The following is a 44,128-nucleotide window of genomic DNA, read 5'->3' on the forward strand; positions in this document are numbered from 1 at the left end:
GTGCCGTTGCTGGTCGGTTTGTCGCTCGCAATGTTGATCTCAATGAAGTGGGAGCCGATCATCCGCATCGCTCAGGTCGTGGGTGCAGTGTTTGCGCTCGGCACCATCGCCCTGACGATTGCCGCGGACTTCGACGCCGCCAGCACGGTCACGCTCGCGCTGATGCACGTGGTTGTCGCCGCGAGCGTGGTCGTCGCGCTCGAGGCCGTACGTCGGTCTCCGTCGAACTAGACCGCGGTAGGCGGCGCGGAATACGTCTCGACGATCTCGGCTGCCACGTCACGCAACTTGGTGTTCGTGGTCTGAGACTGCCTGCGCAGCATGTGAAATGCGGTGTCGGCGTCGATCCGATGGATGGCCATCAGCATGCCTTTGGCCTGTTCTATCGGCGCCCGAGTCTCGAGCGCGCGTTGCAAGGCGTCAGCTACCGCCTTGGCAGATTTGAAGCGGGAGAAGTCTCCGATCGCGCGTGAGACTGTTGTCGTGAGAATCTCCATGACTTCCGCGTCGACGCTGTCGAAGGCCGCTGGGGCACGTCCGTACAGGTTGAACGAACCGAGTCGCTGATCCGGCGTGAAGAGCGGCGCCGCGAGAAAGGACTTGATCCCTTCGTCCTTCGCGGCAGCCGCGAACCGCGGCCAGCGTTCTGCGCTGGTCTCGGCATCAACGACTACGGTTTCACCGGTTCGAGCCGCATGCAGACATGGTCCGTCGCCGGCGTCGTATTGCTCGATGTCGACGCGTAGGGTCCGCGAATCGGTGTGAACGGCGGTGTAGGTCTGCCCGGCAAGATCGATGGTGACGCCGATGCTGTCGGCGCCGTCGATGGCGTCGTTCGCGATTTCGACGGCGCGTTGGAGTAGAACCACGAGTTCGTCCTCGTCGCCGATACTTCCCCCGAGCGCTGCCAGCAACTCTCTGACCGCACGTGCCGTCAGCCGAGTTTCCGCAGCCTCGACGGCGACGTCAGCACCCGATGCCGTCGCATCGTCCGGCAGTACCGACGGCACCGAATCCTCGGTTCTCGGGTCGAAGCCTCTGGGGTCGAAAGCGGTATCCACGACGAAGCATTCTTCCAGTTTCACGGGCACCAAGGAGAGTGAGTTCGGTGACAGAACCCGGCAAACCGCCGAGTCGTCATCGCCATCGATCGAGTGCGACACCGAGATTCCGCCTCGCCCGAGTGTGCTGGCCACGAACCGCGTCCGGACTCAGCTCCAGGACAACAGCGATCTGCGGATACGTCATGCCCTCCACTTCTCGCAAGACCCAGGCAGCACGCTGACGCAGTGGCAGGCGATCGAGTTCGGATTCCAGGGCATCGAGAAATGCTGTGCCGCAGACTTCTTCGCTCGGATCACGCAAACGGGGATCAGCTTCTTCCCGGAGTTCGTCCATATCGGCGGCGCAGGAGCCGACTTTTCGATAGAAATCCGAGATCTTGCGAGAACAGATCGCGAACAACCAGGTCTTGGTGCTCGAGCGCCGCTGAAACCCCGGAAGTTGGCGCCACGCAGCGACGCAGGTTTCCTGGACGATGTCGTCGACGTCACTCTCGCTCGCGAGCAGTCGACGGGCAAATCGATACAAGTGCGGGCCGTATCGGCGGACGATGACGTCGAAGGCCGCGTGATCGCCGAGCAGTGCCGAGTCGACCAGCACCTCGTCACTGAAGTCGGTCAGCAAGCCGTCGAATTGATCTGTCACCGCGCACACTCCTACTAGGGAGCCGTCGCGGGAGTGAGGCCTGGCTATTCTACCGCGTCCACGTCGACACCCGCGGGAGCGCTCTCAGGCTTCGAGTGCGGAAGCAATGACGGGGAGCCCGATAGGCGCCCCACCGTTGATCAGTTTCTCGAGTAGATCCTGATCGAGGTGCTGCTCGACGAGATCAGCGAGAAGGTCGAGTTGTTGTTCTCGCACCGCGGCAACCGCGGTGTCGGGTGCAGCAACAAAACCGGGAACCGCGAGCTCACGCAGCAGGCTGCGCCGAAAGTCGTCACTTTCCAGGAGACCGTGCCAGTGTGTCCCTCGAACAGGCCCTCGCACACTGCCTTCCGGCATACCGCTCGAGTCCGCCAGCAATGGGCGGTCCCCGTTGCGCACGACGCGTCCGTGATGAATCTCGTACCCGGACACCGAGATACCGTCTGCCGTACCGGTCATCTGCGCCAGCACCTTGTCCGGAGCGAACTCGACATCGAGGTCCAGCAGACCCAGTCCCGCGGTGGTCCCTGATCCTGATTCGACGTCGTCGACGATGGAATTACCCAGCATCTGGTAACCGCCGCAGATTCCCAGGACTGCTTGCCCGCGACCTGCTCGCGCGACGATCTCGTCGGCCAGGCCGGTACTTCGCAACCACTCGAGGTCACTCACGGTGGACTTACTACCGGGGATCACCACGAGGTCCGCGTCGCGAATCCGCGACGGATCGGTCACCCACGAAACTGCCACGCCCGGTTCACATGCCAGTGCCTCGACGTCCGTGGAGTTGGAGATGCGCGGGAGCCGAACCGCAGCAACGGTGAGCCAGGCCGAACCGACGGGTGGGCCCGGGCGCCCTACCGGGGCATTGCCGGTGACGCCAAGCGAATCCTCGGCGTCGAGCCAAAGATCGTCGGCAAACGGGATCACTCCGAGAGTGGGTCGACCGGTGAGGCTGCGCAGTTGTTCCAGTCCGGGTTCCAACAGTGCAACGTCACCGCGGAATTTGTTGATCACAAATCCCGCGATCAATGCCTGGTCGCTGGGCGAGAGCACAGCAACGGTCCCGAACAGATGGGCCAGGACGCCGCCGCGATCGATGTCACCGACGACGACGACCGGAATCCGCGCAGCCTCAGCCAATCCCATGTTGGCAAGATCCGTTGCGCGCAAGTTGATTTCGGCCGGTGAACCGGCGCCTTCACAGATCACGACGTCGAACTCGGATCGAAGCGATTCGAGATCTTCGGCCACGACGGCGCGAAGCCACTGCCGATGCTGCATGTAGTCGCGAGCACCCACTGTGGTCATCGCCTTGCCCCGAACAACCAATTGCGACGTGCGGTCACTTCCAGGCTTGAGCAGCACCGGATTGAATCGAACACTCGGCTCCAGACCGCATGCACGCGCCTGAAGTGCCTGCGCACGGCCGATCTCTCCGCCGTCCAGCGTGACCACGGAGTTGTTCGACATGTTCTGCGCCTTGAACGGCGCCACTCGGACGCCTCGACGCGCCAACATGCGACACAATCCGGCCACAAGAACGCTCTTGCCTGCGTCGGAAGTAGTGCCGGCTACCAGCAGAGCGCCGCGCATCTCCGAACTCAAGGCAGGGTGAGAATCTCTGCACCGGTCTCGGTGACCACCAAGGTGTGCTCGAACTGCGCCGTCCACTTACGGTCCTTGGTGACGACGGTCCAACCGTCCTCCCAGATCTCGTAGTCGATACCACCGAGGTTGATCATCGGTTCGATCGTGAAGACCATGCCCGGTTCGATGATCGTCTCGACCGCGGGCTCGTCGTAGTGCAGGATCACGAGGCCGTTGTGGAAGGTCTCGCCGATTCCGTGTCCGGTGAAGTCCCGGACGACGCCGTACCCGAACCGATGGGCGTAGGACTCGATGACACGTCCGATCACGTTGAGCGCGCGGCCGGGCTTGACGGCTTTGATGGCCCGCATCGTTGCCTCGTGTGTGCGCTCGACGAGCAAGCGGTTCTCTTCGGACACGTCACCGGCGAGGAATGTCGCATTGGTGTCGCCGTGTACCCCGTTGATGAACGCGGTGACGTCGATATTGACGATGTCGCCGTCCTGGATCACAGTCGAGTCGGGGATTCCGTGGCAGATCACCTCGTTGAGAGACGTGCAGCACGACTTGGGAAAGCTCTTGTAGCCCAACGTCGACGGGTATGCACCGTGGTCGAGCATGAACTCGTGTGCGATGCGGTCGAGTTCGTCGGTCGTGACACCGGGAGCGACAGCCTTGCCGGCTTCCTGCAGCGCGCCTGCAGCGATCTTGCTGGCGATGCGCATCGCCTCGATCGTTTCCGGCGTCTGAACCCAGGGCTCGTTGCCCTCTTTGGCGGTCGGCTTCCACGCGTACTCGGGCCGCTCGATCTTCGAGGGCACAGCGAGGACGGGAGAGACGGTTCCAGGGACCAATGGGGTACGCACAGACATGCAGAACAGCCTAGACCTCGCGTCGCGCGTCAGCCGGATGCACTCCAGTTCCGGAAAACCGGGTCGACGAGAATTCTGACGGGGGTCGACATCGTCTGTCCGAATTCCTCGAAGAGCACGTCGCGAGATTCGAAGGTGCCCAGATCGCGGTCGACGAATTCGGAGAAGTCCAAGCAATCACACGAAACAGACTTGCCCCAACTGATCGGAGCGCGTCCGATCGCGTCGAACAGTGTCTCCTCGCCGGTATTCGTGAACGGTTCGAGCGCTGAGACCACCGCAGGTGAAACGATCTCGGAGACGTCCTGCCAGCGTCCGTCGACCAGAAATTCCGGCCACGCCAGCAGCACTGACTTCGGAATCACCGCATGTAGACGCCGAAATCTTGGGTACCAGAACTCCCCACGAAGTACGAGACCGCGAACTCGGGTGGCGATACCTCGGCGGCGAGCCAACGCTTCGACGATAGCCAGTCTCTGACTGCAGGATCCGCGCTCTCGACTCAATGTCACCGAGACGGGTTGCCGGTCGTCGAGGCCGTACACCGGCCGAATATTTGCAGCGACGCTGCGATGCGCCGACACCAGGAACTCCTGCGCCGACTGGATCGCACCTTCTGCAATGTCCTCGTAGAGGCGGGCCACGTCGTCGTGGCCCCAGTCGAGGATCGGAGTTGCGGCCACATCGCCACCCGACGCGTCGTGGCGGATGTCACCTTTGCGGATTCCACCGAGCAGTACGCACGTCATGTCTCAACCGTAGTGCGCGACCGGAATCGGTGGAGCCTGACAGAATCCCAACCGTGAAGAAATGGCTGTTGTTGATCACCGCGATCCTTACCGAGGTGTCTGCGACGCTGTCGTTGCGCGCCGCCCTCGATCACCCGGCTTGGTACATCGTGGTCGTCGGCGGATATCTCGCAGCATTCACCGCCTTGTCGTTCGTCCTGCGGGAGGGCATGGGACTCGGTGTTGCATACGGAATCTGGGGCGCAACCGGAGTTGTCCTGACCGCAGTATTCGCAACGGCCCTTTTCGGAGATCCTCTGACGGCCACCATGGGCGTCGGGATTGCACTGGTCATCGGCGGAGTGCTGTGCGTCGAACTCGGCTCTCAGGCTGCCGCCGACAGCGGGCCGGCGGACCCAGCATGACCTTCGTATTTCTGATCGCTGCAATTATTTCCGAGGTCACCGCGACGTTGTCACTACGGATGGCGTCGCAGGACGGCAGCGACAAACGATGGCTCGCGGTTGTCACCGTGGGGTATCTCGCCGCTTTCGCCTTCCTGACCCTCGCGCTCGACGCGGGCCTCACCATCGGCGTCGCATACGGAATCTGGACCGCATGTGGAGTGGCGTTGACGGCAATCGCATCCCGCATTCTCTTTCGCGAACCGCTGACCAGGCTCATGATGGTCGGGATCGGCCTCATCGCGGCAGGCGTGCTTCTCATCGAACTCGGTGCGAGTCACTGATCGCTGCACACATCAGTGTAAGGTTTACCTAACTTTGCTCTGGAGGTAGTCCACGGTGCTGATCCCTGCCCTTCGTGAAATCGCCGACGGTCCACAGCTGGACGACGATTCCCACTTACGGGAATCCGACCGCCACACTCCGATGGCGCGCGCCGTCCCGGCGCCGTTCCAACTCACGACGTACATCGTCGAGACCGACCACATCACCCGGTGGCCAGAGCACGCTCACGTCGAGCACGAACTGATCTGGTCCGACCGCGGTGTCGTCAACATGATCATCGACAATCAACTCTGGACCGTCACGCCCGGCGTCGGCCTGTGGATCCCCCGCGGGGTCCTCCACGAAGGTCAGGCAAATCCCCACGTCGCATTCCGCGCCACGCTCTTCACCCCCGAGCTGTGGACTCCCGCCTGGAACGAACCGTGCATCGTGACACTGAGTGAGGCAGCCCGGGCACTGCTGATACACCTCGCCCACACCGGAATGCCTGCAGAACAACGCCTTCGGGCACAGCAGGTTTGTGTCGATCTCCTCACCCCGGCATCGGCACCTCACTTCGACGTACCGATCCCCCGAGATCCGCGGCTACGGATGCTCGTCGACAAAGTGCTGTCGGATCCCGCCGACGATCGATCACTCGATCAGTGGGCTCACGTTCTCAATCTCAGCCGACGTACGGTCACCCGGATTTTTGCCGCGGAACTCGCCTTGAGCTTTGCGCAGTGGCGCACTCTGGTTCGTATGAGCACGGCCCTCGGCATGCTCGGGACCGGAATGAGTGTGAACGCCGTCAGCCGCCGTGTCGGTTACGGGACGTCGAGTTCCTTCATCGCCGCTTTTCGCAAGACGGTCGGCTACACCCCCGGCAATGCGCTCGCCGCTGTCAACTGACTCGAGCCTGACCTGTTGTCGACATCGGCTGGCCCCTTCGCTACACGCACGCGCCCTACATTCACTTAGGTAAGCCTGCTCTCATGCGCGTACTGCGCTGAGTCGTGCAAGCACTTCCCTGATCAATCCCGAGGAGTTTCGCGTGTTCAGATCTGCCCGTCAGAGAATTCGTCCCCAGCGGAGGCGACGAATCGTTGTTGCGCTCATGCTGGCGGCGGCACTGCCTCTGACCGCCTGCACACAGTCGTCATCGGACGCCCAGGAAAACAATTCATCGGCATCCGCCGTCGAGGACGGCGCCTATCCCGTGACGATCAAGCACGCTTTCGGCGGGACCACCATCGACAAGGTGCCGACACGGATCCTCACCCTCGATTCCGCAGCGGCAGACACGGTCATCGCCCTGGGTGTCACTCCGATCGCGATGCAGAAGGACTCTTGGGCCGGCGACGCCGACGGGTTCCTGCCGTGGACCCGCGCCGAACTCGAAAAGTCGGGCCAGACGCTGCCCACGCCTGCGCCGTACTACTCCGACAGCGGCGAGCTACTGTTCGAGCAGATTCTCAATGCCGCGCCTGATCTGATTCTTGCCCCGTACTCGGGCTTCTCCGAGCAGGATTACCAGCGCCTGAGCTCGATCGCCCCGACCCTCCCGTACGACACCAAGCCGTATCAGCCCAGCTCGTGGCAAAACCTCGCCACCGATGTCGGCAAGGCACTCGGGCGTCCCGCTCAGACCGCGGCGCTGATCAAGTCGGTTGAGGAATCGGTCCAGGAATCGAAGGCGAGTCATCCCGAATTCAACGGAGTCACTTTCGCCTTCGGTTCCTACATCCGTGAAGGAGAAACCGAAACCGCCATCTACGGTCCGGACGATCCGCGCGTCAAGTTTGTCGAAAACCTCGGGCTCACAGTCGCTCCCGACGTGGTGAACGGCGCCAAGAACTTTGCCGGCGACTCGTTCCTTTTCGGCATCAGTATGGAAAAGCTCGACACGATCGACACCGACGTGTATCTCGGTTGGGCAAGCGATCAGTCGGAAGTCGACAGCACATTGGCCAACACTCTGTTCTCGCGGTGGCCGGTCATCGCCAACGGCAAGGACCTGTGGATCACCGACAATCGCCTGACTGCGGCGACAATGTACGTCAGCCTTCTGAGTGTTCCGTGGGCGACCGACGAACTCGTGCCACAGTTGACCGAACTGGTCGCAAAATAGCAGCCCGCTCGGTCTGATCAAGCAACTGAAGGCCACTCACCGCGAAGTGTCGCGAAAACCACGGTGTCGGTCCACTCGTTCTTGATCCACGCGTTCTGCCGAAAATGTCCCTCTCGCCTCATACCGATCCGCTGCGCGAGTCGCGCCGAGGATTCGTTTCTCGAATCCATTCGCGCGACCACGCGGCGCAATCGGGGTGTCGCGAACGCGAGGTCGATCAGAGCGGTCACTGCTTCCGTCGCGAATCCTCGGCCGCCGAACTCGGGCGAAAATGCCCACCCGAGTTCGGCGGTGTGCTCGACTTCGGCTGTGCAATCAGATTCTTCGACTCGCCAAGCACTCACGCTTCCGACAACCCGGCCCCCGTACTCGACAACAAGTGCCACCGCGCCCGATGCCAGGTCGCGGCGAGACATTCTGGTCTGCACGGCCTCTCGAGCCTCCGCGAGACTCCAGGGTTCGTTGAGCAAATACCGGCATGCGTCGCTGCGCCCGTAGAAGGTGAGAAGATCCCGGTGATCGCCTGGGCGGTAGGTACGGAGCACCAGCCGGTCCGTCCGGATCACACCCGGTGCAGGCCTCATCGCCACACCTACGTCCGCCATATCCATGCCGTCACGGTAGGTTCTTTCGAATTCGTAGGCGAATGAATATCGCAATGCTGTGCAGCGCTCAATGTTTGATTTGCCCTCCGACGGGCTACTTCACCACCGTAAAAGGTCGGGACAGGGAAATATGCCAGGCTATTTCGCGCTTGAAATCTAGGGGCGGTCATGTCCGAGGATTCACTGGTAAAGCAGGGTTTGGCAAAAGGAAGCGCGCTGGGCGGAGCCGTTCTCCTCATCACAGTCGGCGTGCTCGAAATCCTCCAAGGCATCTCGGCGATATCGGAGGACGACGTGACAGTCGTCGGCCCGGAATACACGTACCAATTCGACCTCACTTCGTGGGGATGGATCCACCTCGTACTCGGTGTGCTCGTCACCGCTGTCGGAATCATGCTCTTCACCGGCGCGACGTGGGCACGGGTAGGCGCGATAGTCATCTGTTCTCTGTCGATCCTCGCGAATTTCCTGTGGCTACCCCACTCGCCGTGGTGGTCGATCATCATCATCGCGCTCGACGTATTCGTCATCTGGGCCGTCGCGACCTGGAATCCCGAGGTCATCTGAGGTCACCCGCCGAATCATCTTCGCAGTTCAGCATTTCAACTGTGCGCCAGTAGTTTCCGTCCCGGGAGGACCATCATGGCAAACGGCACGAGCGACGGACCACTCCAGGAGGACGAACGTGCCGAACTAGCCCGGTTGCGCGAAGAGGTAGCAACACTTCGCGAGCAGACTCCCAGCGCCCGCGAAACGACCGTCGAGAAAGTCTCCCGACCACCTCGACATGGGCTGCGGTGGACGGCGGTGACAATCCTGCTGGTGCTGGTCGCACTGCTCGCAGTCTTGTCGGTAACCACCCGCTTCGTACGTAGTCAGATCCTCGACACGGACCGCTACGTCAGCACGGTAGCGCCACTGGGTGAGAATCCAGCCGTGCAAGCGGAGATCACGAATCAAGTCACGGACGAGATCTTCGATCGCGTCGACGTCGAAGGGCTCACCACCGAGGCACTCACAGCATTGACGGACGTGTCGAATCTCGAAGCCAACGCGCCTCGCGTGGACCAGGCGTTGGTGGGTTTGGCACCGGTGATCGCCGGCCAGGCGAAGAGTTTCGTCCACGACACAGTGGCCTCGCTCGTTCGGACGCAGCAGTTCGAAGACCTTTGGATTCAGGCGAACCGAGCGGCGCACAACTCCCTCGTCGCCGTCATGACCGGAAACTACGGACCCGACTCGGTCGAGGTCGACCAGAGCGGAACGGTCAGCATTTCACTGAGCACGATCATCGACCGGGTGAAAACGGCGCTGACCGACCGCGGCTTCGCTTTCGCAGACAAAATCCCGTCCGTGGACAAGGAGTTTGTTCTCTTCCAGTCCCCCGAGCTGGTGAAGGCGCAGCGAGCCGTCTCGGCACTCGACAAGGTCTCGGCGGTGCTGCCGTGGTTGGGAATCGCTTGCGCAGCAGCCGCTGTCGCCGTTGCGCCAACCGGTCGCAGGCTTCGTACGCTGTCCCTGGTCGGTCTGTCGATTGCGTTGGGAATGCTTGTTCTTGCGATCGGAATTCTGATCGGACGTGCAATCTACCTCGACAGTGTCCCTACCGATATCCTCTCGCCAGACGCCGCCACCGCTGTCATCGACACAGTTCTGGTTCCGCTTCGGACGAGCCTTCGCGCGGTTGCGGTCCTCGGTGTGGTGGTGGGGCTCGGCGCCTACCTGATCGGTGGGTCGTCGTCGGCGATCGCCGTTCGTCGAGGCTACGGGCAGGCGTTGGACTTCGTCCGGCATTCTGCAAGCGGCCGAACGCCGAATCAGGTGGAGCGGTGGGCCAATCAGCTTCGTGTCCCACTGCGCTGTGCCATCATCGGCATCGCCGCCCTGTTGCTGCTCTTCTGGCGCTACCCCACCGGATTGGTCGTTGGTTGGATCGTCGTCATTGCGCTCGTTGCTCTCGTCGCACTGGAAGTATTGGTTCGTCCCGCACGCGCCGCCGCGCAGGACGCCGGGCCTGACGACGGCGGAACCGACGACGCCAGGCCCGGGGCAGAAGATACGAAAACTACGCCAGCGCCTTTGCCTTGATGGCCTGGAATTCCTCTTCGTTGATCGCGCCTGAGTCGAGAAGCTCTCTGGCGTCGGCGATCTGCTGAGTCGGCGATTTCCCGGCGACCTTTCGAATGTAATCACTCTGCGCGTGTATGTGCTGTTGAGCGGCTTCCATCGACCGCCTCGTCATTCCGTCATTCTTGACGACCACGTAGATCATCGCGGACAGGAATGGAATGACGAAGAGGAATATCATCCACAACGCCTTGGCCCAGCCCGAAGTCTCGTGATCACGGAACAAGTCGGTGATGATCGAGAACAACACGCTCAAGTACGCCACAAAGGCAAAGCAGACGAAGATGCACCAGAAGAATTCCCAGAAGCCTTCCATGTCAACGCTCCCTGTACTCGGTTTTACACATCAGGAGTTCGGGAGGCTGACGTTCCGCGCCTGAGCTCCTGCATTCGGCCAGAACTCCCTGGTCCAAGGTCATTTCAGTATGCGCCGACGATCCCCGTTCCGGCTACAGTTCGAGAGAGTTCAGACTCGCCGACCGCTCATCCATTATCGGAATCACGATTCTCCGATCCGAGATCTCTTGTCTGGCCGCTTTTTCGACCAGAAGAGGCACGAAGTCGCGGATCCGACATCCCGCAAAACGCTGGTGAATTGTTCGCACTCTGTTTTCGATCTCCGGTGGAGGAACGGCGGGATAGCGGGAAATCAGGCGAGTGATCACCCGCTCGACGTGTAGCAACTCTTCGTCGCCAGTCATCCATTAATGGTCGTCCGTCCAGCCGAGCACGTCAAGACTCGGAAAGGGTTCGAAAACAACACGATTCGGGTCTCGATTGCGAAGAGAATAGGTTCACCGAATATGGGGCATACACATAAGGGCGGACGGTTCCCCGCGCGCTCGCGTTGCGCTCATGATGCCAGGGAGTGGAAGTGGGAAAGAACGCTCGGATTCTTCACGACGACACCCCGTCGACCCTTACCGACGACGCGCCGCCCGTGGCAGAAAAGCCGATGAAGAACAAGGTGTACCGCCGCAAACTCAAGCCGTTGCACGGCGAACTCGTGGCTTTGCAGGAGTGGGTCAAATCGTCTGGAGCCAAGGTCTGCATCGTATTCGAAGGTCGAGATACCGCGGGGAAGGGCGGTGTCATCAAAGCCATCACCGAGCGAGTGAGTCCGCGAGTGTTCCGGGTCGTTGCGTTACCCGCCCCGACCGAGCGAGAGCATTCGCAGATGTATGTCCAACGCTACGTCCCGCATCTTCCGGCTGCCGGTGAGATCGTCATCTTCGACCGAAGTTGGTACAACCGTGCCGGTGTAGAACGAGTAATGGGCTTTTGCACCGAAGAACAAGCACATCAATTTCTCCAGCTCATTCCGACCGTCGAACGCGCGATCGTCGAATCGGGAGTCATTCTGCTCAAGTACTGGCTCGAGGTCAGCGAAGAACAGCAGCTCTTACGTCTGCAGAGCCGGATCGACGACCCTCGAAAGATCTGGAAGCTGTCGAATCTCGATCTGAAGTCGTTCAGTCATTGGTACGACTACTCGCGTGCCCGCGACGAGATGTTTCGCTTCACCGACACCGGCTGGGCGCCATGGTATGTCGCAAACAACAATGACAAGAAACGCGGACGACTCAACATCATCAGCCACATTCTGAGTCAGATCCCCTACGAGCCCGTGCAATCCACGGACATCACCCTGCCGAAACGGCAGAAGGCTCACGGCTACCAGACGCCCAAACAACCGCTGCACTGGATTCCGACCCGGTATTGACGATCGCCAAGGAAAGGATGTGCGGTCATGAGCCCCACGCCGTGGCATGCGCAGAGTGGCGAATCAGTCGTGTCCGTACTGCAGTCGGACCCGGAGCGCGGACTGCAGTCGGATGAGGCCGACCAACGGCGACGACGCTACGGGTCGAACGAAATCACCTCGACGCCACCGCCGTCGACGTGGTCGATCGCGCTGTTGCAGCTGAAAGATCCGATGAACTTGATGCTCGTCGCCGTGGCCGCGGTCAGCATCGCCATCGGTGAAGTGCCGACAGCAATCGTGGTGGCGGTGCTCGTCGTGCTCAACATCGTCCTCGGAACTCGACAGGAGTTGAAGGCACGGGCGAGCGTCGACGCCCTCGCCAAGATGCAGACGCCCCAAGCACGGGTCATTCGTGACGGGAACCTGATACAACTCGACGCTACCGAACTGGTGCCGGGTGACATCGTCCAAGTCGAGGCAGGAGACATCATCGCTGCCGACGGACGGTTGCTCGCCACCACCACCCTGGAGACGCAGGAAGCCGCATTGACCGGGGAAAGCGCGCCGATACCGAAGGACCCGAATACGCTGAACAACGAGGATATTCCGCTCGGAGACCGCAGCAATCTGGTCTTCCAGAACACCTCGGTCACCCGCGGCACGGCGACCATGGTGGTCACCGAGACCGGGATGCAGACGCAGATAGGCCAGATCGCGTCGATGTTGTCGGCGGTCGCCCCTGGCAAGTCGCCACTTCAACGTGAATTGGACTCTCTCACCAAACTTCTCGGAATCATCGCGTGGACGGCAGTGATCGTCATCGTCGTCATCGGGCTCCTTCGTGGGCAGGACCTGACTACGCTTCTGCTCCTTGGTATCGCAATGGGAGTGTCCGCGATTCCGACCGGCCTGCCAACATTCGTCCAGGCGATGCTGGCCTACGGTGCCCGTCAACTGGCCGACGCCAAGGCCGTCGTGAAGAACCTGACCGACGTCGAAACACTCGGCGCGACCAGTGCAATCAACTCGGACAAGACCGGCACGCTGACAATGAACCAGATGACCGTCCGATCGCTGTACGTCCACGGCCGTTGGTACACGGTCGACGGCGAAGGCTACGCCAAAGCGGGAAGGATCACGCAGGTTGCCGGCGAGGCACCACCCGACTTCACCCTTCTCGCATACGGACTGTGTCTCGACAGCGATGCAACGGTTTCCGATTCCGGGGAAGTTGTCGGCGACCCGACCGAGGCCGCGCTCGTGGTGCTCGCGGCAAAGATCGGTGCCGACGCCCCACTCACCAGACGGACCTACCCGCGGGTGGCGACGGTTCCGTTCGATTCCGCGTACAAGTTCATGGCCACGTACCACCACCTCGAAGTCGACGGCGTAAGTCAGTTCGTCGGATTGGTCAAAGGCGGACCCGATGTCGTCCTCGCTCGGTGTTCTTCGGCCTTTCTCCCCGGCCGTCGGCAGGTCCCGATCGAGGAAGTCCGAGACGAACTCACGGCAGCAAATCAGTCCATGTCCGAAAAGGGTCTTCGGGTGCTGGCATTCGCGGTCAGACGCCTCGACGGACGGGAAGACGCTGTCGTGGCCGACCCCATGTCCTTTGTCGAGGACCTGACGTTTGTCGGTATGGCAGGCATCATCGACCCGCTGCGTCCGGAGGCGGTCGATTCGGTGCGAACCGCACACCGGGCCGGCATCGAGGTCCGCATGATCACCGGCGACCATGCCATCACCGCCGCAGCGATCGGTGCCGAACTCGGACTCGGCCCGGGCTCGGTGGGCGGCGGCGAGTTGCAAGTGATGACCGATGAAGAACTGTCGACCGCGTTGCCGAACCTGCACGTGTTCGGCCGCGTCACTCCGCAGGACAAACTTCGCTTGGTCGATGTCATGCAGAGCGGTGGCGCCGTCGTCGCGATGACCGGAGACGCGGTCAACGACGCCGCCGCGTTGAAGAAGGCAGACATCGGCGTCGCCATGGGCTCGGGCAGTGAGGTGACCAAACAGGCGGGCAAGATGGTGCTCACCGACGACAACTTCGGCACCCTCATCACCGCGATCACTTTGGGCCGCAACATCTACGGAAAAATCGTCTCGTACATCCGCTACCAGATGTCGAAACTCTTCTCCTTGGTTCTCCTCTTCCTCGCTGCGAGCATCTTCAACATCAACGAGGGTGTGGCACTGACGCCACTGATGGTGCTGTTCCAGCACTTCTTCATCACACTGTTCCCCGTCGCCGTGATCATGCTCGACCCGCCGCCACCGGATCTGATGAACAAGCCTCCGCGCGATCCCAAGATGCCGATCGCACATCGAAGCGCAGTCGCTCAGTGGCTCGCGTACGGTGTCCTGCAATTTGCCGTGACACTCGCGGCGATGCTTCTCGCACCCGGTGAAATGAGTACTTCCGATGCGAATGTTCCCATGACCACAGCATTCGTAGTGCTCTCTCTCGGTTCGATTCTCGCGGGGCTTACCATGCGGCGTGATCCCGAGTCCGGCGTGGTTCCACCGGTTCTCGGTGCCATCAAGATCTTGACGATCCCCACGGTCGTGACCGTATTCGCCGTCGAGGCGGGCGTCCTCCAGGACCTCCTCATGACAACCTCACTGACCGGCGCCCAGTGGCTCGCCTGCCTGGGTTGGTCGCTGATCATCCCGGTTGTCGTCGAGTTGGACAAGGCAATTCGACGCCGCCGCCTCGCACAGGCACCTGCGCCCCTCCCTGCGACCACCGCGGTTGCCCCCGAGCGCGCCCGTTCGCTCCACTGAGGGAGGACAATCAAACGATGATGTGGGCGGAGAGTCTAGGTCGGCTACCGGGCGTCGCGACTGCCCGTGGGTATCGCCGCGAGTGGTTGCGAACAGACGTCACTGCCGGACTCGTCTTGACTGCCCTGCTCATCCCGGCAGGCATGGGCTACGCCGAGGCCGCCGGGTTGCCTGCGTACGCCGGGCTGTACGCCACCATCGTGCCTTTGCTCGCGTACGCGGTAGTCGGGCCCTCGAAAATCCTTGTACTCGGACCTGATTCGTCACTGGCGCCGCTGATTGCCGCCGCGGTCATACCGCTGGCAGTGGTCGGCGATTCGGAGAATGCGCTTGCACTAGCCGGTGTTCTCGCCATTCTTGTCGGACTCATCCTCGTGATCGGCGGATTCCTTCGTCTCGGCTTCGTGACCGAACTCCTCTCGAAACCGATCCGCCTCGGCTACCTCAACGCCATTGCACTCGTCGTCGTAGTTGGTCAGATTCCCAAGCTGCTCGGATTCTCCGTCGACGCGTCCGGTCTACTCGGTGAAATCGGCGGGATCTCAAAGGCCCTGGTGGGTGGCGACGTCGACCCCCTCGCTGCCGCCATCGGTGTCGGTTCGCTAGTCGTCATAGTCGCCTTCCGGCTCTGGGTACCTGTTGTTCCCGGCGTTCTGGTGGCCGTTGTCGCGGCCATAGTCTTGTCCGCTGCCGCCGGTCTCACCGATGACATCGGCATGGTCGGCGCACTGCCGGAAGGACTCCCCCTCCCTTCCGTCGGTGGAGTCACGTGGCAGGACGTCGGCCATCTGATCGGGCCCGCCGCCGGTATCGCATTGATTGCCTTCGCCGACACCGGCGTTCTCTCGCGCACCTTCGCCGCCCGCCACGGCGAGGACGTGAACGGCAGTACCGAAATGAAGGCGATCGGTGTCGCGAACGTGGCCGGCGGGCTGTTCGGCGGGTTCCCGATCTCGGCGAGCGGGTCACGAACTCCGGTAGCCGAACAGAGTGGGGCGCACACACAATTGGCCGGCGTCGTCGGGGCGCTCGCGGTCCTGGTGTTCGTCCTCGTCGCTCCCGGACTCACGGCATATCTGCCCGATGCAACACTGGCCGCCGTCGTCATCGTCGCCGCGTGTGCACTGATCGACGTGGGCGGCATGGTCCGCATGTGGCGCATGAGCACCGTGGAATTCGGCCTCGCCGTCGCGGCGTTTCTGGGCGTCGCCCTGGTCGGTGTGCTACAAGGCATCCTTGTTGCGATCGGACTGTCCTTCGCAGCGGTCATCGCGCAGGTATGGCAGCCACATCGAACCGAACTCGTCGAGACGGGCGAACCCACCGGATTCCACGACATCGAACGCCATCCAGATGGGCATCGCATCCCCGGCCTGGTGTTGGTGAGGTTTGACGCGCCACTGTTTTTCGCGAACGGCGAGATCTTCGACGAGTACGTTCGCTCCGTCGTCGCCAAGGCGCCAGATCCGGTCGACTGGGTGGTTATAGCCGCCGAACCGATCACCGGACTCGATACAACGGCAGTCGACGAACTCGTCGATCTGGATACATTCCTCGAAGGCAAAGGAATTCGGTTGGCATTCGCAGAGATGAAAGGTCCGATCAAGGATCGACTCATCCGATTCGGAGTCGGGGATCGATTCGATTCGACGCACTTCTACCCGACCGTCGAAGCCGCCGTGAACGCATTCCGCACCCGAACCGACGACTGACAAACGCCAGGCAGTCGGGAGCCGTGGCTGCATTGGGTACCGTTTGGTATGGGATTCACGACGGACAATGTTCCGGCACGCCGTATCGCTCAGGTCGCCGGCGTGGGCGGTATCGCCGTCGGCGTTGTCTCGCTGATCGCGTTGTACTCCACCAAGCCGATCAACCCGTTGATCGCCGTGGCCTCCTTCGTCCCGATACTGCTTGCGGTCACACTCGCAGCGTCCCTGATATGCCTGATCTTTCGCCGCTGGATCCTGCTGGCGATCTCGGTGGTACTGATTGCGGTGGGCGCGTCGGTGATCAGTCCACTGTATGTGGCAAACAGTTCCGAAATCGACGGGCCGACTCTGCGCGTAATGCAAGCAAACCTTCTCTTCGGGCAGGCAGATCCCGCCAGTTTGACTGCGACGGTGCGCGAGAAGGCAGTCGACGTCCTGACGGTTCAGGAACTGACCACATCACTCGAAGGCTCTCTCAGAGATCAAGGACTCGAGCAACTGCTGCCGCATCACTACTTGGTACCGGACGAGGCCGGCGGGGGTGGCGCCGGTATTTACAGCCGTTATCCGCTGACGGAAACTCGGGAATTGAACGGATTCGGACCGACCAATCTTGTTGCCGAAGTCGGCTTCTCGACTCCGTTCACCCTTCTGGCGGTTCACCCCGGACCGGCGTACGTGACCCCGCCCGACGTGTGGACTGCCGAGCTGAGCACTTTGCGAAACGCGCTCGACGCTGCTGCCGCCGAGGAAACCGTCATCGTCAGTGGCGACTTCAACACCACATTCACGCACAAGCAATTCCGTGACCTCCTCGATGTCGGCTACTCCGATGCCGCAGACCAATTGGGAGTAGGCATCGTGCGCACCTATCCGGCGGACAAGAAATTTCCCGCGATCGTCGGCATCGACCATGTACTTCTGCGGGGCGGACAGGCGAAGTCACTCGAGCGGATCGAGATCGAAGGTTCCGATCACTTCGGCTTGATCGTCGACGTGGCGATCCCCAACTAGTCGGAGAGCACCCGACCCGAGCGAACGAGTTGCGGATCACCCGTGCTTCGGCATGCTTCGACCCGACACATCGATCGTCCGATGCAGGTGATGCGGCGTACGCAGGACGATCGACCGGTCCACCACGGATACGCCCGGAAACTGCTCGGCGAGATAACCTTCCAGACGCTGCACGTCGTCGATCGAGCGCAGCCACACCGCCAATGCGATGTCGTAGCTGCCGATCGTAGAAGCAACAAGCCTCGCCTCACGCAGGTGCGAAAGACGCTGAGCAATTGCCTCCTTTCGCCCGTCGAGACGTAAGAAGTACCAGGCGTAGACCGGCCAGCCGGAGTAGGGCCGAGCAATCTCCGTGCGGACGACCAGTCGCCCCGTCGACAGCTCGTGAGAAAGGAGCGCCCCAGCGCGAGCCGGCGTGACTCCGAGGGCCGCAGCGAGTGCCGAGACGGTGACACGTGGTTCGCGAGAAAGAATGTCGAACAGCTGCGACTGTTCCTCTTCGCCGGCGCGTACACCACGAATCTTTCCCGCCGGGGCCGACTCGAGCGCGGCAATTTCTTCCGCATCGAGAGCACGTAGACGCCAGTTCCTCGCGTCGGAGTTCGCCGAGGACACGATCTGAGTTCGCATCGCGGTGATCATCGGCAGGGATTGTGTTCGCTCCAACACGTACCTGGACAATTGATCGAGGTCAGTGCAGGTGAGCGTGACGAGCAGATCCCGATTGCCGGTTGTGAGATCGACTGTGAGAACTTCGGGATCGTGCGCGATCTGTTCGGCAACGCTCATGGTCTGTGCCGGTGCGCATTCGATCTCGAGAAGTGCGGTCGCCGACACGATGGGTCCACCACGGTACGCAGCGATCCACGCTATTCCTTGCGAGTGCAGACGCTCCCAACGCCTGGTCAGGGTGACCGGGTCGGAACCGATCGCGCGTGAAAGCTCGGACCACGACGCTCGCGGCCTGATCTGCAGTGCGTTCAACAGCCGAAGATCGTCGTCCTTGAGCATCTGATCCTGCACCGAGGACCTCACTTTCAAAAGAATGCTGCACCGAAACAGGATCGAAACGCGTCGATCCTAACTTCATCACATCAATAGTCCACCAAATCCTGAGCCTCGAGAACCCTTACTTCTTGCGTTCGTTCGCCCCCTCGAGAAAGACACCGACATGACCGAAGCATTCCCTGTCTCGCATGACGATTCCCCAGTCAGCGATCAAAACGCGACGCAAAAAGTCGTTTTCGCCATGCAGACGCCACGCCTGTGGATCGTGGTGACTTTGCTCCTCGGGCTTGCGGCAGGCGCGCAACTGATCGGCCCCGCAGTGATTCCCGTCGGCGCTGCCGCCATCACGATCCTGCCCATGGTGTGGGGACTGATTGCCGGCGGTGTCGTCTCGAGCCAGAAGTGGAAACCACTCGGCCTCGACCTTCAGGCTGCGGCCTCGGCAATCATGGGCCTGGCTGTTCTCTTGCTTTGTGCAAGGTTGTCTTTCACCATCGGCCCGAACATCCAATTGTTGTTCGAGGCGGGCCCCGCACTGCTACTGCAGGAATTGGGGCACTTGTTCGGCACTATCGCTCTCGCACTCCCGCTGGCGGTACTCCTTCGGATGGGGCCGGCCACCGTCGGAGCAACCTTCTCCATCGACCGCGAGGGTTCCTTCGCGATGGTCAGCGAACGCTACGGCCCCGATTCCGACCAGTACCGTGGAGTCCTGTCGATGTACGTCTTCGGCACTCTGTTCGGTGCCGTGCTGATCAGCCTGATTGCGTCACTGGCTACATCCTTCAACATCTTCGACCCCCTCGCATTGGCGATGGGTGCCGGCGTCGGATCCGGCTCGATGATGGCTGCCGCTGCCGCCAGCGTCGTTTCGGCGCACCCCGAGATGGCCGACCAGGTACTCGCCGTGGCGGCCACATCCAACATCATCACCGGCCTCCTCGGCGTGTATGTCGGCATGTATGTCGCACTCCCCCTTGCTGATCGAATCTATGGCGCACTCACCAAGCGCTCGAAGACGACCAGCGAACGGAAAGCCGACACTGCCCCACGAGCGGTTGCGCCGAGCGTCACCGTGCCGCTGACCACGATCGTTCCGATTCTGTTCGTCGGTGGGGTCATCGTCTCCTCGATCGCAGCGGGTGGCGTATCTCGATCGATCATCGTCGGTTACTTGATCCTCACCGGATTGTTGCTCCTGGGCGTCGGCGTGGCCCGCCTGACCCGCGGCAAGATCGCGGCGATGATCGCAATCATCACCATCGGCGCCTTGGCGACAACACCGTGGTCCCCCATCGGTGATTTCGTCTCGAGCACCGTCGGGACTGTCGACTTTCTCTCGATCTGCACCCTCACCTTGACTGTCGCAGGTCTCAGCCTCGGCAAGGACCTTCCCTTGCTCAAGACGATCGGCTGGAAGATCGTGCCCGTCGGAATCGTCGCGATCCTCGCCTCTTACCTACTTTCCGTGGTCGTCGCGGAGTTCGCGCTGGGCCTCTGGCACTAGAACTGCACCCGAAGACGCTGAGAACCGAAGACACCGCGATCCGAAGACACAGAGAACCAAAGATGTTGAAAGGAAGCAATACCCATGTCCATCGCTGACACCCTCACCCTCACCCTCACAGACACGGTTTCGAGCACGATCGAGAAGTGGGCATCACGCCTCATCGATGTCAGCCACACGATCCATGCTCACCCAGAGCTGGCATTCGAAGAGCATCGGGCATCCGCCCTCTTGGCGGACGCCGCACAGGAAGCCGGCTTCACGGTTACTCGCGCCGCCTACGGCCTCGAGACGGCATTCGAAGCGGTGCGGGGCTCCGGCCCCTTCCGCGTCGTCGTCTGCGCCGAGTACGACGCCCTTCCCGACATCGGTCATGCGTGTGGACACAATGTCATCGCCGCTGCCGGACTGGGAGCAGCGATCGCGCTCGGAGAGGTCGCGGAGGAACACGGTCTGACCGTCGTCCTTCTCGGTACGCCGGCCGAAGAACATGGCGGCGGGAAAGTCTTGCTGCTCGAACTTGGCGCATGGGAGGGGGCGGCGATGTCGATCATGGTCCACGGCGCTGCAGGTGAAGACGTCAGCTGCACCGTCACCGGAACGCAGGCAGTCGACCGGTTCGACGTGACCTACACCGGAAGAGCCGCACACGCGGCCGCTGCGCCACACAAGGGCATCAACGCAGGCGACGCCGCCACGATCGCCTTGGTCGCCATCGGACTTCTCCGTCAACAACTTCCGTCCGACGTCAGGCTCAACGCCTATGTCGAGCACGGCGGCGAAGCAACAAACATCATTCCGGCCTCGACGTTGGTGCGAGCGGAAGTTCGGGCCGCAGAACTCGAGGTGCTGTTGGACGCCAAGCGTCGTATGCTCTCCTGCTTCGAGGGCGCAGCTGTGGCCAGCGACTGCTCCTGGTCGACCGAACGCGCCGAACCGCGCTACGAGGAGCTTGTTCAACATCGCGTGCTGGCGACGATCTGGGACGAGGAGATCGCGAGCCTGGGCCGCACCGCGGCCGCCCGAACTCCCCTGACCGGCGGCTCGACAGACATGGGCAACGTGTCGAAGGTGGTTCCCTCGATCCACCCGATGATCGCGTTACGCGGCGTTACCGGAGTTCCTCACACGATCGAGTTTGCCGCTGATGCCCGCTCCGCAGCGGGCGACGAAGCTGTTCTGCACGGAGCAATTGCAATGGCACGCACTGTGATCCGAGCCGCCACCGGGGACTCGCGCTCCAACCTCCTGACGATTGCGGCCCAGCGCGAGTCAGGAGCGACTACCGTCACGAGCGCCGAATGAGCACCACCGGCGTCTATGTTTCCGCGCTCGAATTCTTCTCCATCGGCATCGGGCCCTCCAGTTCACACACGGTCGGTCCGATGCGAGCCGCCCGCACTTTTGTCGGCGAGCTCTCCGCCGCCGGCTTGACCGCGTCGGTCGACCGAATTCGCTGCAATCTGCACGGCTCTCTCGCCGCCACCGGAATAGGGCACTGCACTCCCGACGCGGTGATCGCGGGACTTCGTGGGTTGGATCCTGAAACGTGCGAGCCGAACGACGTTCACGGGCGTTGGGCCGAGCTCTCGGACGGCGGATCGGTGAAGCTCGTCGGCGGCTCACTCGGGCACGTTGTGTTCACTCACGAGGACATGGTGTTCGAGCCGCTCGTTCGCCGTCACGGGCACCCCAACTCGATGACACTGACCGCCTTCAGCGGTCGCGAAATCGTTTGTACGAGTACATATCTGTCGATCGGTGGCGGATTCGTACTGCGCGCCGGAACGGCGACGCAAGCAAGCGCGCATTCGATCAACTCACGCTATCGAACCGCGAAAGAGCTACTGGCGGAATGCGGCTCCGGAACTATCGCCGAGTTGGCACTGTCGGACGAAATCGCGATGCACGGCCAGGATCGGGCATTCACCGGCATCGACGCGATCTGGTCCGCGATGCGCACATGCATCGAACGCGGCACCCAGACCGAAGGTGTATTGCCCGGGCGTCTCGGAGTTCGCCGAAGAGCACGGTCTGCGAACATTCAACTGGAACAACGTAACTGCGCCCCCTCCTCACGCGAGTGGCTGACCGTCTACGCCATGGCGGTCAACGAAGAAAATGCAGCAGGTGGCCGCGTGGTAACGGCTCCGACGAACGGCGCTGCGGGCATCGTGCCGGCGGTGCTCTATCACCACATACGCGCTACGGGCGCCGGCGTTCACGACGTTCGAACCTTTCTCCTCACCGCTGCCGCAATCGGATCGATCATCAAGGCGAATGCCTCGATCTCGGGCGCGGAGGCGGGGTGCCAAGGCGAGGTCGGAGCTGCCTGCGCGATGGCGGCAGCCGGCTTGTGCGCTGTCATGGGCGGATCACCACGACAAATCGAGAATGCAGCTGAGATTGCCATGGAACACCATCTGGGGCTGACCTGCGATCCGGTTGGTGGCCTGGTCCAAATCCCCTGCATCGAACGAAATGCCGTAGCCGCCTCGACTGCAGTCACCGCAGCTCAGCTCGCATACCTCGGTGACGGGACGCATGTGGTGAGCCTCGATACCGTCATCGAAACCATGCGCCAAACCGGAAACGACATGTCCGTGCGTTACAAGGAAACAAGTGAAGGCGGGCTCGCCGTCAATGTCGTCGAGTGCTGAGGAGGATGTCGACGGCAGCGGCGAGGGCGGGCGGACGCCGTCGCCGGAAATATCATCCTCTCGAACGATGAAGTCCGGTGTACCGATTTCTACACTCGGTGACATGACTTTGTGGACGGTGACCAGATGATCGCTCATCACGCTGGAGGAATCCCACTGCACAATTCTTCACGGCACAACACTGCGGGGCCGTCGCGCTCGACGCAGTCCTCAGGTCGCAAGATCGCCGCGTTGATCGCGTTGGTCGCCGGTTTCTCCGCTGCCTTCGTTCTCGCCCCGGGCATGCTGACGAGTAGGCCGGGTGATGGGTACGCAGACCAGGGAGAACTCGTCGAGACGGTCCGCGCCGCGTTCGTCGAATACTGGAGTTCCGGTGTCCAAGCCTTCTCGCCGAGCTTGGAGTCCGCTGTCGACTACTGGCTGCGGTACCACGTGGCCAAGGCCGTGATCGCGGTAATCCTGCTGACGGTTCTGCTCGCACTCGGCCGGATGCTCAAGGCGTCGTTCGTGAACGCCGGCCCTCTGACGGCTGGAAAGAAACTCGCATTCGTCTCGGCGGGAGGGCTGGTCACGCTCCTCGCGATGTTTTCCTCGGTACTCGTGATGGCAAATATCCAAGGTGTCGTTGCACCCTTCTCCTCGCTGATCTCGATGTTGCCCGTGGCCCAGACGGATGGGGCACTCTCCGAAACTGTCGGGCAGGTCCGACAACAGCTCGCTCAGTCGACGGGCACCGGAAATCAGCAAAGTCCCGCCCTCGAACTGATGATCAGCGACTTCGCGCGGTATCACTTGGCCATGGCGGTGATCGCGCTGATCGCGGCAGCAATATCACTGGCCGTGACTGTGGTCGTGTGGGCACGCTTCGCGAGAACGGCACGATCCGAGCGACGGACGAGATTCATGTCGGGGTCGATAGGTCTTCTCACTGCACTGTTCACGCTGGGATTGATCGTTGTCGGCGTAGCAAATATGGGCACCGCGGCAGACCCCGCGCTGGCCCTGGCGGCGTTCTTCGACGGCGGGCTCTGACCCAAGTCAAGGGTTCAGACCAGGGTTCCGTAGTCCCCCGGTACCGGTTGAGGAGGTACCTGGGGACTGCGTCTGCCGTACCCGGGGTCGATGTGTGAGTGCCCTCGGACAGGCAAAGTTCGACTCATGAAAACCGGAGCAAGACGCATCATGCTTGTCGGCCTGTGCAGCGCCATGGTTGCCGGCGCTGTAATCAGCTGCAGCACGGACAAATCCGCAGACAATCCCACATCCACCACTGACAAGGTCATGGACTCTGCGATCACCGGCCAGCTCGATTCGATCATCGACGCTGCGGTGAATTCGACGGGGATTCCCGGTGCGATGGTGGGCATTTGGGGACCAGACGGCAACTATGTGAAGGTTGCAGGAGTCGCCGACACTGCAACCAAGGCACCGATGGAGACCGACTTCTACCACCGGATCGGTAGCGTCACCAAAACATTTACCGTCACCGCCCTGCTGCAATTGGTCGACGAGGGAAAGATCGGTCTCGACGATCCGATCTCCCAGTACGTCGACGGCGTCATGGAAGGCGATGCGATCAGCCTGCGCCAGCTGGCGGGGATGCGCAGCGGCCTCGTGGCCTACACGACGTCCGAACAGTTTGTCATGGATGTTCTTTCCGACCCTCGCCGATCATTCACATCCGAAGAGCTCTTCGGATACGTCAAGGACCTCCCACTCCAAATTCGACCAGGAACCACTGTCGATTACTCGAATACCAACACCCTTCTGCTCGGCATGGTCATCGAGAAGGTCACCGGCTCAACACTGTCGGACGTCATCGACACCAAGATCACCACACCACTCGGAATGGAGCACACCAGCTTTCCCACCACCAACGCGTTCCCGAACCCCCACGCACAGGGATACACCAACCAAACACTCGACGAATCCGTGACCGCAGCAACGGACTGGAACCCGTCTTGGGGAGGCGCCGCGGGCGCAATGATCTCGTCGTTGGACGACATGCGCATCTGGGTTCCGGCCTTGGCCAAGGGCGATCTCCTCGCCGACGACACTCAGAAGCAGCGCCTGCACACCGAGCCCCTGGGCGAAGGGGACGACAGCTCCGGCTACGGACTCGGTTTGTTCAACAGCGGCGGCTGGATCGGTCACAACGGAAGCCTGCCCGGCTACAAGACAGTCTCGGTCTACTTGCCCGAGAAGGACACAACCCTGGTCGTCTTCATCAACACCGACATCGACGGAGAGACCGACCTGACCAGTGCTTTGATGGTGCCGATCACCAAGTTGATCAGCTCGGGCAACGTCTACGGCTGATCACCTCGGGTCCGATCCACAATTCGGACGAAAGTGACATCTCGGGTTTCGATCTGTCGATAGGCTCGACCGCCGACAGATCGAAACCCGAAAGAGGCACTCATGGGATCGTTGAAGGACTGGCTTCTCGACAGCGACAGCCCGCTCGTGGGGATTGTGGGTGGCATCCTACTGACGATCGCAATGCTCTCCGGCGGTACAGGCATGTAACCCACCGCTCCCGATATGGCTCCGCACAGCGGTGGACGTTCAGTGCGTGATCCAACGAACATGTTCGTTACGAACATGTTCGTGTACGGTGAAATCATGCCCACTCAGCCAACAAGTCCGTCGAGCCGTCGCAATCGTCCGGCCAAACCCGCTCTGACACGCGAGGGCATCGTCAGTACCGCGGTGGAAATCTTGCGGTCGGAGGGCTTGCAGAAATTGACGATGCGTCGACTCGCCCTCGAACTCGACACCGGGCCGGCATCGATGTACGTGTACGTGCGCAATACCGCCGAATTGCACGCCGCCGTTCTGGACACACTTCTCGGAGTGGTCGACCTCGCCGAAAATTCCTCCGGCACTTGGCAAGCTCGCCTTGAACGGGTGTTGACCTCGTACACGGCCGTGCTGTTCGATCATCCCGGTCTCGCCCAGTCGGCACTCGTTTCCCGACCCAGCGGAGTTCACTACGTACGCCTGCTCGAGCGCCTGCTGGCATTGCTCGACGAAGGCGAAGTCCCTCCAGGTCAAGCCGCGTGGGGCGTGGACTTGCTACTGCAGTACGCGACGTCCACTGCTGCCGAACACTCGGCGCCGAACAATTCCGCCGACGCGGATGCCCAATGGAGCGCGCTGACCGACGCAATCCAGAACGCAAACCCGCAGACGCACCCACTCGTCGCAAGACATGCAACAGCTCTACTTGCCGGTGAACCCTCGGCGCGCCTCTCCTGGGGATTCCGCACGCTCATCACGGGCATCGAGAACACCCCACTCACTTCTTAGGAACCCACCATGAACCAGTACCCCATCGCAATCATCGGCGCCGGCCTCGGTGGCCTCACCCTCGCCCGAGTCCTCCATCTCCGCGGAATCGATTCGGCGGTATTCGATCTCGAATCCGGACCGACAGCCAGAACTCAAGGCGGGATGCTCGACATCCACGAAGACTCGGGTCAGATCGCGCTTCGTGCCGCCGGCCTCTATGAGGAGTTCCGCGCCCTCGTTCATCAAGGCGGGGAAGAGACACGCGTCCTCGATCGAAATGCCGTCGTGCACCTGAGCGAGCAGGACACCGGAGACGGCGACCGCCCGGAAATCGACCGCGGCCAGCTGCGTGACCTACTGCTCAGCTCAATTCCGAAGGAAACAATCCAATGGGGAGCCAAGGTCCGCAGTGCTCATCCGTTGCCGGATGGTCGACACGAAGTTCACCTCGCGGATGGAACCCACTTCACCACCGATCTCCTGGTCGGCGCCGACGGTGCGTGGTCGAAAATCCGTCCATTGGTTTCAAACGACACTCCTGCGTACACCGGAATATCTTTCGTGGAGTTCGACCTCGACGCCGCCGACAACCAGCACGTGGATGCCGCTGAAACCGTCGGCGGCGGAATGATGTTCGCACTCAGTGCCGACAAGGGCTTCCTTGCCCACCGTGAGACCGACAACAGTCTGCACATCTATGCCGCCCTGCGAGTTCCCGAGAGCTGGGCAGCGAGTGTCGACTTCTCCGACGATCACATCGCGAAGAAGGTTCTGCTGGAACACTTCTCGGACTGGGACGAGTCACTGCGTTCACTGATCGTCGAAGCCGACAGCTCGCTGACCCCTCGCCCCATCCATGCCCTTCCCATCGGCCACAGTTGGAGCCGTACTCCCGGGGTCACTCTGCTCGGGGACGCGGCACACGTCATGTCGCCGTTTGCCGGAGAGGGTGCGAACCTGGCAATGCTCGACGGCGCGGAACTCGGCCAGGCGATCGCTTCGCACAGCAGCACGGAGGAAGGGCTAGCTGTCTACGAAGAGCGACTCTTCCCACGCAGCGCCGCGGCGGCACAACAGTCCGCTGATGGACTGGACATGTGCTTCGGCGAGAACGCACCCCAGGGGCTCGTGGACATGTTCGCCTCACACGCGTGACCGGAGCCGTTGCCTGATTGTCAGTTCGCCCGTGCAATGACATGCAACCAATCGGCAGTGGGACCGACCACGGCGTCGATTGACAAAGTTTCCCACCCGCTTCTGCCGAGCACCTGACGAAGTTGGTCCTCCTGCCAAAATGTGAAGTGGCGCGGCAACCCCAATTTCGCTTTGCTCCAACTGGTTCCGTCGCCCCTCTTGACCGTGAACGCAAAAATTCCCTCTGCCCCGACTACACCTCGCGACTTTCTCGCGACGAATTCGAACTCGTCGCGTCGCAAATGAAGCAGGACTGCATTTGCCACCACGGCATCGTACGTTCCGTTGAACTGCCCAGTTCGCATGTCGAGAACCTCAGCTGTAAAACCCTCTGCCCTCATCATTTCCACGAAGGCGAGTGCGCCGTCAGTGCGCGCCACCGATACTCCGAGAGATTCGAGGTACTCGGCATCACGGCCGGGACCACTGCCGAGTTCCAGAATCGTCCCTCCGTCCACCAGCTTGGCGATCTGGGCGAGGTACCGGACCATCGCCTCCCCCATGACATACGGTCTAGCTGCATACAGATTCGCACCGGCCTCATAACTCGCGAGTGTGATGTCGCCTGCATCGCCCACCGCAATCACTCCCGCAACGTCGTCAAGAAAGCAATGCGGTCGCCGCGGTAGAGCGAGCGAACCCGCTCGATCGGCACACCATCCGGGTCGACAGACGTCCGGTGCAATAGAAGCATCGGCATCGAGGTGGTGGACTCGACGAGCGTTGCCTCCCGCGGTGAAGCGAGCACCGTCTCGATCCGTTCGGTTGCGGAGGCAAAGACCACGCCGATGGAACGGATAGCCGCGTACAGGGACGTCGTCGCATCGAAAGCGTCGAGCATCTCACCGAACCTGCTGTCCGGCAGGAACGTTGATTCGAGTCCGATCTTCTCGCCGTCGGCGAAGAGGACACGCTCGAGATGAACGACGCTGTCGCCCACCTCGATACCCAACTCCGTGGCGAGACCGTCGTCGGCCGACATTCGTTCGAACGTCACAATCTTACGACTGGGCACTCGCCCAGCACTCAGTGCGCCTTCGGTATAAGAACGAATCGAGAGCGGCTGAACCAACTTCGGACTCGCGACGACAGTGCCCCGCCCCCGCCGCTCGATCCGTCCTTCGACAAGCAGATCACGAAGCGCTTGACGGACCGTCTCGCGAGCGACAGTGAACCGTGCCGCCAATTCCCGCTCGGACGGGACTGCGTCGCCCTCCTCGAGCCCACTGAGAATTGTCTCGATCTCGGTGCGCACCCTGTAGTACTTCAACTCCGGTTCGATCACGACGCTCGAGGTCCCCGGCCCGGTGGACGTCTGCTGATTCATGGCGCAAGCGTACAAGAATTCGGTCTATACCAATTGTTAACCTGGAGTTCGTCTCGATTCCCCCTATTGGTCTAGACCAAACGTCACTATTTCTACATGCGAATTTTGATTGTGGGCGGAGGGATCCTCGGAACGGCGCACGCCGACGAGGCAATCCGTCGGGGACACGACGTCATCCATCTCGAACGTGAGCCCGAAGCCCGCGGTGCCACGGTACGGAACTTCGGCCTCGTCTGGGTATCCGGGCGAGCCCCGCACGAACTCGAAGCTGCGCTGCGCTCGCGCGAACTGTGGGCAGACCTTGCCGCCCGTGTCCCCGGCGTCGGATACCGCCCAGCCGGCTCCATCACCCTCATGCGCACCGAGGAGGAGGTCGCGGTCGCGCAGGAAGCGTTCTCTCGGCCGGACGCTGACACCAGAGGGTTCGCGCTCCTGGATCCCGACGCCGTTCGCGTCGTCAACCCCGCGCTCCGGGGCAAGTTTCTCGGCGGACTGCACTGCACGCTGGACGCCGCAGTCGAGTCACGGCAAGCGCTCCCCGCCATCCGTTCTTACCTCGAATCCACCGGCCGTTACACCTACCACGCCGGAACGGAGGCCCGCGAGATCACGACGACCAGCTCCGGCGCACACATCCGCGACGACCACGGTCGCAGCTTCGACGCCGATCTCGTGATCGTCTGCCCCGGAGCAACACTCGGCGGATTGGCTCGCGATCTCGCCGGCGATCTCCCGTTGCGCCGTGTGCGCCTGCAGATGATGCAGAGCGCCCCACTCGGCGAAAAGCTCACCACCGCAATCGCTGACGGTGACAGCTTCCGCTACTACCCGGGTTTCGCCGGATCTGCCCTCGATCACCTCCGCAAAGTGCAGCCGCAGGAACCGACTGCCGAGGAACACCGCATGCAACTCCTGTGCGTGCAGCGCTTGCACGGCGGGCTGACCATCGGCGACACCCACGAATACGAGGAACCCTTCGACTTCGATGTCGACGAGGCGCCCTATCGCCATCTGTCCGGAGTCGTGGAAACACTTCTGGGACGCGATCTTCCGCCAATCGTCAAGCGTTGGGCGGGCGTCTACAGCCAGTGCATCGACCCCTCACAACTTGTACACCGCGCCCAAGCCGCCGACAACGTCTGGGTGGTTGCCGGCCCCGGTGGCCGCGGTATGACGCTCGGCCCGGCACTGGCGGAACAAACCGCCGACCAGCTCGGTCTCTGAATCTCTCCGACAAGAAAGACTTCTCATGTCTCCGATCACCCTTGCCGTTCTCGACATGGCCGGCACCACCGTCGCCGACGACGGACTGGTTCTTCGCGCCTTCGCTGCCGCCGCTGAAGCCGGCGGACTGCCCGCCGAAGGCCCGGAAGCCGACGCCGCTCGCCAGTACGTCCTCGACACGATGGGCCAGTCGAAGATCGTCGTGTTCCGGGCGATCTTCGGTGACGAAGACCGCGCCCAGGCCGCGAACGCCGCCTTCGAAACCACGTACGACTCCCTCATCGACCAGGGCCTGGCCGAGCCGATCCCCGGCGCCGAGAAAGCCATCACCACTTTGCGCGAGGCCGGCATCAAAGTTGCCTTGACCACCGGGTTCAGCCGATCGACCCAGGACAAACTCCTCGTCGCGCTCGGCTGGAAAACCCTCGCCGATCTCACCCTCTCCCCCGCCGAGGCCGGTCGCGGTCGACCGTACCCCGACCTGATTCTGACTGCCCTGCTCAAACTTTCGATCGACGACGTCCACCAGATCGCCGTACTCGGCGACACGTCCAACGACGTGCTCAGCGGCATTCGTTCCGGCGCATCCATCGTCGCCGGAACTCTGACCGGCGCACACGACGAGCAACAGCTTCGCGACGCCGGAGCCACCCACATCGTCCCGTCAGTGACGGAGTTCGCCGAACTCCTCACCCACTCCTGATCTCACCTCCGAAAAAGGAATCGTCATGCGTCTACGCCCGAGCATCGCTGCGGCCGCTCTCGCCGTGTCCGTCCTTTCGTTCACCACTGCCTGCGGTGGCACCGGCACTGCTGCCGGATCAGACACCGAGACCGTCACCGTATACAGCGCCGACGGCCTGTCCGGTTGGTACAAGGGAAGATTCGACGCCTTCACCGCGCAGACCGGTATCGCCGTCAACCTCGTGGAAGCCGGATCCGGCGAGGTCGTCTCCCGCGTCGAAAAGGAGCAGTCCAACCCACAGGCAGACGTGATCATCACGCTGCCCCCGTTCATCCAGAAGGCCGACGCCCAAGGTCTGCTCGAGCCCAGCGGAATCGACACCTCCGCCGTTCCTACCGACGAGAAGGATGACGCCGGCAAGTACGTACCCGTCGTCGAGAATTACCTCTCGTTCATCGCCAATCCGACTGCATCACCCGCCCCACAATCTTGGGACGATCTGCTCACTGACCAGTTCAAGGGCAAGTTGCAGTACTCCACGCCCGGCCAGGCCGGCGACGGTACCGCGGTGCTCTTGCTGCTCCAGCACCTGATGGGTAAGGAAGGAGCACTCGACTACCTCGGAAAGCTCCAGGCCAACAATGTCGGGCCGTCGTCCTCCACCGGAAAGCTCCAGCCCAAGGTCAGTAACGGAGAGCTGCTGGTCGCCAACGGTGACGTCCAGATGAACCTCGCCTCCATCGCCGACGACGGATCGAAGTTCGACATCTTCTTCCCCACTGGAGCCGACGGCACTCGCACCACCATTGCACTGCCCTACGTGATGGGCCTCGCCAAGAGCGCACCGAGCAGCGAACAAGCCAAGAAGTTGATGGAGTTCCTGCTCTCCGAAGAATCCCAGAAGACCGTCGCCACCGATGCACTCGGCGTATCAGTCCGCGAGGACGTCCGAAGCGCTGCCGGTGAATCCACCGACAAGAACACGCCTTCCGGAGTTCTGCAGGGCGTCAACGTGTGGACCCCGAACTGGAACGACGTCCTCAGCTCGCTCGACGCCGACATCGCCGCTTACCAGAAAGCCACCGGGAGCTGATCATGGCAAGAACCAGACTGGGGCGGACGCTCCCCGAGACCGTCGGTGTTCACGGAGCGATCGAACATTCTGCTCCGGCCATCACCTTCGATCGCGTCAACGTCGCCTACGGCCGCGGGAAGACCGCAACCCATGCACTCGTCGATTTCAATCTACGAGTGGCGCCGGGTGAAACTGTGGCACTGCTGGGGCCCAGTGGATCCGGCAAGTCGACCGCTCTGAAGGCCCTCGCGGGATTTGTCCGCCCCACGTCCGGTTCCGTCAAGCTCGGCACCCGAGACATCACCAATCTGCCTCCCGCACAACGCGGTATCGGCGTCGTCGTTCAGTCGTACGCTCTCTTCCCGCACATGCGAGTATCCGAAAACGTAGCCTTCGGACTCCGAGCCCATCGCGTGCCGCGGTCGGAGATCGGCCCTCGCGTGGCCGAAGCCCTCGACATGGTCGGGATGTCGGCGTACGGAAAGCGGCTTCCCCGTGAACTTTCCGGCGGTCAACAGCAGCGAATCGCCATTGCCCGAGCGTTGGCAATTCGCCCTGGAGTACTCCTCCTCGACGAACCACTGGCCGCCCTGGATGCTCAACTTCGCGAGAGCATGCTCGGCGAACTGGCGAGACTGCGCGCAGCACTACCTGACACAGCCATGCTCTATGTGACGCACGATCAGAGTGAAGCCCTGGCGCTGGCAGACCGAATCGCAGTGATGCGCAACGCCAGACTCGCGGACATCGACACCGCTGAGGCCTTGTGGAAACGTCCGCCGTCCAGCTTCACCGCGGCGTTCCTCGGGGGTGCCAACCTGCTGCCCTGCACCGTCACACGCGTCATCGGCACCTCCGCGCTGGTCTCGATCGGTGGCACGCCGTTCACTGCTCACGCCCCGCAGCCCGAGATCGGGCACATCGAATGGGAGTCCGACATGGACGCCTACCTGTGTGTTCGTCCACACGCGGTAGCCGTAACCGGTGTCGGCGCACGAGGATCATTCCCGGCGCGCATCGTCTCGAGCGTCTGGCGCGGTTCCACGACGCGTCTGACGCTGGCTGTACGTGGCCTCGACGACGTCCGCGTCGACGCGGATGTTCCAGGGCACGACGAACGACCGGTCGACACCGAAGTGGGCGTCGTCCTGCCCACGGACGGCAGTGTCCTGGTTCCGGCGGATCGCCACCCATGACGACAACCCTGGAACGCCCCGAAACCGCTGCGCCCCAGCACAAAGACCCGATCCCGTGGCGCCGGATCGGCTGGACGCTGCCACCACTGCTTCTTGTCCTCGTGTTTGCTGTCTATCCCACCGCACGTGTCCTCACGGAATCTCTGAGCACCGCAGATGGCACCGGGTTGTCCACGTGGTCTTCGGTGCTCGGTTCGGAACTGTTCAGAACCGCGCTCTGGCGGACCATCCAAATCGCCGTGGCGTCGACCCTGGGTTGCCTGATCCTGGGAACCTTCCTCGCCTTGGTGCTTGCCTTCGTTCCGTTCGCCGGATCCAAGGTGGTGGGGCGATTGATCGACACGGTGCTCGCCCTGCCGTCTTTCCTGATCACGCTGGCGTTCACGTTCCTGTACGGGACAGCCGGCGCCGTCAACGCCTTGATCGTCCGCATCACCGGCGATGCGAGCGGCCCACTGAATTTCCTCAACACTCCGTTCGGTGTGATCGCGGCCGAAATCACTTTCTTCACACCCTTTGTCGTGCGTCCGCTATTGGCAGCGTTCACCCAGATTCCGCGTGAACAACTCGACGTGGCAGCCAGTCTCGGCGCGTCACCCGTCCGAGTTCTGCGACAGGTGGTGATGCCGGAAGCGTGGCCGGCCCTCCTGGCCGGTGGATCGCTCGTGCTTCTGATGACGCTGAATGAATTCGGCATCGTGCTCTTCACCGGGGCTAAAGACGTCGTAACTCTGCCGGTCCTCATCTACACCCGCGGCATTGTCACCTTCGACTTGCCCGGCGCAGCAGTGATCGCGACGGTCCAGGTCGCACTCTCACTCGGCCTGTACTGCCTCTACCGATTCACCTTCAACAGATTGATGGGAGGCAGCCGTGCTGCTGTGGACACGAAGCTCTAGGGCCCTCGTACTCGGATTCTTCACCCTGGTCGTAGCGGTGGTTTTCGTCGCGCCCATCGCCACCGTCGTCGCGGCTGCCTTGGCCGGATCGTGGACCGGTCCACTCCCGTCGAATCTCGGCGGCAAGAACTTCTCCACGGCGCTGTCCGACGAGAACTTCGCCAGCCTGATCGTCAGTTTGCAGACTGCATTCATCGCGGGGGCATTGGCTTTGATCGTCGGAACGTGGGCCGCGCTGGCCTCGCGTGAGGCACCGATGTGGCTGCGGCGCATCACCGATGCCGTATTCCATTTACCGATTGCGGTTCCGTCGGTCGCGATCGGCTTGGGTCTGCTCATCACTTTCAACGAGCGCCCGCTACTGCTCGGCGGCACCAAGTGGATCGTGATTCTCGCTCACACGGTTTTGGTGCTCGCCTTTGCCTTCAGTTCCGTATCGGCCGCGCTCGAACGGCTCGATCCCGCCTACCGTCAAGCTGCCGAATCACTCGGCGCCGGCCCGGTGCGGGTGCTGACACGGGTAACGCTACCGCTGCTGCTCCCAGCGTTGGGTGCGGCCGCCGGGCTTTCCATCGCACTGTCGATGGGTGAGCTGGGCGCAACGGTCATGGTCTACCCGGCGACATGGAAGACCTTGCCGGTCAGCATCTTCGGACTCACCGACCGTGGCCAGGTATTTCTTGCCGCAGCAAATACGACACTGCTGCTTGCAGTCACCCTGGTCGCCCTCATGGTGGTCGGCAGAATTCGTCGGCGCTGACCTTGCTGTGGGCCTTTATTAACCGCCGGGGGTTAATAAAGGCGCACAGCAGGGGTTTATCCCTTCCTCAGGATGTACCGCTGAACCTTGCCACTCGGGGTCTTGGGCAGGTTCGGAACAAAGTGCACTGTGCGCGGGTATGCGTGCGCTGCAAACTTCTTCTTCACCAGGGTTTGCAGTTCCTTCTCGAGTTCGTCGTCACCGTCGACACCTTCGCGAAGAACGACGAACGCCTCGAGAACCTCACCACGCAACTCGTCGGGCATGCCCACCACGGCGGCCTCGATGACGTGCTCGTGCATGACCAGCACGCTCTCGACGTCGAAGGGACCGATGCGGTAGCCCGCCATGATGATGACGTCGTCGTCGCGCGAGGAGAAGAAGAAGAATCCGTCCTCGTCCGTCATTCCCGCATCACCGGTGATGTACCAGCGGCCGTCTTCGCTGAATCGCTGCTTCGTCTTCTCCGGCGCATCGACGTACCCGGTGAACCACATCAACGGGCTGTTGTGAGTATCGATCGCCACGCGGCCCTGAGTGCGGGCCGGTGCAATGTCATCCGAATTGTCTTCCAGCACAGCGGCAGACCAACCCGGCAACGGACGGCCCATGGATCCGGGACGGACATCGTCGCGAAGTCCGTCGGCCCAGGCGTTGACGATGAACATGCCGTGCTCGGTCTGGCCGTAGTGATCACGGACCTCGACGCCCAACGAGTTCTTCGACCACGCAACAACATCCGGAGTCAAGGGCTCACCGGCCGAGGAAGCGCGGCGCAGCGAGATGCCTTCCGGAACGGGAGCCTTGTCGGCACGCAGACTGCGGTAGACGGTCGGAGCGGCGGCAAAATTGGTGACACCGAACTTCTCGATGATCTGCCACGTCAGCGGCGCGGAGAATCCGGCGTGCAGCAGCAAGCTTCGCGTGCCGGCGGCAAGCGGGCCGAGCAACGCGTAGTACAGCCCGTACGCCCAGCCCGGGTCTGCGGCGTTCCAGAACACGTCGTCCTCTCGGACGTCGAGGCCGAACTCCTGGTATGCGTGGAACGAGGCGAGCGCGCGCACCGGAACCGGCACGCCCTTGGGTGTTCCCGTGGTGCCACTGGTGAACAACTGCACCATCGGTGCGTTGCCGCCGACTGCCTGAGCAGCGCCCTTCGGATCTTCGGCATCCTGAGCTGCGACAAGTGCGTCGAAGTCCAACTCGTCACCGGCCGCGCCGCCCGCGACGATGACCTGCCATGCTGCGTCGGCGGGGATGTCCTCTCCCGGCGCGAGCTTCTCGAGCTGATTGGCGTCGGAAATGACCACCTTCGCGCCGCTGGCCGTCAAGCGGAAAGCGATGGCCGGCGAAGCGAACGCCGTGAACAAGGGCACGTGGACTGCTCCGCGGCGCCAGATTCCGAGGAGCGCGACCACCAGGTCCGCAGACTTACCCATCAAGGTCGCGACGTTGTCACCCGGCTCGACTCCGAGGTCGGCCAGAGCTGCCGCGAAACGCGCCGACTGCTCACGTAGATGACCGTAAGTGAGGTCCACCGAGCTAAGGTCTGCCTCGACGACGGTGAATGCAACGCCATCCGCGGGATGCCGATCGCAGAGCAATTCTGCGGCGCTGGCATGCGGGGTGTCGTACTGGTCCAGCAGCTCGCGCACCCGTGCGGTGGGATCGGTGCTCATCAACTTGCTCCTTATCGATCGTCGTATGGTTGGCCCGACCGGTTACGTTGGCGGCTCGTCATACGTACTGTTCACCCCCTATGATCTAGCTCACAAGAGAACTTCACTACCCCCAGAAAGGGGTACCTGCGTGAACCGACATGCTTCGTCACTTCTGCGCCCCCGCGACGGGGACGCAATGCGAGGTGAACTCCGCACAATCGCAGCTCAGGGCGTTGTTCCCGTGCTGTTCGGAGGCGAGGTCCAGGACGGAACCCTGCACCTGAGCGAATTCGTCGGCACCCGCACCAACAACCTCAAGGGCTTGGCCATCCCGCCGCGCTCGGGCATGGGCGGACGCGTCGTAGCCCAGGGTTCACCGATCACCGTCAACGATTACGGCAATTCGCAGTCCATCACTCATCACTTCGACCGTCCTGTTCTCAGCGAGGGCCTGCATTCGATCATCGCCGTTCCGGTCATGGTTTCGGGAAAATCGCGCGCTGTGCTCTACGCCGCGATCCGCGATTCCGCTCCGTTGGGTGACCGAACAGCAGACGTCATGGTCGGCGCATCCCGGCGTCTCGGGATGGAGTTCGCCATCCGCGACGAAGTCGATCGTCGCCTGCAACTACTGCAGGCCGCCGCCGCGACTACCGCCGACGGTATGTCTTCGGAAGAGATCCGCGGAGTCCACGCCGAACTACGCAGTGTCGCCCAGACCGTCACCGACACCGACTTGCAGACCAAACTCCGCGGACTCTCCCAGCGTTTGGCCAACCTGCTCCGTCCCACCGCCGACGCCGAATCCGACGTCACGCTCACCCCGCGTGAAGTGGATGTTCTCTCTCAGGTCGCACTCGGCTGCACCAACATCGAAGCCGGCCAACGGCTTTCCCTTCGCCCGGAAACAGTCAAGAGCTATCTGCGAAGCGCGATGGGAAAGCTGGACGCGAGCTCACGCCACGAAGCCGTGGTGACCGCCCGGCGGTTGGGACTGCTCCCCTGACGGGTCAGTAGCCTTCAGGCAGGGCGGTGAGCATGTCACGGGTGACTGCGACGGCGTTGTCCGAACTTCCGCCCCGCACAACCAGAGTCGCGAAGGCCAGGTTCCCGCGATAGCCGACGAACCACGCGTGCGATCCCCCTTCGACCTCGGCTTCACCGGTCTTGCCGTACACCTCACCCTGATCTTCGACGCGTTCTGCAGTACCGCTGGTGACCACGAGTCGCATCATGCCGCGCAGGCCGTCGACCATGGCGGGCGAGATCGCCGGGCGCTCACCGTCGATGGTGGTTTCGCGCCCTGAAATCAGTTGCGGCACCGGAGTCGAACCGTTCGCGACCGTCGCCGCTGCCATCGCCATTCCGAACGGACTGACCACGACCTTTCCCTGACCGAACCCGTCTTCGGTCCGCTGCACCAGATCCGACGCCGGCGGCACCGAACCGGAATCGATCGGCAATCCCACCACGTTGTAGTCCTGGCCGATGCCGAACTGCGCTGCGGCAGTGGTCAACGTGTCTGGTTGCATCTCGCTGGCCAGCTTGGCGAAGGACGTGTTGCACGAACGCGCGAAGGCCGTTGCCATCGGCACCGTGCCGAGTGAGAACTCGTTGTAGTTGGGGACGCTGCGCTCACCGATCTCGATCCGGCCCGGGCATGGCACCATCGTGTCGGGGGTCGCCTGACCGGTCGAAATTGCGGCGCCTGCCGTGATGATCTTGAACGTCGAACCGGGCGGGTACTGACCCATCGTCGCGACCGGTCCGTCGCGGTCTGCTGCCTTGTTCTGTGCGACAGCCAGGATCGCCCCACTCGACGGTTCGATGACCACCATCATCGCCTGATCCTTGTTCACGTTCACGGCACGCTGAGCAGCGATCTGAATGTTGCGATCCAAACTGATACTGAACGACGGAACAGGTTGCGGCGCAGTCTCGGTCAGCACATCGGTGTCGACGCCGTTCTGGTTGACCGTGACGACACTCCAGCCGGCTTTGCCGTCGACCTCGTCGATGATCGTCTTCTTGATCTGCCCGAGAAGGTCGGGCGCGAACTCCGGGTCCGTCGAGACGAGATCCGATTCGTCCGAGACAGATACTCCCGAAATGGCTCCCAGTTGCGCCGATACCTGGTCGTAGTCGTCACTGCGCAGGCGGGTCACCAGATAGTCGCCCTTGACGGCCGTCGAGGATTCGGCGATCGATTGACCCGTCAGCGAAGAATCGAAGCGACCGAGAACACTTGCGAGATTGTTTGCGGAACCGATGATGTCGTTGCTCTTGGAGCGATCGAACTTCACTCGGTAGACAATTCCCGGCACCAGGACATCCGTGCCCGAATGCTCGTTGACCCGCGCTCGCGGCGCCGCGGTTGCCCGCAACGACATCGTCTGCTTGTCACCGAGGCGCGGGTGAACGTCCGTCGAACTCCACCGGACGGACCAGTCGCCGTCCTTGCGTCCCATCTGCAGCTCGCCGTCGTACGTCCACACACGGTCTTTCGGAAGGTGCCACTCGTAGGTGTAGCCGACCGTCGCAGTGTCACCGTTCATCTTCACCGACGTGGTCTCGGCAGTCATCGACTCGGCCTGGAGCGCATCCCAGGTGTCACTCAATACAGGACCCGCGGAATCAGGCCGGTCCGTCAGTTTTGCTGCCTCGTCGATATCCCTGTCACCGAACGCACTCAGGAACTGCTGCGCGACGGGCTCGGGGCCGGCGGGTTTCGGAGTACACGAACTGATCCCCACCGCCAAGAAAATCACGGTGCAGGAGGCCAACAGTTGGGCCGAGCGACTACGAGAGAAATGCCGAGTGTTCATCGAGCCCCATAGTAGGGCGACAAATGCTCCACCCAGCGTAGGCGCGACCATTGCACGCGGCTTGTACGGTCAGTCGAGCAGCACCGTCGAGAAGGTCGCGACCTGTCGGAACCCCACCCGCGAATAGGTCGACCGCGCAATCGTATTGAAGCTGTTGACGTACAGGCTCGCAATGCGACCGGTCGCCATGATCGACTCCGCTACAGCCGCTGTACCGGTCACGCCGAAGCCCTGCCCACGAAATTCCGGGTTGACCCACACACCCTGGATCTGGCCACAGCGAGCAGACATCGAACCGACCTCCGCCTTGAAAACGACCTGGCCGTCCTCGATGTGCGCCCACGCTCGACCAGCGGCGATCAGGCTAGCGACACGGTGCCGGTATCCGCGCCCACCGTCGTTGGCACGCGGGTCGACTCCGACCTCTTCGATGAACATCGCGATCGCGGCAGGCAGATAGATCTCGAGTTCGTCCGAGCGAACCTGCCGGACCAGCGGATCCGACGAACATGCCAACGGCTCGGAAACCGCGAGCAACGGCTGTTCGGGGCGAACCTCCCGCGCAGTTCCCCAATCGAGCTCGAGCATCTCCCACAGCGGCAACGCCAATTCGGCGCGGCCGACCACCGACGAGCACATGCGCGGAATCCGACAGGCACGGTCGGCGAATGCCCGAATGTCATCCGGATCGCCTCGAAGCGGAACCAGATTCGCCCCGGCAAAGCACAGTGAGGACAACGGCCCGCCTCGACTCCACAGCTCGCCGTGAATCATTCGTGGGTCGACGCCGCATTCTTCGACGCGCGCGGCAATCATGCAGGCCGCCACCGGATCGGCGTCGAGTACCCGTCGGACGTCTTCGAGATCTCGACTTCCGACCTGCTTGGCTCCGAGGAGTTTGAGCATCCGTCAACCCCCTCGACTCGACTGCGCGTCCACGAATATCACTACCCGATCATGATGCACTCAGATTGCCACGAACCTGACACCGACGGGGAAGATTCATCCGGCAATCACTCAACTCACGGTGACGACCGGCGCACCCTCCGAGGCGTCACCCTCCATGCTTTCGGCAATTTTCATCGCCTCTTCGATCAACGTCTCGACGATCTGCGCCTCGGGCACCGTCTTGATGACCTTGCCCTTGACGAAGATCTGGCCCTTGCCGTTGCCGGACGCCACACCGAGGTCGGCCTCACGCGCTTCACCCGGTCCGTTCACGACGCAACCCATGACTGCCACGCGCAGCGGGATCTCCATGCCTTCGAGGCCGGCGGAGACCTCGTCGGCAAGTGTGTAGACGTCGACCTGTGCACGGCCACACGAGGGGCAAGAGACGATCTCGAGCTTGCGGGGACGCAGGTTCAGAGACTGCAGAATCTGGTTACCGACCTTGATTTCCTCGGCCGGCGGGGCCGAGAGCGAAACCCGGATCGTGTCGCCGATACCCTCCGCGAGCAGCGCACCGAAGGCGACCGCGGACTTGATCGTGCCCTGAAACGCCGGCCCTGCCTCCGTGACGCCGAGGTGCAACGGGTAATCGCATTTGGCGGCGAGTTGGCGGTAAGCCTCGACCATGATCACCGGATCGTTGTGCTTGACGGAGATCTTGATGTCACCGAAGCCGTGCTCTTCGAACAACCCGGCCTCCCACAGCGCGGACTCGACCAACGCTTCGGGCGTCGCCTTGCCGTACTTCTCCATCAACCGAGGATCGAGCGATCCCGCGTTGACACCGATACGGATCGGAATGCCTGCGTCACCGGCAGCCTTGGCCACCTCTTTGACACGGCCGTCGAATTCCTTGATGTTGCCCGGATTGACGCGCACCGCAGCGCATCCCGCATCGATTGCCGCGAAGATGTAGCGCGGCTGGAAGTGGATGTCGGCGATAACCGGGATCTGGCTCTTCTTCGCAATGATCGACAACGCGTCCGCGTCTTCCTGACGCGGGCAGGCGACACGAACGATGTCGCAACCGGACGCGGTCAGTTCCGCGATCTGCTGCAGCGTTGCATTGACGTCGTGCGTCTTCGTGGTGCACATGGACTGCACCGAGATGGGGAAATCGCTGCCCACACCTACCGTGCCGACCTGCAGCTGCCGTGTCTTGCGTCGAGGAGCAAGAATCGCTGCGGGTGCCGAGGGCATTCCCAGTCCGATAGGGATGGTCACGTCTGTGCCTTCTTTCATAGCTTCACTGCAAGTTTAGCCGGGCGATCGCCGCACTACCGCGCGGCAACCGTCACCCTTCTCACACGGTCAGAAGATCTTGATCGGATTGACGATGTCAGCCGTGAGTGTCAGCAACATGAACGCGCCACCGATCACGATGAATACGTAAGTAATCGGAAGGAGTCGCGTGTAGTCGACCGGGCCGCCGGGAATCAAGCCTCGGCGGGCGCGGAACCAATCACGGATCTTCTCGTAGAAGACCACCGCGATGTGACCGCCGTCGAGCGGCAACAGCGGCAGGATGTTGAAAACACCGAGGAAGAAGTTGATCGATGCGAGCAGTCCGACGAACATCGGCCACTCGGCTCGATCTGCGGCCTCGCCACCGATCACGCTGGCACCGACCACGCTGATCGGTGTGTCCTGGGCGCGTTCGCCGCCCGTGATCGACTCCCACAGTGCCCCCACCTTCGACGGAATGTCAGCCAATGCCTTCACCGAGTCGACCATGATCTGGCCGGTGTAGTCGAAGGCCGCCGGAACAGCAGTGAGCGCGTTGTACTCGATCAGATTGCTGACACCCTCAATTCCGACAGCGCCTACCTTTGCCAGTTCCGGCGTTGTGCTGCCGTCTTTGGCTACGTAACGCTCAACCGGCGATACGTCGACCGGAACTTGAACAGTCTCGTCGCCGCGCTCGACTGTGAGCGTGACTGTCCCGGACTTGTCGCGGATCGCCGCGGAAACCTTGGCGAAAGTGTCCGTCGGTTGACCGTCCACCGCGACGATCCGATCGCCGGCAGCAATTCCGGCTGCCTCCGCCGGGCCGGTACCGGTGCAATCCGCGAGTTTCCACCCCTGATCCTGTCCGAGCTGCGTCGGAGCAACACACGTCACGCCCTTGACAACAGGCGGTGCCGGCTCCGTACTGGTTCGACCCCAACCGAGGAGCAATGCGTAGATCAGGAGGAACCCGAGAATGAAGTTCATCGCGATACCGCCGGACATGACGACGACGCGCTTCCACGCCGCCTTCTTGTACATCGCGTGCGGCTCTTCTTCAGGCGTCATCTCGTCGAGGGCCGTCATGCCCGCGATGTCGCAGAATCCGCCCAGCGGCAGCGCCTTGAGGCCGTACTCGGTCTCACCTCGACGGAACGAGAAGATCTTCGGTCCGAAGCCGATGTAGTAGCGGCGAACCTTCATTCCCAAAGCCTTGGCCGTCCACATGTGACCGGCTTCGTGCAGGGCGATGGACACGCCGATGCCGAGGGCAAACAGCACTACGCCCAGTGCAAAAACCATGAAAGCTCTAGCCCTCCTGCTTCACGAGCTGACGCGCTCGTGTGCGTGCCCAGCCGTCTGCGGCCAGAACGTCGTCCACGGTAACCGGTTCCGCGGACCATTGACCTGCATCGTCGAGAACAGCGGCCACCGTGCGGACGATCGCCGGGAAGGAAAGGACACCGTCGAGGAATGCCTGAGCCGCCACTTCGTTGGCCGCGTTGTAGATCGCGGTGAAGCAACCGCCGGATTTGCCCGCGCTTCGCGCCAGATCGACGGCGGGGAACACCGACGAATCGAGCGGCTCGAATTCCCAGGTGGAGGCGGTGGTGAAGTCGCATGCCGACGCAGCACCTTCGATGCGGTCCGGCCAGCCTAGAGCGAGAGCGATCGGGAGCTTCATGTCCGGCGGGCTTGCCTGCGCCAGCGTCGACCCGTCGAAGAAGGTGACCATGGAATGCACGATCGACTGCGGGTGCACGGTGACGTCGATGCGGTCGTAGTCGATCCCGAACAGCAGGTTCGTCTCGATCAGCTCGAGGCCCTTGTTGACCAGAGTTGCCGAATTGAGGGTGTTCATGGGCCCCATCGACCAGGTGGGGTGCGCTTTTGCCTGAGCTGGATTCACACTTTCGAGATCCTCGGCGCTCCAGCCACGGAACGGCCCACCCGAAGCGGTGAGAACCAACCGGGCCACCTCGTCGCCTGTTCCACCACGTAGGCACTGGGCAAGCGCCGAATGCTCCGAGTCGACCGGCACGATCTGACCGGGGGCGGCGGCTTTCGTCACCAGCGCTCCGCCGGCGACAAGCGATTCCTTGTTCGCCAGCGCCAGGCGCGCTCCCGAGTTCAAAGCCGCCAGTGTCGGTTCGAGTCCCAACGAACCGACGAGCGCATTGAGGACAACATCGGCACCGCTGTCCCGAACCAGTTCTGTCACGGCGCTCGGTCCCGAACGGGCGGTTACCGATTCCAGCGCCGATGCCGCTGCAGGATCGGCGACGGCGACGTCCGTGACGCCGGTTGCACGAATCTGTTCGGCCAACAACTCGACGTTGTTGCCGCCCGCTGCAAGACCGACTACTTCGAAACGGTCGGGGTTGGCAGCGATGACCTCCAGCGCTTGGGTACCGATCGAACCGGTACTGCCGAGGAGGAGGACGCGGGTACGTGTGGTTTCCTGCACTCGCCCATTGTTCCTGATAACACCTGAGAACAACCTTATCGACGCCCAACTACGTACGACAGGCAGTCGTATGTCACCATATTGGGCAGTAGTGCAACCGAATGAGCAGGAGGATCGACCGTGGCCGATACCCAGTTGGACGTCAAGTCCAGCGCCCCCGTCGTGGTCTCGCACGTCGATGAGGCCGAGGTTCCCTCTGCCGCATGGGGGTGGAGTGGTGAAGGACTCAAGTTTTTCCGTTTCCTCGGATGGTTCTTCGCAATATTCCTGCTTCTGATGATGATCGGAAACCATCACGGCAAGGTCGAGGATCTGTGGCTCATCGGCACCGCCGGATTGATGATCTTCATTCTGGTCCGCGACATCGTCATCCGTCGCCGCCCGCGCTAGAAACCTGACAAAGAGAAGGGCTCCACGAACGAAAGTTATCCTGTCGAACTGGAAGGGTGTCCATGTCAGCAC

43 protein-coding genes (1 of these 43 running past the window's edge) are annotated in these 44,128 nt (G+C 62.1%); 26 read left to right on the forward strand and 17 right to left on the reverse strand.

What is annotated here, in order from left to right; all coding sequences use genetic code 11:
* Positions 1-231: the 3' portion of a DUF6069 family protein gene (locus AC1Q61_RS16550; protein WP_042925815.1), read on the forward strand. Its footprint begins 195 nt before the window's first position; 231 of the gene's 426 nt are visible here — the last part of the coding sequence; its start codon lies beyond the left edge, outside the window; it ends in the stop codon at positions 229-231.
* Here AC1Q61_RS16550 and AC1Q61_RS16555 read toward each other — a convergent pair.
* The 5 genes from AC1Q61_RS16555 to AC1Q61_RS16575 form a co-directional block, all read right to left on the reverse strand.
* A complete protein-coding gene (locus AC1Q61_RS16555; protein WP_003942693.1) occupies positions 228-1,061 on the reverse strand; it encodes a GAF and ANTAR domain-containing protein in 834 nt (277 codons plus the stop codon). The genes AC1Q61_RS16550 and AC1Q61_RS16555 overlap by 4 nt on opposite strands.
* Positions 1,062-1,137: 76 nt before the next feature.
* A complete protein-coding gene (locus tag AC1Q61_RS16560) occupies positions 1,138-1,707 on the reverse strand; it encodes an RNA polymerase sigma factor (RefSeq protein WP_492651115.1) in 570 nt (189 codons plus the stop codon).
* Between the two features lie 84 nt (positions 1,708-1,791).
* Positions 1,792-3,303: a cobyric acid synthase gene (locus AC1Q61_RS16565; protein ID WP_030535634.1), complete on the reverse strand. Its 1,512-nt coding sequence runs from the start codon at positions 3,301-3,303 to the stop codon at positions 1,792-1,794.
* An 8-nt stretch (positions 3,304-3,311) separates the two neighbouring features.
* Positions 3,312-4,169 (reverse strand): type I methionyl aminopeptidase, encoded by an 858-nt coding sequence (map, locus tag AC1Q61_RS16570; protein WP_042925817.1) that lies wholly within the window; start codon positions 4,167-4,169, stop codon positions 3,312-3,314.
* Between the two features lie 29 nt (positions 4,170-4,198).
* Complete coding sequence (locus AC1Q61_RS16575) at positions 4,199-4,918, reverse strand: transglutaminase domain-containing protein (protein ID WP_042925819.1); 720 nt, start codon at positions 4,916-4,918, stop codon at positions 4,199-4,201.
* A gap of 53 nt (positions 4,919-4,971) precedes the next feature.
* Here AC1Q61_RS16575 and AC1Q61_RS16580 point away from each other — a divergent pair, with 53 nt between their 5' ends.
* From AC1Q61_RS16580 to AC1Q61_RS16595, 4 genes are all read left to right on the forward strand, one after another.
* Positions 4,972-5,322, forward strand: coding sequence for a DMT family transporter (locus AC1Q61_RS16580; protein WP_003942817.1), 351 nt, complete (start codon positions 4,972-4,974; stop codon positions 5,320-5,322).
* Positions 5,319-5,645: a DMT family transporter gene (locus AC1Q61_RS16585; RefSeq protein WP_003942819.1), complete on the forward strand. Its 327-nt coding sequence runs from the start codon at positions 5,319-5,321 to the stop codon at positions 5,643-5,645. Before AC1Q61_RS16580 ends, AC1Q61_RS16585 begins: the two co-directional genes overlap by 4 nt.
* Before the next feature lie 55 nt (positions 5,646-5,700).
* Entirely contained in the window at positions 5,701-6,537 is an 837-nt protein-coding gene (locus AC1Q61_RS16590; RefSeq protein ID WP_030535637.1) for a helix-turn-helix transcriptional regulator, read from the forward strand.
* A gap of 142 nt (positions 6,538-6,679) precedes the next feature.
* Positions 6,680-7,756 (forward strand): iron-siderophore ABC transporter substrate-binding protein, encoded by a 1,077-nt coding sequence (locus tag AC1Q61_RS16595; protein WP_308251826.1) that lies wholly within the window; start codon positions 6,680-6,682, stop codon positions 7,754-7,756.
* Positions 7,757-7,773: 17 nt separating this feature from the next.
* Here the strand turns inward: AC1Q61_RS16595 and AC1Q61_RS16600 are convergent, their stop codons facing one another.
* Complete coding sequence (locus AC1Q61_RS16600; RefSeq protein WP_051649760.1) at positions 7,774-8,367, reverse strand: GNAT family N-acetyltransferase; 594 nt, start codon at positions 8,365-8,367, stop codon at positions 7,774-7,776.
* A 162-nt stretch (positions 8,368-8,529) separates the two neighbouring features.
* On the opposite strand from AC1Q61_RS16600, the gene AC1Q61_RS16605 reads away from it, so the two are divergent.
* Together AC1Q61_RS16605 and AC1Q61_RS16610 are read left to right on the forward strand one after the other, a co-directional pair.
* On the forward strand, positions 8,530-8,928 hold the full coding sequence (locus AC1Q61_RS16605; RefSeq protein WP_042925824.1) for a DUF7144 family membrane protein: 399 nt from the start codon (positions 8,530-8,532) through the stop codon (positions 8,926-8,928).
* 75 nt (positions 8,929-9,003) lie between these two features.
* On the forward strand, positions 9,004-10,449 hold the full coding sequence (locus AC1Q61_RS16610; protein WP_007734950.1) for a hypothetical protein: 1,446 nt from the start codon (positions 9,004-9,006) through the stop codon (positions 10,447-10,449).
* On the opposite strand, the gene AC1Q61_RS16615 is transcribed toward AC1Q61_RS16610, so the two are convergent.
* A complete protein-coding gene (locus tag AC1Q61_RS16615) occupies positions 10,427-10,804 on the reverse strand; it encodes an SHOCT domain-containing protein (RefSeq protein ID WP_215515856.1) in 378 nt (125 codons plus the stop codon). The two genes, AC1Q61_RS16610 and AC1Q61_RS16615, sit on opposite strands and share 23 nt — an antisense overlap.
* A gap of 133 nt (positions 10,805-10,937) precedes the next feature.
* A complete protein-coding gene (locus tag AC1Q61_RS16620) occupies positions 10,938-11,189 on the reverse strand; it encodes a three-helix bundle dimerization domain-containing protein (RefSeq protein WP_007734945.1) in 252 nt (83 codons plus the stop codon).
* A 191-nt stretch (positions 11,190-11,380) separates the two neighbouring features.
* Between AC1Q61_RS16620 and ppk2 the strand changes: the two genes are divergently transcribed.
* Genes ppk2 through AC1Q61_RS16640 form a run of 4 tightly spaced genes read left to right on the forward strand, consistent with a single transcriptional unit; the run spans position 11,381 to position 17,706 of the window.
* A complete protein-coding gene (gene ppk2 / locus AC1Q61_RS16625; protein WP_228402274.1) occupies positions 11,381-12,211 on the forward strand; it encodes a polyphosphate kinase 2 in 831 nt (276 codons plus the stop codon).
* 27 nt (positions 12,212-12,238) lie between these two features.
* Positions 12,239-14,980, forward strand: coding sequence for a cation-translocating P-type ATPase (locus AC1Q61_RS16630; protein ID WP_042924395.1), 2,742 nt, complete (start codon positions 12,239-12,241; stop codon positions 14,978-14,980).
* Between the two features lie 17 nt (positions 14,981-14,997).
* Complete coding sequence (locus AC1Q61_RS16635) at positions 14,998-16,692, forward strand: SulP family inorganic anion transporter (RefSeq protein ID WP_042924397.1); 1,695 nt, start codon at positions 14,998-15,000, stop codon at positions 16,690-16,692.
* Positions 16,693-16,740: 48 nt separating this feature from the next.
* The gene (locus AC1Q61_RS16640) at positions 16,741-17,706 is read left to right on the forward strand and encodes an endonuclease/exonuclease/phosphatase family protein (RefSeq protein ID WP_042924399.1); all 966 of its coding nucleotides are present in this window, start codon (positions 16,741-16,743) and stop codon (positions 17,704-17,706) included.
* A 36-nt stretch (positions 17,707-17,742) separates the two neighbouring features.
* Here the strand turns inward: AC1Q61_RS16640 and AC1Q61_RS16645 are convergent, their stop codons facing one another.
* Positions 17,743-18,741 carry an Lrp/AsnC family transcriptional regulator gene (locus AC1Q61_RS16645; RefSeq protein ID WP_228402203.1) on the reverse strand — a complete coding sequence of 333 codons (999 nt, stop codon included), beginning with the start codon at positions 18,739-18,741 and terminating at the stop codon, positions 17,743-17,745.
* Between the two features lie 136 nt (positions 18,742-18,877).
* Here AC1Q61_RS16645 and AC1Q61_RS16650 point away from each other — a divergent pair, with 136 nt between their 5' ends.
* From AC1Q61_RS16650 to AC1Q61_RS16680, 7 genes are all read left to right on the forward strand, one after another.
* A complete protein-coding gene (locus AC1Q61_RS16650) occupies positions 18,878-20,221 on the forward strand; it encodes a DUF3100 domain-containing protein (protein WP_215515854.1) in 1,344 nt (447 codons plus the stop codon).
* A gap of 84 nt (positions 20,222-20,305) precedes the next feature.
* Complete coding sequence (locus AC1Q61_RS16655) at positions 20,306-21,526, forward strand: amidohydrolase (RefSeq protein ID WP_042924401.1); 1,221 nt, start codon at positions 20,306-20,308, stop codon at positions 21,524-21,526.
* A complete protein-coding gene (locus AC1Q61_RS16660; protein ID WP_042924403.1) occupies positions 21,523-22,881 on the forward strand; it encodes an L-serine ammonia-lyase in 1,359 nt (452 codons plus the stop codon). The genes AC1Q61_RS16655 and AC1Q61_RS16660 overlap by 4 nt, the downstream gene beginning before the upstream one ends.
* Before the next feature lie 126 nt (positions 22,882-23,007).
* Positions 23,008-23,913 (forward strand): hypothetical protein, encoded by a 906-nt coding sequence (locus AC1Q61_RS16665; RefSeq protein ID WP_252194382.1) that lies wholly within the window; start codon positions 23,008-23,010, stop codon positions 23,911-23,913.
* A 126-nt stretch (positions 23,914-24,039) separates the two neighbouring features.
* Positions 24,040-25,200 (forward strand): serine hydrolase domain-containing protein, encoded by a 1,161-nt coding sequence (locus tag AC1Q61_RS16670; RefSeq protein ID WP_042924404.1) that lies wholly within the window; start codon positions 24,040-24,042, stop codon positions 25,198-25,200.
* A 306-nt stretch (positions 25,201-25,506) separates the two neighbouring features.
* Positions 25,507-26,193: a TetR/AcrR family transcriptional regulator C-terminal domain-containing protein gene (locus tag AC1Q61_RS16675; RefSeq protein WP_042924456.1), complete on the forward strand. Its 687-nt coding sequence runs from the start codon at positions 25,507-25,509 to the stop codon at positions 26,191-26,193.
* Between the two features lie 9 nt (positions 26,194-26,202).
* Positions 26,203-27,330: an FAD-dependent oxidoreductase gene (locus AC1Q61_RS16680; RefSeq protein ID WP_042924405.1), complete on the forward strand. Its 1,128-nt coding sequence runs from the start codon at positions 26,203-26,205 to the stop codon at positions 27,328-27,330.
* A gap of 20 nt (positions 27,331-27,350) precedes the next feature.
* On the opposite strand, the gene AC1Q61_RS16685 is transcribed toward AC1Q61_RS16680, so the two are convergent.
* Together AC1Q61_RS16685 and AC1Q61_RS16690 are read right to left on the reverse strand one after the other, a co-directional pair.
* Positions 27,351-27,872, reverse strand: a complete 522-nt coding sequence (locus AC1Q61_RS16685; RefSeq protein WP_139799817.1) for a methyltransferase domain-containing protein — start codon at positions 27,870-27,872, stop codon at positions 27,351-27,353.
* An 80-nt stretch (positions 27,873-27,952) separates the two neighbouring features.
* Positions 27,953-28,696, reverse strand: coding sequence for a GntR family transcriptional regulator (locus tag AC1Q61_RS16690; protein WP_051649686.1), 744 nt, complete (start codon positions 28,694-28,696; stop codon positions 27,953-27,955).
* Between the two features lie 96 nt (positions 28,697-28,792).
* Here AC1Q61_RS16690 and AC1Q61_RS16695 point away from each other — a divergent pair, with 96 nt between their 5' ends.
* Genes AC1Q61_RS16695 through AC1Q61_RS16720 form a run of 6 tightly spaced genes read left to right on the forward strand, consistent with a single transcriptional unit; the run spans position 28,793 to position 34,535 of the window.
* Positions 28,793-29,920: a TIGR03364 family FAD-dependent oxidoreductase gene (locus AC1Q61_RS16695; RefSeq protein ID WP_042924407.1), complete on the forward strand. Its 1,128-nt coding sequence runs from the start codon at positions 28,793-28,795 to the stop codon at positions 29,918-29,920.
* A 25-nt stretch (positions 29,921-29,945) separates the two neighbouring features.
* Positions 29,946-30,623, forward strand: a complete 678-nt coding sequence (locus AC1Q61_RS16700) for a phosphonatase-like hydrolase (RefSeq protein ID WP_030535653.1) — start codon at positions 29,946-29,948, stop codon at positions 30,621-30,623.
* Between the two features lie 25 nt (positions 30,624-30,648).
* A complete protein-coding gene (locus tag AC1Q61_RS16705; RefSeq protein WP_042924409.1) occupies positions 30,649-31,698 on the forward strand; it encodes a 2-aminoethylphosphonate ABC transporter substrate-binding protein in 1,050 nt (349 codons plus the stop codon).
* Positions 31,699-31,700: 2 nt separating this feature from the next.
* A complete protein-coding gene (locus AC1Q61_RS16710; RefSeq protein ID WP_042924411.1) occupies positions 31,701-32,876 on the forward strand; it encodes an ABC transporter ATP-binding protein in 1,176 nt (391 codons plus the stop codon).
* The gene (locus AC1Q61_RS16715; RefSeq protein ID WP_042924412.1) at positions 32,873-33,775 is read left to right on the forward strand and encodes a 2-aminoethylphosphonate ABC transporter permease subunit; all 903 of its coding nucleotides are present in this window, start codon (positions 32,873-32,875) and stop codon (positions 33,773-33,775) included. The genes AC1Q61_RS16710 and AC1Q61_RS16715 overlap by 4 nt, the downstream gene beginning before the upstream one ends.
* Entirely contained in the window at positions 33,750-34,535 is a 786-nt protein-coding gene (locus AC1Q61_RS16720) for an ABC transporter permease (protein WP_003942733.1), read from the forward strand. The genes AC1Q61_RS16715 and AC1Q61_RS16720 overlap by 26 nt, the downstream gene beginning before the upstream one ends.
* A gap of 56 nt (positions 34,536-34,591) precedes the next feature.
* On the opposite strand, the gene AC1Q61_RS16725 is transcribed toward AC1Q61_RS16720, so the two are convergent.
* Positions 34,592-36,214, reverse strand: a complete 1,623-nt coding sequence (locus AC1Q61_RS16725) for an AMP-binding protein (RefSeq protein ID WP_003942743.1) — start codon at positions 36,212-36,214, stop codon at positions 34,592-34,594.
* 178 nt (positions 36,215-36,392) lie between these two features.
* Here AC1Q61_RS16725 and AC1Q61_RS16730 point away from each other — a divergent pair, with 178 nt between their 5' ends.
* Positions 36,393-37,202: a LuxR C-terminal-related transcriptional regulator gene (locus tag AC1Q61_RS16730; protein WP_042450799.1), complete on the forward strand. Its 810-nt coding sequence runs from the start codon at positions 36,393-36,395 to the stop codon at positions 37,200-37,202.
* A gap of 4 nt (positions 37,203-37,206) precedes the next feature.
* Here AC1Q61_RS16730 and AC1Q61_RS16735 read toward each other — a convergent pair whose 3' ends face one another.
* The 5 genes from AC1Q61_RS16735 to dxr form a co-directional block, all read right to left on the reverse strand.
* Entirely contained in the window at positions 37,207-39,021 is a 1,815-nt protein-coding gene (locus AC1Q61_RS16735; protein ID WP_042450801.1) for a penicillin-binding transpeptidase domain-containing protein, read from the reverse strand.
* A 69-nt stretch (positions 39,022-39,090) separates the two neighbouring features.
* Positions 39,091-39,927, reverse strand: a complete 837-nt coding sequence (locus tag AC1Q61_RS16740) for a GNAT family N-acetyltransferase (RefSeq protein ID WP_042924416.1) — start codon at positions 39,925-39,927, stop codon at positions 39,091-39,093.
* Between the two features lie 111 nt (positions 39,928-40,038).
* Positions 40,039-41,196 (reverse strand): flavodoxin-dependent (E)-4-hydroxy-3-methylbut-2-enyl-diphosphate synthase, encoded by a 1,158-nt coding sequence (gene ispG / locus AC1Q61_RS16745; protein WP_007734888.1) that lies wholly within the window; start codon positions 41,194-41,196, stop codon positions 40,039-40,041.
* A gap of 87 nt (positions 41,197-41,283) precedes the next feature.
* Positions 41,284-42,501, reverse strand: coding sequence for a M50 family metallopeptidase (locus AC1Q61_RS16750; protein WP_042924418.1), 1,218 nt, complete (start codon positions 42,499-42,501; stop codon positions 41,284-41,286).
* Between the two features lie 7 nt (positions 42,502-42,508).
* Positions 42,509-43,666 (reverse strand): 1-deoxy-D-xylulose-5-phosphate reductoisomerase, encoded by a 1,158-nt coding sequence (gene dxr, locus AC1Q61_RS16755; protein WP_030535659.1) that lies wholly within the window; start codon positions 43,664-43,666, stop codon positions 42,509-42,511.
* 120 nt (positions 43,667-43,786) lie between these two features.
* On the opposite strand from dxr, the gene AC1Q61_RS16760 reads away from it, so the two are divergent.
* Positions 43,787-44,056, forward strand: a complete 270-nt coding sequence (locus AC1Q61_RS16760; RefSeq protein WP_003942762.1) for a DUF2631 domain-containing protein — start codon at positions 43,787-43,789, stop codon at positions 44,054-44,056.
* Positions 44,057-44,128 lie beyond the last annotated feature (72 nt).

The sequence above is a fragment of the Rhodococcus sp. MPR-R1B genome (genome assembly GCF_058793255.1).

Coding starts and splice junctions, on each gene's coding strand:
- AC1Q61_RS16680 (WP_042924405.1), top strand. CDS start 26,203: ATGAACCAGTACCCCATCGCAATCATCGGCGCCGGCCTCGGTGGCCTC.
- AC1Q61_RS16670 (WP_042924404.1), top strand. CDS start 24,040: ATGAAAACCGGAGCAAGACGCATCATGCTTGTCGGCCTGTGCAGCGCC.
- AC1Q61_RS16650 (WP_215515854.1), top strand. CDS start 18,878: ATGACCGAAGCATTCCCTGTCTCGCATGACGATTCCCCAGTCAGCGAT.
- AC1Q61_RS16725 (WP_003942743.1), bottom strand. CDS start 36,214: ATGAGCACCGATCCCACCGCACGGGTGCGCGAGCTGCTGGACCAGTAC.
- AC1Q61_RS16655 (WP_042924401.1), top strand. CDS start 20,306: ATGTCCATCGCTGACACCCTCACCCTCACCCTCACAGACACGGTTTCG.
- AC1Q61_RS16700 (WP_030535653.1), top strand. CDS start 29,946: ATGTCTCCGATCACCCTTGCCGTTCTCGACATGGCCGGCACCACCGTC.
- AC1Q61_RS16575 (WP_042925819.1), bottom strand. CDS start 4,918: ATGACGTGCGTACTGCTCGGTGGAATCCGCAAAGGTGACATCCGCCAC.
- AC1Q61_RS16705 (WP_042924409.1), top strand. CDS start 30,649: ATGCGTCTACGCCCGAGCATCGCTGCGGCCGCTCTCGCCGTGTCCGTC.
- AC1Q61_RS16735 (WP_042450801.1), bottom strand. CDS start 39,021: ATGAACACTCGGCATTTCTCTCGTAGTCGCTCGGCCCAACTGTTGGCC.
- AC1Q61_RS16585 (WP_003942819.1), top strand. CDS start 5,319: ATGACCTTCGTATTTCTGATCGCTGCAATTATTTCCGAGGTCACCGCG.
- AC1Q61_RS16610 (WP_007734950.1), top strand. CDS start 9,004: ATGGCAAACGGCACGAGCGACGGACCACTCCAGGAGGACGAACGTGCC.
- AC1Q61_RS16620 (WP_007734945.1), bottom strand. CDS start 11,189: ATGACTGGCGACGAAGAGTTGCTACACGTCGAGCGGGTGATCACTCGC.
- AC1Q61_RS16600 (WP_051649760.1), bottom strand. CDS start 8,367: ATGGATATGGCGGACGTAGGTGTGGCGATGAGGCCTGCACCGGGTGTG.
- AC1Q61_RS16685 (WP_139799817.1), bottom strand. CDS start 27,872: ATGGGGGAGGCGATGGTCCGGTACCTCGCCCAGATCGCCAAGCTGGTG.
- AC1Q61_RS16740 (WP_042924416.1), bottom strand. CDS start 39,927: ATGCTCAAACTCCTCGGAGCCAAGCAGGTCGGAAGTCGAGATCTCGAA.
- AC1Q61_RS16640 (WP_042924399.1), top strand. CDS start 16,741: ATGGGATTCACGACGGACAATGTTCCGGCACGCCGTATCGCTCAGGTC.
- AC1Q61_RS16715 (WP_042924412.1), top strand. CDS start 32,873: ATGACGACAACCCTGGAACGCCCCGAAACCGCTGCGCCCCAGCACAAA.
- AC1Q61_RS16675 (WP_042924456.1), top strand. CDS start 25,507: ATGCCCACTCAGCCAACAAGTCCGTCGAGCCGTCGCAATCGTCCGGCC.
- AC1Q61_RS16565 (WP_030535634.1), bottom strand. CDS start 3,303: ATGCGCGGCGCTCTGCTGGTAGCCGGCACTACTTCCGACGCAGGCAAG.
- AC1Q61_RS16730 (WP_042450799.1), top strand. CDS start 36,393: ATGCGAGGTGAACTCCGCACAATCGCAGCTCAGGGCGTTGTTCCCGTG.
- AC1Q61_RS16660 (WP_042924403.1), top strand. CDS start 21,523: ATGAGCACCACCGGCGTCTATGTTTCCGCGCTCGAATTCTTCTCCATC.
- map (WP_042925817.1), bottom strand. CDS start 4,169: ATGTCTGTGCGTACCCCATTGGTCCCTGGAACCGTCTCTCCCGTCCTC.
- AC1Q61_RS16665 (WP_252194382.1), top strand. CDS start 23,008: ATGATCGCTCATCACGCTGGAGGAATCCCACTGCACAATTCTTCACGG.
- AC1Q61_RS16605 (WP_042925824.1), top strand. CDS start 8,530: ATGTCCGAGGATTCACTGGTAAAGCAGGGTTTGGCAAAAGGAAGCGCG.
- AC1Q61_RS16635 (WP_042924397.1), top strand. CDS start 14,998: ATGATGTGGGCGGAGAGTCTAGGTCGGCTACCGGGCGTCGCGACTGCC.
- AC1Q61_RS16710 (WP_042924411.1), top strand. CDS start 31,701: ATGGCAAGAACCAGACTGGGGCGGACGCTCCCCGAGACCGTCGGTGTT.
- AC1Q61_RS16630 (WP_042924395.1), top strand. CDS start 12,239: ATGAGCCCCACGCCGTGGCATGCGCAGAGTGGCGAATCAGTCGTGTCC.
- AC1Q61_RS16695 (WP_042924407.1), top strand. CDS start 28,793: ATGCGAATTTTGATTGTGGGCGGAGGGATCCTCGGAACGGCGCACGCC.
- AC1Q61_RS16615 (WP_215515856.1), bottom strand. CDS start 10,804: ATGGAAGGCTTCTGGGAATTCTTCTGGTGCATCTTCGTCTGCTTTGCC.
- AC1Q61_RS16690 (WP_051649686.1), bottom strand. CDS start 28,696: ATGAATCAGCAGACGTCCACCGGGCCGGGGACCTCGAGCGTCGTGATC.
- AC1Q61_RS16750 (WP_042924418.1), bottom strand. CDS start 42,501: ATGGTTTTTGCACTGGGCGTAGTGCTGTTTGCCCTCGGCATCGGCGTG.